Here is a 56,866-nt window from a genome sequence, read left to right as displayed (position 1 = left end):
TTCATCCTGAAGTGGATCGAGCGCGAGCGGACAGCCTCGGGCACATTCGAGTGCAGCCCAGCGAGCGCCATGGGTGCATAGGCGTCGAGTTCGACAACCTGGATGTCTGCACCCTGACCCACACAGCGTGGAACCCTCGCACCGTTCTTGTAGCCGGCATTGACTACCGCTGTGATGTCCTCGCTGCCATTGCCACTGCCCTTGTTGTAGAGAGTGTCGATCTCGTCCATCAGGATGGTTCGGCCACCCTGATCAATGGTCCGGATCAGTGCGGCCGGCGACGCCGAGAAGGCCATGAGCGGGTTGCATGCCGTCTCGTCGAGCAGTTCGAGGGTGCGAGTCTTTCCGGATCCAGGAACGGCGGAATCGAGGAAGAGTCGCGGAGATGTGTCGAATGCTGTTGCGGCGTAAGTATGCGCAGCCCACAGGGGCATCACCGTGTGATGATGGTCGGTCGGGTAGATGGCGTATTTCCGGTAGAACGCCTCGCAGGATCGCAAGGCGTCTACTCCGGGCTGCGAGGTGCTCAAGTCGCAGCACCGCCCTTGACGGCAGATTTGGATGTCCGTCGCCATACCCGCGCTGGAGAATCCCAGTCGCCGGGGATCGCGCGCGGACCGTACGAGTGGAACTCGACGTAGCCCTTGCGGTTGAGCTCTCGAATCAGAGCGCCCAGACGAGCGGGTTTGTCGTCGGCATAGGGAGGAAGGCGTTCCGCGAACTGCGCCGCGGTGAACTCGGTCCCTGTCGGCATCCCGTCGAGCTGCTGCATGGCGAGTGGCCACAAGTCGGGGTGAGCCCCCAACAGTGCATCCACGGGTCCACCTCGCCGGGCAATCGAATCAGGTTGCATCACAGATCCTCTCGAATTTCAGCCGCTTCTCGAATGGCGCTTTCGTTCCGCCTCAAGTCCTCCTGGAGAAGGTGGACGGACTCTCCGAGTGCGTCGGACAGTGCCATTACTAGATCCGCGGCCTCATTGGTTGTCAGAGTGACGGAGATGCCCTTGCCGAAAAAGAGGTCGATGTGAATGCTCTTGTTCGACTTGCCAAACAGGCTCGCCGAGGCAGTGGGCTTTACCGAAAATTCCCGCATCGTCATGAACTGGCCCATGATCACTCCACTTCGCCGAGGTCGTCAGAAGTCCCGAGGGCGAGATCAATCAGAAGGAGGAGCGCCCGAGCGAGATTGCCGGCATCCTCGATCGTCAGGGAGTACTTGTTGAGCGGTGTGTCTTCGCCTATCGGGTCCCCCTTGGCGTTGAATCCGTGACTCTCGAAATTGATGTGGGGGTAGCGGTCGCCGACCTTCTGGCTGATGTTTGCGTAAATCGTTGCGGTGGTCCAGTTCCCGTCCACGTCGACGACGGCGTATTTGGTCGTGTGCGGCATGCACAAGGGAGCGGATCGCCACTCGGCATGATCGGGTTGGCAGACGTCGCTACCCGGTTCGTTGAGAACATCGTGATTCGGATTCGACCACCGCGGTGCGTCGTCTTTCAGCCACGGGTTGGGATCCTTGCCTGAGATCTCGATCTTGGGGAGCATCTCGGCGTTGAAGTCGCGACAGTTTTTGAACGGCGTCTGACGTAGGTCTTCCGCTTCGCCGGTGTTGTGCTTTACAGTAGGCATCAGAGAAACTCCTGCTTCGTGAGAGTGGTTGGGGTTCTGAACGGCATCGGCTACATACGGAACGCAACTCCCGTAGCCGGTGTCGTTTTTTCTGTTTGAGCGTGCGCGGCGCATTAGGCGGACTGGCTTTCCTGCTCGGCGAGCCAAGTCAGGACCACGCTCTTTCGGTACACGCGACGGCGCCCCAGCTTGAAGCTGGCCGGTCCTTCGTGAATGGATGCCCAGTAGCGCAGCGTCCCAGTTGGAATTGAAGTCAGCCCGCTCACCTGCTTGGCGTCGATGATGGGATCGATTTCGCCGTTGTTGTGATGGGCGGCCACCTCGACCGCCAGACCTCGAACACTCATTCGATGCTCCAATCGCATTTTTGTGTCGAATTGACAGTTTCAATGCTGACTGTGCTGAGGGCGCTTGTCAAGCTCAGCTGCGTTGGTTTTTGCAGTATTGTGTGATTTATGCACCAGGAGAACGAGGCCAGTGACTTCAGAAGCGGTCCGACATGGACGGAACGCGCGGGCGGCGACTCGCAGCAGGCCGGCCGCGACAGTGGTTGGAGGAACCAGGGTTTCGGCACCGCAATCCGCGTGGCACGTGAAGAGCTCGGCCTAAGCCAGAGGGGGTTGGCCGACAAATTGTCAGCAGCACCGTGGAACCTGAAGCTTGACCCTTCGGCAATTACTCGTCTGGAAAAGGGTCAACGCGAAGCGAAACTGGCTGAGGCTCAGGTCCTGGCGGTGGTTCTCGGGCTCTCGCTCGATGACATCAATGATTTTGAGAGTCATCATGATTCAACGCAATTCAGTCTCAATGAGATTCGTGTGCGAAATGCTATGCGTGACGCCCGCGGAGCAATTCTCCGGGCTTTGCGCGCGTCGCAGTCTGCTGTGAATGCAATTGAGGGTGACGAGAGTGATGATCTAGCTGTCCTTGCTGAACGCAATGTCTCCACGTTCTATGACTGGATCGATAACTTGGCTTCGGGGATGGAGCGATCCTTCCGGTTTACTGATCCGAAGTATGGCGACGGCGTGTGGGTCTACGACACAGAAGCATCTCTGCGATCGGGGCAGCGGATAGTGGAGGCTGTAGTCAAAGACATCTTCATTTCCGAGAAAGATTTTGCGGCAGTGGATGATTGGCATGATCAGGAAATTCGAGGCTTCTGGCTAGATCAGGCTCGAGTAGCCCTTGAGGAAGCCTACGGCGAGTCGGCGGCCCGGGAGCGATTCAGCGAATTGTTCGGCAATGACTCCACCGAGGCGTAACCGCCGTTCCGGCGTCGAGGATCGTTGGACTAAGACGATCAAAGTCGATGACCTGGAGCAGAAAGTCCCGTCTGCGAATGACGGCAAGGGGAAGCGTTGGCGTGCCCGGTATGTCGACGATCTCGGCACCGAGCATGCGAAGGGATTCGATCGGAAAGCTGACGCACAGAACTGGCTGAATGAGGCCACGACGGCGCTCGGCACAGGCACTCACGTTGCACCACGCGATGCGCAGATGACGGTGCAGGAGTGGTGCGATCAATGGATCCTCGGATACGCCGTTCATCGCGACTCGACCGTCAGGCAGGCGCGCACTCACATAGCGCAGATAACCACAGAGTTCGGGGAGGTCCGCCTTGCAGCTGTCCGACCATCGGCGGTCAAAACGTGGACGGCGAAACTGAAAGCGGACAAGTTCGCGGACTCGTACATTTATGCCTTGCATTCGCGTCTGGCGCAGATCATGGGTGACGCGGTTCATGACGGGTTGCTTGGGCGCAATCCGTGCTCGCGTCGGACGTCGCCACCGATGGGCCGCGCCAAGGTCTACGTGATCACGACTGAGCAGCTGTGGGCGCTGCATGACGCGATGCCGGCACATTTTCGTGTGGCGATTTTGCTCGGAGCCTTCGCCGGCCTCCGGATCGCGGAAGCGGCCGCGGTACTTGTCGATGATGTCGACTTCATCAGGGGTGTGGTTCACCCGAAACGGCAGTGGCCCGACAAGCCATTGAAGACGCAGGGGAGTGACGCGGCTATACCGGTGCCACAGTCTCTCGCGCTCATGTTGTCGGCGTCAGTGCAGCAGTGGCCCCATGCGCATATGGTCACGAACGGCGAGGGGAAGGCCTCGGGGCCATGGTTGATCGAACGCGCGCTGCGAGCGGTGAAGGACTCGGGGGACGTCGACCTTCCCGACGAGTTCACATTTCACGACCTGCGGCACTATCTCGCCTCGCTGCTCATCGCGTCGGGAGCCGATATCAAAACGGTCCAGGCTCGGCTGCGGCATGCGAGCGCGAAGACAACGCTCGACACCTACGGTCACCTGTGGCCGGACGCAGACGAGTCCACCCGCCTGGCGATCGATGCTGTGATCACGAAGCGGATGGACTCGTCTGAAACAACTGCGGACGCTCTGCGGACGGAAGGCTAGATTAGCCGGTTCCTGCCCAGTTCAGCGACCGATGCGGATCACACGTCGTAGTAGAGCTCGAACTCGTACGGGTGCGGACGCAGGTTGACCGGAGCGATTTCCTGCTCGCGCTTGAGCGAGATCCAGGTCTCGATCAGGTCGGTGGTGAAGACGCCACCCTCGGTCAGGTACTCGTGATCGGCTTCGAGGCGGTTGATGACCGTCTCGAGGCTGGTCGGAGCCTGCGGGATGTTGCGAGCCTCCTCCGGGGGAAGCTCGTAGAGGTCCTTGTCGACCGGAGCCATCGGCTCGATCTTGTTCTTGATGCCGTCCAGGCCGGCCATCATCTGTGCAGCGAAGTTGAGGTACGGGTTACCCGAGGAGTCGGGTGCGCGGAACTCGAGACGCTTTGCCTTCGGGTTGTTGCCCGTGATCGGGATACGGACAGCTGCCGAGCGGTTGCGCTGGCTGTACACGAGGTTGATGGGGGCTTCGTAGCCCGGCACCAGACGGTGGTACGAGTTGATCGTCGGGTTGGTGAAGGCCAACAGCGACGGAGCGTGGTGCAGGATGCCGCCGATGTAGTGGCGAGCCATGTCCGAGAGGCCTGCGTAGCCGGACTCGTCGTGGAAGAGGGGCTTGCCGTCCTTCCACAGGGACTGGTGGACGTGCATGCCCGAGCCGTTGTCACCGAAGAGCGGCTTCGGCATGAAGGTCGCGGACTTGCCGTGCTGCCAGCAGGTGTTCTTGACGATGTACTTGAACAGCTGCAGGTCGTCAGCAGCTGCGAGCAGCGTGTTGAACTTGTAGTTGATCTCCTGCTGTCCGCCGGTGCCGACCTCGTGGTGGCCGCGCTCGAGCTCGAAGCCCGCGTTGGTCAGGTTGGTGGAGATTTCGTCGCGCAGGTCCACGTAGTGGTCGTACGGAGCGACGGGGAAGTAGCCGCCCTTGGCGCGAACCTTGTAGCCGAGGTTCGGGGAGCCGTCGGCGTTGGTCTCTGCGCCGGTGTTCCAGGAACCGGAGATGGAATCCAGCTCGTAGAAAGCGGAGTTCATGCCGGAGTCGTAGCGAACCGAGTCGAAGATGTAGAACTCGGCCTCGGCGCCGAAGAATGCGGTGTCCGCGATGCCGGTGCTGACCAAGTACTCCTCGGCCTTGCGGGCAACGTTGCGCGGGTCGCGGCTGTAGGACTCACGGGTGAACGGGTCGTGCACGAAGAAGTTGATGTTGAGGGTCTTCGCCTTGCGGAAGGGGTCGATCTGCGCCGTGGTGACGTCGGGAAGCAACATCATGTCGGACTCGTGGATCGACTGGAATCCGCGGACCGAAGATCCGTCGAATGCGAGGCCGTCCTCGAACACGTCCTGGTTGAAAGCAGACGCCGGGATCGAGAAGTGCTGCTGGACGCCGGGCAGGTCGCTGAACCGAATGTCGACGTACTCGATGTTCTCGTCCGCGATGTACTTGATGACCTCTTCGGCCGTGGTGAACGCCACGCTTGTGCTCCTTAAGTCGCTTCAGCCAAGTGATGTCGGTTGAATCCGTCGAGGCAGACGGTAGGGAGCTGGTGTTGCCCGCTCGTCAACCCTTTGTTTCGGCAGTGTTACGCGTCGCAGCATCCTGGGGATTTCCGAAGTCCATGTGACCGGCCACACAGTTAAAACCCGGTAAATCTGGACTACGGTGCTGCGACGCCTATCCTGGACAGCATGGCACGTATCACCGGAACTTGGCTCTCTGGGCCGCAAGCAGCTTTGCCGAAGAGCACGGACGGCCGTGAGCAGTCGTACCGTGGCGAGTTCCTCGGTTTCCCTCAGGAGGGGCCAGGTTCGCTGGTCGGTTCGGGCCGTCGTATCGCCGCACTGTTGGTGGATTGGGTCATGGCCGTGGGAGTGGCCTCGCTCATCACCGGAGACTTCTTCGACGGTATGACCTCGACGGTCACACTGATGGTGTGGTTCGCCGTCGGTGTCGTCACCGTGGCGCTGTTCAACTTCACCCCGGGGCAGTTCGTCCTCGGACTTCAGGTTGCGCGAATCGAAGGCCCGATCCGAGTGGGCTTCGTGCGCGCGTTGGGGCGTCAGGCGCTGTTGGTGTTCGTCATTCCCGCGACCATCACCGACATCGACGGTCGCGGTATGCAGGACCGCGCGACCGGCACTTTGCTCGTGAAGTCGCGCTGACACAAACTTCTCGAACGAAGAAAGACCCGGGTCCGTATGGGCCCGGGTCTTTCGTTTTGCTGTGGGGGAGTGTCAGCGACGACGAATGGTTCGCTGCATTCCCTTCATCTTCGCGCCTCCGGGCATCGGGCCCTTGGGAAGCGCTGCTCCGCCGCCGCGTGCGCTGAGCGCAGCGAGGCGCCCTTCGATGTTGTCCATGCGCTTGGTGTCGATGTTGCGGGGCAACTTGTTCAAGTAGCGCTGGAGCTGCGAGAGCGGAACCTGGCCCTCGTCGTTGCCGATGATGATGTCGTAGATCGGGGTGTCGCCGATGAGGCGGGCAGTCTTCTTCTTCTCCTGCGCGAGGAGGCCCTTGACGCGTTGCGGCGAACCCTCGGCGACGAGGATGACACCCGGCCGTCCGACGACGCGGTGAACGGCGTCGAGCTGGGTGGTGCCGGCGACGGCATTCGTGACGCGCCACGCGCCCTGCATGTTGTCGAGTGCCCACGCAGCGGCACCGGCCTGGCCTTCAGCCTTCTTGTACACCGATTTCTGGACGCGGCGACCGAAGATGATGAAGGCGCCGAGGAGACCGAGAACGATGCCGATCGGCAGCAGGAACCACTGAAGGCCCCAGATGAGACCGACCAGGAAGAAGACCAGAGCAGCACCGACGAGGGTGCCGATCATCAGCGGAAGGAGGAGCTTGTCGTCCTTGCGCTGCATCTGGAATGCCTGCCAGAGCTGAGTTCTACGTTCCTTGGAAGCCTGCTTGCGGGCAGCCTTCGCTGCAGCCTTTGCCTCTTTGGTGGGTTTGCCCTTACCGGATTTGCTGCCGTTCGCCATGTACCCAGGATACGTCCATTGCTGTGCGCCTTTACTAACCGCCCGCGGTTAATAAAGGCGCACAGCAAAAAGTGGATCAGCGATTCAGGCGCGCCATGAGTGAGCTGGCTTCCTGGGAAGCGTCTCCGCCCTCGGTCAGATGACGCTGCGCCTCGGGAAGTTCACGGCCGTGATGTGCCATGGCCTGCGCATACAGGCGGCCGGCGCGGTACGACGAGCGAACCAACGGACCGGCCATGACGCCGGCGAAGCCCATCTCTTCTGCAGCCTTGGAGTGTGCGACGAACTCCTCGGGCTTGACCCACCGCTCGACGGGGTGGTGCCGGGGCGAGGGTCGCAGGTACTGGGTGATGGTGAGGATGTCGCAACCGGCGGCGTGGAGATCTGCCATCGCCTCGGTGACCTCTTCAGGGGTTTCGCCCATACCGAGGATCAGGTTGGACTTGGTGACCAGTCCGTAGTCGCGTGCTGCGGTGATGACGTCGAGGCTTCGCTGGTACCGGAATGCCGGACGGATCCGCTTGAAGATGCGGGGGACGGTCTCGAGGTTGTGTGCGAGTACCTCGGGGCGTGAGGCGAAGACCTCGTCGAGCAGTTCCGGCTTGCCGTTGAAGTCCGGAACCAGGTTCTCGACGCCGGTGCCCGGGTTGAGTTCGTGGATCTTGCGGACGGTCTCGGCGTAGAGCCAGGCGCCTCCGTCGGGGAGGTCGTCGCGGGCGACGCCGGTGATCGTGGAGTACCGAAGCCCCATGGCCTGAACGCTTTCCGCGACGCGACGGGGCTCGTCGCGGTCGAGGGCTTCGGGCTTGCCGGTGTCGATCTGGCAGAAGTCGCAGCGGCGTGTGCACTGCTCGCCGCCGATCAGGAACGTGGCTTCGCGGTCTTCCCAGCACTCGTAGATGTTGGGGCAGCCTGCTTCCTCGCAGACGGTGTGCAAACCTTCACGCTTGACCAGGCCCTTGAGCTCCGTGTACTCGGGGCCCATCTTTGCGCGGGTCTTGATCCAGTTGGGTTTGCGTTCGATGGGCGTCTCCGCGTTTCGGATCTCGAGGCGGAGCAGCTTACGTCCTTCTGGGGCGATAGTCACGGGGACGATCCTACGCCCGGTGATTACTGCAACGGGGTTCGGGCGAGCCCGTCATCTGTACTGAACGGTAGTAAAAGTCGGAGTAGGCGAGGCGCTTTCGAAGGTGACGCGCTCGACGTTCCGTTCGGTGACGGGCATGGTTCCGTCGAGAGCAGCGATCACTGCCTCGGTCACAGCGGGAGTGACTTCGTCCACGGTGACGTCGCGACCGAGTTCATGCGACAGCGTCGTCACCCCGGCGTCACGGATGCCGCAGGGAATGATGTTGTCGAATCCGGTCAGGACCGAATTGCAGTTCAGGGAGAAGCCGTGCAGTGCCACGCCCCGTTGGACGCGCACGCCGATGGCAGAAACCTTGCGCTCGGGCTTCCATTGCCCGTTTGCGAGTTCGGCGGGCAGCCAGACGCCGGAGCGGCCGTCGATGCGCCCGCAGTTCAGCCCGAGGTCCGTGCACACCGTGATCAGTGCTTCCTCGATGCGTCGGACATACCGCACCACGTCGATGGGCTCGGCCAGTTTCACGATCGGATATCCGACCAGCTGGCCGGGGCCGTGCCAGGTGATCTTCCCGCCGCGGTCGACGTCGATGACAGGTGTGCCGTCGACGGGACGGTCTTCGGGTTCCGTGCGTCGTCCTGCCGTGTACACCGGCGGGTGTTCGAGGAGCAGTAGCGTGTCCGGTCCGATGTCGTCTGCCCGCGCTGCCGCGAGCTCACGCTGGCGGTCCCACGCGGCGTTGTAGTCGATCAAACCGAGTTGCTCGACGGCGATCGGCAGTTTCGAGAACCGGGCGGAAACGTCAGCGCTGCTCATGGACGTAGAGATTACGCCCGACTTCGGAATCATCCGAGTGCGGCCGCCAGCGCTTCCCCGATCGTGTTGTGGCGGAAGGAGAATCCCGCCTTTTCCAAGGCCGCGGGAATGGCGCGCTGGCCACCGAGGATGCCACTCTTGGCGAATTCTCCGATCAACGCTTCAAGTGCGAACCCGGGAACGATCCAGGGAGCCGGTCGGTGGACCGCACGGGACATGGCGTCATTGAACTGGGCGTTGGTGACCGGTGCCGGACCGGTCAGGTTGACGGGACCGGAGATTTCGGAATTCGTGAGCGCGAACTTGATCGCGTCGCACTCGTCCTCGAGTGAGATCCACGGAAAGTACTGGCGACCGTTGCCCAGTCGCCCACCGAGACCGAACGAATAAAGGCGCCGAAGCCGACCGAGCATGCCGCCGTGGGGTGAAATCACGACGCCCGAGCGCAGATTGACTACGCGGGCTCCCGCCTTGCGTGCGGGCTCGGTGGCAATTTCCCAATCGCGACACGTCGTGGCGAGAAAGTCGGTGCCCGCCGGCGAATCCTCGTCGACGATCTTGTCGCCGGTGTCGCCGTAGTAGCCGACGGCGCTCGCGTTGGCGAGTACGGGAACCTTCTGACTTGCGACAGCTTCGGCCAGGACATCGGTCGCGACGATGCGGCTGTCACGGATCGCCTGCTTGTAGGAACCCGACCACCGTTTGTCGCCGATGCCGACGCCGCAGAGGTTCACGACGGCGTCAGCGCCTTGCAGGACGGAGAGGTCCAGGCGGTCCTGGTCCGGGTCCCAACGCGATTCGTCGGGTCCAGCGGTCGAGCGTCGCACGAGACGTACGACGTCGTGGTTGTCGGAGCGCAACGATGACACCAAGGCCGTTCCGATCAAACCGGACGAGCCGGCGATGACTACTCGCATTCGGAAAGCCTCCTTCGATTCAGCCTGCTTCGATATCCGACCGTGTATATCCGACCGTACTGAAAAAGCCGGGGCGCCACCTCCTGATGGAGATGACGCCCCGGCCGGCCGAGCAGTTGCTTACAGGCCCAGATCAGCTTCGAACGAGGCTTCTTCCAACCGCTGCTTCACAGTGGTGAGGAATCGGCCGGCGTCGGCGCCGTCGACCAGACGGTGATCGTAGGTCAGCGGCAAGTAGATCATCGAGCGAACGCCGATGGACTCGTTGCCGTTCTCGTCGGTGACCACCATCGGGCGCTTGACGATCGCGCCGGTTCCGAGCATGGCCGCCTGCGGCGGTACCAGGATCGGGGTGTCGAACAGCGCGCCCTGGCTGCCGATGTTGGTGATGGTGAAGGTTCCACCCGAGAGCTCGTCCGGCTTCAGGCCACCCGAGCGTGCACGCTTCGCGATGTCGGCGATGGCGCGAGCCAAACCGGCAAGGCCGAGATCGCCGGCGTTGTGGATGACGGGGGAGAGCAAGCCCTGATCGGTGTCCACTGCGATGCCGAGGTGCTCAGCGTCGTAGTAGGTGATCTGCTTGGCAGCCTCGTCGTAGCTGGCGTTGATGTTCGGGTGCGACTTCAGCGCCTCGACGACTGCCTTGGCGAAGAACGGAAGGAACGTCAGGTTGACGCCTTCGCGCTCGATGAAGCCGGCCTTGGCGCGGGCCCGCAGGGCGACGATCTTGGTGACATCCACCTCGAAGGTCTGCGTGAGCTGAGCGGTGTTCTGCAGCGACTCACGCGTCTTGGTGGCCGTGATCTGCCGAATACGGTTGGCCTTCTGCGTGGTTCCGCGCAGGTGTGCCAGTTCCGGTCGGACGCCTGCGGCTGCGGTGGCGGCCGGTGCGGCCGCGGGTGCTGCAGCAGGAGCAGCGGCGGCGGGAGCCTTCTTGGCCTCCGCAGCGGCGAGCACATCCTGCTTGCGGATGCGGCCGCCGACGCCGGTGCCGGTGACGGTCGCGAGGTCGACGCCGTTGTCCGTGGCGAGCTTGCGCACGAGCGGGGTGACGTACGGGCTGCTGTCGCCGGAAGCTGCGGGTGCGGCCGCCGGTGCGGGAGCTGCAGCAGGCTTCGGAGCGGGTGCGGCTGGTGCGGCAGCAGGCTTGGGTGCCTCGGCCTTGGGTGCTTCGGCCTTCGGTGCTTCAGCCTTGGGTGCTTCAGCCTTGGGTGCCGGCGGAGCGGCCGGTGCTGCGGGAGCGTCCTTGGGTGCCGGAGCCGCGGCGGGTGCGCCGGATCCGACGACGGCCAGCTGGCCACCGATCTCGACGGTGTCGTCTTCCTGCGCATTGATCTCGAGCAGGATTCCGGCGACGGGGGACGGGATTTCGGTGTCGACCTTGTCGGTCGAGACTTCGAGCAGCGCCTCGTCGACGGCAACCTCGTCGCCGACGGCCTTGAGCCAGCGGGTGACGGTGCCTTCGGTGACGGACTCGCCGAGGGCGGGCATCGTCACGGCGGTGCCTTCAGCGGAACCGCCGGAAGCAGCGGGTGCCTCGGCAGCGGGAGTTTCTTCGGCGGGTTCCTCGGCAGCCGGGGCTTCCTCGGCGGGAGCTTCCTCTGCGGCGGGGGCGGGTGCCTCTGCCGCAGGTGCTGCGGCTTCGCCGGCTTCACCGATCTGGGCGAGCTCGCCACCGATTTCCACGGTGTCGTCTTCCTGCGCGACGATCTTGGTCAGGACGCCGGCGACGGGAGACGGAATCTCGGTGTCGACCTTGTCCGTGGAGACTTCGAGCAAGGGTTCGTCGACTTCGACCGTGTCTCCTTCCTGCTTGAGCCACCGTGTGACAGTTCCCTCGGTGACGCTCTCACCTAGGGCTGGCATCTGGACGGAGAAGGCCATGTCTTTTGACTCCTCGACAGTTGTGTTCGGGTTGTTGAATTTTGTCGACTTGTGGTCGTAATGCATTGTGCTCGAGTGGCGCGCGACGTGCGGCTACTTGTAGCTATTTTGCCGATGTCGACGCGCGGGCGCGGCGTCACCGTCGTTCATCTTTCCATTGATACGCCGGGCGTGTCCGATGAGGGGGATGCCGTCCGTTTCGGGTGTGTCGGCTACTGGCGAGTAGGTATGCGTTGGGGGTCCGGCTGTAACGGCGTAAGCGGACCAAACGGTATGTCGTGCGCAGGCACAACGGACATCGCCTGGCAAACTTGACATATCGCCGGGGTGCATCCGCGGCGTCGGTACCGAGGAGGGTACGACCGTGGGACTGTTCGATCGTTTCAAGCGTCCGCCGAGTGCGGCTCAGGCCGCAGCGCAGAGTGATGCGGATCATCTGGCGAATTGGGCGCACTCGCACGAAGGCGTCGAGGCATATGTGGAACCGCAGACGACGGTGACCGAGGTGACCGTTGTCCTCGTCGCGAAGGACGGGGAGTGGACTCGTCGTCGTGTCGGCGGCGAACGTGGTGCCCGCAAATTGGGACTAGACCTGAAGATTCCCGTCTATGACGTCCGAAAAACGGGATATCCGCAGCGTATGCGCGATCACGACGAGCGTAAGCGAATCGAACGCAAGCGGGCCCGAGAGCAGGAATTGCGCGACGGCGCCTGAACTGCTGTGCGCCTTTATTAACCGCGGGGGGTTAATAAAGGCGCACAGCAAGTGGTCAGCCGTTGACCGCAATGTCCTCCAGGACCGAGATCATCGTGCGAACCGGAACGCCGGTGCCGCCCTTGCCGGTGTAACCCCACGGCCCTGACGTGTTGTACGCAGGACCTGCGACGTCGATGTGCGCCCACTGGACACCCTCGGGAACGAATTCCTTGAGGTAGTGAGCGGCGACCAGCATGCCGCCCCAGCGGTGCGGGGTGACATTGGCCATGTCGGCGACCTTGGAGTCGAGATCTCCGCGCAGTTCCTCGGGCAGCGGCATGGCCCAACCGTTCTCGCCGACGCTCTGCGAGATGGAGGCGACGCGGTCACGGAACTCGTCCGTGCCCATGACGCCGGGGGTGCGGTTGCCGAGCGCCACCATCTGCGCACCGGTGAGGGTTGCGGTGTCGATCATGTAGTCGGGGTTGTCCTCACCCGCGCGAACCATAGCGTCGGCCAGGATCAAACGGCCCTCGGCGTCGGTGTTGACGACCTCGATGGTGATTCCGCCGTACTGGGTCAGCACGTCGCCGGGACGTTGGGCGGTCGCGGACGGCATGTTCTCGGCCATCGGGACGTATGCGACGACGTTGACGGGCAGACCGAGCTTGGCGGCAAGCACGACGGTGGAGATGACGGCTGCGGCGCCGCCCATGTCCGAGGTCATGTTCTCCATTCCGGCGGCAGGCTTGATGGAGATTCCGCCGGTGTCGAAGGTGATGCCCTTGCCCACCAGTGCGACCTTGCGGGCTCCACGCTTCTTCGACGCGTATTCGAGGCGAACGAGACGCGGCTGGCGTGACGAGCCCTTGCCGACGCCGATGATTCCGCCGTAGCCACCCTTCTCGAGTGCCTTCTCGTCGAGCACCTGGACGGTGAGCCCGGCCTCGACGCCCAGTGCCTTGGCGCGCGCGGCGAACTCGGCGGGGTAGAGGTGGCTCGGGGGAGTGTTGACGAACTCGCGTGCGGTGGCGACGGCCTCGGCGATCGCTACCGACCGTGCCAGCGTTGCCTTGGTCTCCTTGGTGCGCGGCGATGGCACCAGAAGTTCGACGCGGGCCAGTGGCTGCGAATCAGGACCGGGAGCCGTCATGGACGACTTGAATTCGGTGAAGCTGTACGCGCCCAACGCAAATCCCTCGGCGGCTGCGCCGAGATCGAGGATCGAGAGCGTGGTTGCGACGGTGTCGATGCCGGACAGTGAGCGCGCTGCAGCGCCCGCGGACTTGCGGATCTGCTCACTGTCGAGCTTGTCGGCGGAGCCGAGTCCGACGGCGAGGACGCTGGTGACCGACAGCGCGTTCGGTGCCGGGACGCGGGTGAGCTGCTCGGGCTTGCCGGTGGCGCCGACGGCGATGAGGCTGTCGAGGATCTCGGCGAGCACGTCTTCGGCGACGATGCCTTCGCTGAGTGCGATCTCGGGGCCGTCCGGACCCGACGTCAGACCGACGACCAATATCTCTGCGCGCTTGGCGACTGTGCCGGCGAGAACGAGGTCGGGTCCCAACGATCGGGCTGTGCGAGTGCTCAAGGTGTCTCCTGTGAGGTGAGTGTGCGATGCGTCCGGTTCTGGCGGATGCCTGACTCGATGTTAGGCCCTTTGCCGTTTGCGGACGGGCGATCGTCACGGCCGGGTGAGCTCTCGCTGCGGACATGTTTCGATCGGCGAAGTCCGATAGGTTGTGGGCCATGACCGACGAACAACTGTTGCAGGGCCCGATCCACCCCGTCCACGTCGAACTCGGCGCGACGTTCGCGCCGTTCGGGGGATGGCAGATGCCGGTTTCGTACGCCGGCGTCGTGGCCGAACACACCTCTGTGCGTGAGAATGTCGGACTCTTCGACGTCAGTCACCTCGGCAAGGCCGTCGTGCGTGGCGCGGGCGCCGCAGAATTCGTGAACTCCGCACTGACCAACGATCTGAACAAGATCGGGCCGGGTAAGGCTCAGTACACGTTGTGCTGCAACGAGTCCGGTGGTGTCATCGACGACCTCATCGCGTACTACGTCAGCGACGACGAGATCTTCCTCGTCCCGAACGCGGCCAATACCGCGGACGTCGTTGCGGCTCTGGTCGCCCTCGCACCGGACGGAATCACCGTCGAGGATCAGCATCGTGCCTACGGTGTGCTGGCTGTGCAGGGTCCGAAATCGGTGGCGGTTCTGACGGCGCTGGGACTTCCCACCGAGATCGAGTACATGGCGTACGAAGATGCGGAATGGAACGGCGTGCCTGTTCGTGTGTGCCGCAGCGGTTACACCGGCGAGGTCGGCTACGAACTCCTGCCGCGGTGGGAGGACAGCGAGCCGTTGTTCCGTGCGCTTCTCGAGGCAGTGCGCGCCGAGGGTGGGCAGGCCGCCGGACTCGGTGCTCGTGACACTCTTCGTACCGAGATGGGTTATCCGCTGCACGGGCATGAGCTTTCGCTCGAGATTTCTCCGCTCGAAGCGCGCTGCGGATGGGCGATCGGTTGGAAGAAGCCGACATTCTGGGGCAAAGAGACCTTGACCGACGAGAAGGCTGCCGGCCCGGCTCGCAAACTCTGGGGGATCAAGGCTCTCGATCGCGGCGTGCTTCGTGCCGGCCTCGGTGTTCTGCGTGACGGCGAGGCAATCGGCGAGACCACCTCGGGGACGTTTTCGCCTTCGCTCAAAGTGGGAATTGCGTTGGCGCTCCTCGATTCCGGTGCCAATGTCTCGGCCGGCGACGAGATCGAAGTCGACGTCCGTGGTCGTGCTCTTCGGTGCGTCGTGGTGTCTCCTCCGTTCGTGGAGACCAACACCAAGTAGAGAGCTTTTTCACGTTCGATAGGATTGCGCCCATGACAGGTGCCGCCGATTTCGTTCGTGTTCAGAGCTCGTCCCCGAAGTCCGACGCCGAGCGCCGTGACATTTTGGCGGCGCCCGGCTTCGGGCGGCACTTCACCGACCACATGGTCTCGATCGACTACACCGCGGGCAAGGGCTGGCACGACGCCCAGGTGTTGCCGTACGGAAACATCGAGCTCGATCCGGCCGCAATGGTTTTGCATTACGGACAGGCCATCTTCGAGGGCCTCAAGGCATACCGTCAGCCGGGTGGCGAGATCAGCTCGTTCCGCGTCGAGGCCAACGCCGAGCGTTTCGCAGCATCTGCGCGCCGTCTGGCCATGCCGGAGCTCCCGTCGCAGATGTTCATCGATTCCATCACCGAACTGATCGACGTCGATCTCGACTGGGTTCCCGCAGCCGGTGGCGAGGACGCGCTCTACCTCCGTCCGTTCATGTTCTCCACCGAAGCCGGACTCGGTGTCCGTCCCGCCGACGAGTACCGCTACCTGCTGATCGCCTCACCCGCCGGTGCGTACTTCCCGCGCGGCGTCAAGCCGGTCAGTGTGTGGCTGTCCACCGAATACGTTCGCGCGGCCCCCGGCGGTACCGGCGCGGCCAAGTTCGCCGGCAACTACGCCGCTTCGCTCCTCGCCCAGGCGCAAGCCGCCGACGAGGGTTGCGACCAGGTGGTCTGGCTCGACGCCATCGAGCGCACGTACGTCGAGGAAATGGGTGGAATGAACCTGTTCTTCGTCTTCGGCTCCGGCCCCGACGCTCGCCTCGTGACGCCGTCGCTGTCCGGTTCGTTGCTGCCAGGCATCACGCGCAACTCGCTGCTCGCCCTTGCCGCCGATTCCGGTTTCGCCGTCGAGGAGCGCAAGATCAGCACCGACGAATGGCGCACCAAGTGCAAGAGCGGTGAAATCACCGAGGTCTTCGCTTGCGGCACAGCAGCAGTCATCACCCCCGTCGGACGTGTCAAGTCCGCCGAGGGCGAGTTCACCATCGCCGACGGCGAGCCGGGTGAAGTGACGATGGCACTGCGCGACACCCTCACGGGCATTCAGCGCGGCACCTTCGCCGACACCCACGGCTGGATGACCAAGCTTCACTGATCGCTGGTTCGTTCCGCGAGCAACCGCTCGCGGAAGAACTGCAGAATCTCGTCTCGAGCGACGGTGGTGGGCGATCCCGCCTCGTCGACGAGATGAGCCGTCACCACGCTGTGTGGATTGGCAATTACGTGTTCGAAGAACGGTGACGTTGTCGCGTTGGCCGCTTCGTCGGGCAGTACCTTCCCGACGAAGCGCTCGCCCAGGGCCTTCGAGTAGGCCGCGAATCGCTGTGCGCGGCAGAACGGGTCACCTTGAAAGCGGTATGCAAGCACCGTGAGGTCGTCGGCTTCGAGTCTCGAGCGCACGGCTTCGAGTTCTTCGGGCCCGCTGTCGGTTTCGTCCGGTCGATCGAGCGGTAACGACGGTTGGGCGAGAACCGGCGCGATGACCGAGGGTTCGAGCATCATCGACAACGCGAAGTTGCCGGTGAAGCACATCCCGATCACGCCAACGCCAGGACCGCCGCACTCCTCGTGCGCCGAAGCGGCGAGTGCACGCAGCCAACGGACCGCCGGACTCGGTTCGTCGACAGCGAGGGCGCGGAACTCCGCACTGACGCAGGCTCTCTTGAACACCGTCAGCCCCTCGTCCACTGTGGGGACCGCTCCGGCGCGCCCGAACAGAGACGGAACGAAGACAGTGAAACCGGCGTCGCGCACCCAGCGGGCAAATCGCGCTACATGCGGGCTGATGCCCGGCATCTCCGGCATGACGATAACTGCGGGACCGGCGCCGGCCACGTACACGGACTTCGCCACTGCGTCGATGGTGATCGTTCGACGGTCGAAGTCTTCGAGCGGATCGTCTTCGGTCATGCTCCGGTTCGGCACGGTGAGCCCTCTCAGTAGTCGAAACAATTCCTCTGCACAGTCTTTCGGCGGCGGGATCAACTACAGAAGAGGGCGGTTCGCCACGTTTTCGGGCTGGCTCGCCACACGCCTTATCCGGTGCCGCCGTTGCGGAATCGCTTTCGGTAGTCGGCCGGGCTGATGCCGACGCGGTCGGTGAACAGGCGACGGAAGGTTCCGGGATCCTGATAACCGATGTGCCCCAAGATCTTTCCGATAGACCAGTCGGTCGATTCCAACAACCGTTTCGCTTTTCGGATCCGTGCCCGCTGCAGGTAACTGCGCGGCGATTCCCCGGTCTCGTCCTTGAACTTCCGAAGCATGGTTCGGGTGCTGAGGTGAAAAGCATCGGACAGCAGATCCAAGTCGTAAGGCTCCGCCATCCGTTCGACCAGCCAACTTCCGACGTCGTCGGCGAACTGTGTGTGTTTGACGGGCAGCATCGAGTCGACGATGTACGGAGATTGACTGGTTCGGTTTTCGGGCGCCAGAGTAATTCTTGCAGTCGTTCGAGCAATCTTGTCGCCGAGATGCTCGCGCACGAGTGCTGTTGCGAGGTCGAGCGCGGCAGTGAACGCCGCAGTGGTGGTGACGCCGTCGTCCTGGACGATCAACGAGTCGGTTCGAACCGTCGCACCGGGGTAACGACTCGCGAGGTCCGCACCGTACAGCCACGACGTCGTACATCGGCGTCCGTCGAGCAGTCCCGCCTCGCCCAGCAGATACGCGCCGACGCAGACCGACGACACCCGAACGCCGCGAGCCTCGCACGCACGGATGAACTCGATTTCTCTGTCCCACAGCGACAAACGCGTCGTAGGGTCTTCGGACGGCACGAGGTCGAACCCCGGCACAACCAGGTGATCGATGTCGTGATGCCCCTCCTGCACCCCGAGCGAAAATCCACCTGCCGCAACTACGGGCGTGCCCGACGCTGCGATGACCGATACCTCGAAGGGGTCGGCGGATGCTCCATCAGCGACCCGATTCGCGATCAGGAGAAGGTCGGTGAAAACGAAGATCTCGGCCGCCAGGCAACCTTCGTACGCAAGGACACCTACTCGCACGACGTCGGATCACAGTCCGAGAGTGAGTCCGACGGCCGTCAGCGTCACAGTGAGTTCGAGTGCGAATCCGAGAACGTCTCCGTTGAGTCCGCCGAATCTACGGACGCAGTGACGCACGCACAGCACACTTGTCATCAGCGCCGACGCGGTCACGAGAGGGCCGAGCCACCACCGGTCGGTGGCAAAGCCGGAAGCGGCGATCAGCGGAACCGACCACACGATTGCGGCCCACAGCGGTTGTGAATCGGCGACGAGCGCACCGAATCCGCTCGGGCTCGACGCGAGAACACCTCGGCGGCAGGCAAAAACGACGGCCACACGACCCGCAGCGACAGATACGAGAACGGCGATCCACTGCGTGGGGGAGTCGGCAACAGCGAGGACGCCGAAGGAGACCGATTGCAGCCCAAGGAAGATGAACAGTGCCGCGACCCCGAACGGTCCGGCACCGCCGCTGTGCATGACCTCGCGGGCGCGCTCCGGTGGACCGTAACAACCCAGTCCGTCGACGGAGTCTGCCAGTCCGTCCACGTGCATCCCGCGTGTCCCGAGAGCGAGCGCACCGACCGTCAGCAAGCCTGCGAGATAGGGATTCAGGCCGATACTGGTTGTGCCCCAGAGCAGAAACGTCGCGGCAATGCCGAGAGCGATCCCGGTGAGCGGAGCTGCCGCGATGGCGCGACGACCGGCAGTTCGGTCGATGTCGGAGGGACCACGAACCGGAAGGACCGTCAGCCACGAAAAGGCCAGAGGCACTCCGGACAGCGGGCCCGCCATGCTCACTCCGCCGTATCGGTCTTGGTCAGGTCGATCGACTCGGGTTCGTCGGCAGGTGCGCTGCCCTGAGTGCTGACACCGGCTTCGGAGAATGTCGCCATCTTGCCCAGGATTGCCACTGCGCCCTGAAGAATCGGGAGCGCTGTGACTGCACCTGAACCTTCACCGAGACGCATGTCGAACTCGACGATCGGGTCGAGACCCATGCGGGTCAATGCGATGGTGTGGGCGGGTTCGGTGGAGCGGTGTCCGGCGACCCACCATTCACGTGCACCGAAAGCCAGTTCGTCGGCAACCATGGCGGCTGCGGTGACCACTACGCCGTCGAGGATCACCGGCGTACGACGCGAAGCTGCCTGGGCCAGAAAGCCGGCCATCGCGGCGAGGTCGGCACCCGAAGACGTGCGCAGCAGCGCGACTGTGTCGCGAACGTGCGGACGGGCGCGACGGAGAGCGTCGCGAATCGCTGCGGTCTTGCGGATCCACCCGGCGTCGTCGATACCGGTACCTCGACCCACGACCGCGACGGGTTCACTGTCCGTCAGGGCTGCGATGAGAACAGTTGCGGGCGTCGTGTTGCCGATGCCCATGTCACCGGCGATGAGAAGATCTGCGCCCCCGTCGATTTCCTCGTCCGCGATCGCTCGGCCGGCGGCGATGGCCTGAAGGGTTTCCTCGTTCGACATGGCGTCTTCGCGGTCGATGGACCCGGAAGACCTGCGCACCTTGTGGTTCGAGACGGACGGATCGGTATCGCCGTCCACTGCGATGTCGACGACGCGTACCGTGGCGCCGGCAACCTCGGCGAGGACGTTGACTGCCGCGCCGCCCCCGAGGAAGTTGGCGACCATCTGTGCGGTCACTTCCGGCGGATAGGCGGAGACGCCGTTGCGGGCGATTCCGTGATCACCCGCGAAGACGACGACGCGAGGCCGAGCGAAAGCGTGTGGGGGACAAACTCCTTGGCAGGCTGATGCCCAGCCGGCGAGAGCCTCCAGTCGGCCCAGCGAACCGGCCGGCTTGGTCAGATCACGCTGACGCGCGTCGGCCTGCGCTCGCACGACGAGGTCGGGCGGGGTGACGGGTTCGAAGTCGGCGCTACTGACTGGCGCGACGTCAGGGTTGGATTCTGGGTTGGCAACTGGATTCGCCCCTGGAGTGGCCCCTGAATTGGCGTCGGTACTCACATCGTGCCTTCCGGTTGTGCAGCAGTATCTTTCAAGATGAGCGGTAACCCTGCAACCACTAGTACGACACGATCGCACACCGCGGCGATACGAGCGTTGAGAGTGCCGATCTCGTCGCGGAACAATCGTCCCGACCGCGTCTCGGGGATGACGGCCAAACCCACTTCGGGGCTGACCAGCACCAGGTGTCCGCGATAGTTCTCGACACTGGCGACCAGGCTGTCCGCAGCGGGGGTGACGGTGCCGCGCGGAGCGTCCCAGGCGCCTTGCCGATCGAGTTCAGTGGTCAGCCACGTTCCCAGATCGTCGACCAACGTCGCTGTGTGTGAATCGCTTTCGAGCTGCGCCGCGAGGTCACCGGCAGCTGCGGTTTCGACAGTCGACCAATGAGAAGGCCGTCTGTTGCGGTGCTGGTCGATCCGGCTTTCCCAGTCTGCGTCGGTGACATCACGTCTGGCTGTCGCCAGGTACCGGATCGGTGCCGAACTTTCGGGTAAGTGGCCTGCACAAACCAAATCCTCGGCGTGCGCGGACTTACCAGACCGCGCGCCGCCGAGGACCAAAGTTCTATACGTGTTCGTCACGCTCAGATTGCGTCGCCCGGTCCCACACGAGGCTTCGGTGCGCGCAGCTTACGGATCTGCGACGCGCGAACGAACGCGTACCAGCCGAGCTTGAACCCGCCGTCGGTGCTGTCGGGGAAGCGCTCGGCGACGCGGTTGTTGATCATGCGACCGAGCCAGATGCCTTCACCGACCATGAAGAGCATCATCACGAGCATTGCCAGCGTGACGATCTGCTGGAGCGCGGGCGTGACGAACATCGTCATGATGAGGATCAATGCGAGCGGCATGAACAGCCCGACGAGGTTGCGGCGAGCGTCGATGAAATCACGGACGTAGGCGCGAACCGGTCCCTTGTCGCGGGGGAGCAGGTACTTGTCCTCGCCGGCGAGCATGCGGGCGCGGCGGTCTGCCGACGATGCGCGACGCTCGGCGGCTTCGGCCTTGCGGTCCTCCTTGGAGCCGCGGGTCGACTTACGGCGGGCGCGGGCTTCCTTCGCGGTCAGCGGGGCAGGGGCAACGGGGCCACGCCTCTTCGCCTCGGCGTCACGACGCTTGGGTGTGGGGCGGCCCTTGCCCACCTGCTCGATGGGCGCCTCTTCGGAGGCCGAGGATGCCTCAGTGCCCTCGACGTCACGTTTGTCGGAGTTGTCTGAGTCACCGCGGCGTAGCAATTTCACACCTCCAGGCTATTGGATAAGTGCACGGTCTGGGAAACCGACCTCGGTCTTTCTGAAAAACCCGATCGCCCGAGGCACTGAAACGCGCGAGATCGTGAAACATCGGGGTCATTCGGGACTCTTAGACTTCCGCTATGCGGGTAATAGTTGCTCCAGATTCGTTTGGTGAGACGTTGACGGCCGTCGAGGCGGCTGAGTCCATTTCTGCCGGTTGGCGACGTGGCCGACCCGAAGACGACGTCGTCACCGCGCCACAATCCGACGGTGGTCCGGGTTTCGTCGACGTCTTGGCCACGGCTGGGGGCGACATCCGGACCGCACGGGTGCCTGGGCCACTGACCGTGGGCGTCGACGCCGCGTGGCTGTTGGATTCGGACACGGCGTACATCGAGTCCGCCGAGGCTGTCGGGCTCGGTCTGCTCGGAGGTCCGCCGACACGGGACAGCGCACTCGCCGCGCACAGTCGCGGTGTCGGAGAACTGATCGCAGTCGCGCTCGAGGCAGGCGTGAAGACGATTGTCGTCGGACTCGGTGGGAGTTGCTGCACCGACGGGGGACGAGGGCTGGTGGAGGCGCTGGGCGGCTTGGAGGCTGCAAGGGCGGCTACGGCGGGCATTGCGTTGGTCGCGGCCACCGACGTCGAACACGTACTTCTCGGCGAGCACGGTGCGGCAGCGGTGTTCGGCCCGCAAAAGGGCGCCGACGCCGATGCCGTCTCTGTCCTCGAAGCGAGAAACGCGAGATGGGCCGAACAGTTGGAGTCCGCCACCGGAAAACGAGTGTCGGATTTTCCGGGTGCCGGCGCCGCAGGTGGTATCGGTGCTGCGCTGTTCGCCCTCGGTGCAGAGCGGCGATCGGGGGCCGACGTCGTTGCCGATCGCACCGGCCAGGCGGCGCTATTGGCTTCCGCTGACCTGGTGATCACGGGTGAAGGCAAGTTCGACCACCAATCTCTGCGCGGCAAACTCGTCACGACGCTTGCTTCGGCCGGGGCGGCACACGGAGTTCCGACGCTCGTCTTTGCCGGTCAGGTGACGCTCGACGCGGCGGACTATTCGTCAACCTCGATAGTCGCGACAAAATCGGTGACGGAGTTCGCCGGGTCGGTGGAACGTGCGATGGAGGAAGCGTCGGCGTGTCTCGAGGGACTCGCCGAACACACGGCACGGGAGTGGAAGATCTGGCGCGGCGCCCGGAGCTGAGGATCCACAAGCGTCGACGCGCCGTTGCCGTGTCGGGAAGACCGGATAGGATGAAGACGAATCGCACCCGGTAAGGACTGGCGGGAATAAGTCGGCAGCGGCGTACCGTTGAAGCGTTCACGGGTTGGTACGAACATTAGGGAGAGCCCATGACTGTGCAGAACGAGACCGCCACCCACGGCGTCAAGATGACCGAGGCCGCATCCGCCAAGGCGAAGGCACTCTTCGATCAGGAGGGTCGCGACGACCTCGCGCTGCGTATCGCAGTGCAGCCCGGCGGCTGTGCCGGACTGAAGTACCAGCTGTTCTTCGACGACCGCACGCTCGACGGTGACCTCACTGTCGACTTCAACGGCGTCAACCTGGTTGTCGACCGGATGAGCGCGCCGTACGTCGAAGGTGCGTCCATCGACTTCCTCGACACCATCGAGCAGCAGGGCTTCTCGATCGACAACCCCAATGCAACAGGCTCCTGCGCCTGCGGTGACTCGTTCAACTGAGTCTGTCGATCACAACTCAATTCACAAACACCTGACGCGGAACCGACATTCGGTTTCGCGTCAGTTGTTTGTGGTGACTCGCCTGCAGACCGTTCCGATCTGACGGCTCGGGCGCCGATGACGGCGCTACGGGCGGTAACGTGAACTTTTGCTCCTCTTTCATTCTTGTACTCACTTCGCTGAAAGGCCACGATCCGTGACTATTGCGGTAACCGGTTCCATCGCCACCGACCACTTGATGCGCTTCCCCGGCCGCTTCGCCGATCAGCTCCTCGCCGATCAGCTCGCCCACGTTTCGCTGAGTTTCCTGGTGGACGATCTCGTGATTCGCCGCGGTGGTGTCGGCGGCAACATCGCTTACGCCATGGGCGTGCTCGGTGGGTCCCCGCTACTCGTCGGCGCAGTCGGTGCCGACTTCGCCGAGTACCGCACGTGGCTCGAGGACAACGGCGTCGACTGCAGTGCGGTCCGTATCTCGGACAAGGCACATACGGCGCGTTTCGTGTGCACCACCGACGAGGACATGGCGCAGATCGCGTCGTTCTACCCCGGTGCGATGAGCGAGGCCCGCGAGATCGAACTCGCGGCAGTGGCCAAGACTGCGGGCGCAGTCGAGCTGGTGCTGATCGGCGCCAACGACCCCGAGGCCATGGTTCGCCATACCGACGAATGCCGTCTGCTCGGAATCCCGTTCGCAGCGGATCCGTCGCAGCAGCTTGCTCGCCTGTCCGGTGACGAGGCCAAGGCGCTCATCCACGGTGCGAAGTACTTGTTCACCAACGAGTACGAGTGGGGTCTGCTTCAGCAGAAGACTGGTCTGAGCGAGGAAGAGATCCGCGCGCAGGTCGGCATTCGTGTCACCACCCTCGGCTCCAAGGGTGTGGAAATTGTTGACGCCGAAGGTAATTGGGTGCGCGTCGACGTAGTGCCCGAGACCGGCAAGGTGGATCCGACGGGCGTTGGCGACGGTTTCCGCGCCGGGTTCCTGCTCGCACACGGCGCTGGCCTGAGCTTCGAGCGCGCCGCACAGCTGGGATCTTTGGTCGCTGTGCTGATCCTCGAGACCGTGGGAACGCAGGAGTGGGTGTTCAATCGCGACGAGGCTCTCAAGCGCCTTACCGACGCTTATGGAAGTGCGGCAGCGGACGAGATCGCGACGATCCTGCCGAAGTAGGACTCCGCCCCGTGAGTGGTTGAGGAGTCCGGAGACTCCCTGACCACTCACGGGGCCGAAGGCCTAGATGTTGACCGGGTACACCGGTTCCTGGATCTGCGGCACGATGCGCTTCTCCACGAAGATCCCGTGCCAGACCATGAACGTCAGCACGGTCCACAGGCGTCGGCTGTGGTCGGACACGCCCTCGCGGTGATCGTTGAGCATCTTCACGACGGCCTGCTTGTCGAAGATGTGGTCGGTACCCGACTCCTCGATCTGCAGATGTGCCCAGTCGAAGAGTTCGGTGCCGCGCAGCCAATGGCGCAGGGGAACCGGGAATCCGAGCTTCGCACGGTGCAGAACATGGTGCGGCACAATGCCTTCCAGGGCCTGACGCAGTGCGTACTTGGTTGTGTCCTTCGTAATCTTCTGATCGAGCGGCACGCGTGACGCTACGTCGAAGACCTCGGGATCGAGGAACGGCACACGCAGTTCCAGCGAGTTGGCCATCGTCATCTTGTCGGCCTTGACGAGGATGTCGCCGCGCAGCCAGGTGAACAGGTCGAGATGCTGCATCCGGGCAACCGGATCCCAGTCCCGTGACTGCGCGTAGATCGGCGCGGTGACGTCCTGGTGAGTCCACTCGGGGCGGAAATCGCGAAGGACGGCGCGGAGTTGAGCGTCGTTGAAGCTACGAGCATTGCCGTAGTAGCGCTCCTCGAGGGTCAACGAACCGCGATTGAGCAGACTCTTGCCGCGAGTACCGTCCGGGATGCGTTCGGACAACTTGCCCGCAGCCCGACGCAATCCCTTGGGGAGGTACTCGAAAGGCTTGAGCGACAACGGTTCACGGTAGATCGTGTAGCCGCCGAACAGCTCGTCGGCACCCTCGCCGGACAGCACCACCTTGACGTGCTTGCGGGCTTCCTTGGCGATGAACCACAGCGGAATCAATGCCGGATCGGCTACCGGGTCGTCGAGGTACCAGACGATCTCGGGAATGGCAGCGGCGAACTCGGCGGGGGAGACCACCTTGACAACGTGCTTCGCGCCGATCGCCGCGGCAGATTCTGCAGCGACGTCGACCTCGGAATAGCCCTCACGTTCGAAACCGGTCGTGAAGGTGATCAGGTTGGGGTTGTGGCGCATCGCCAGCGCCGCGATCGCCGTGGAGTCGATACCACCGGACAGGAACGAACCGACGGTGACGTCGGCGCGCATGTGCTTGGCGACCGAATCCTCGAGTGCCTCGGCGATTTCCTGGTAGCGCGCCTTCTCGGTGCCAGGTGCAAAAGGCTTGGCCGGGAACTTCGGCGTGAAGTACCGCGTGAACGTGGGTTCCTCGCCCGGACGCACCCGAGCGAAGCTGCCCGACTCCAGGCGTCGGATCTCCTTGTGCAGTGTTTCCGGCTCCGGTACGTACTGCAGAACGGTGTAGTGCTCGATGGCGCGCGGATCCAGCTCGGTACCGATGCCGATCAGATCGGTGAGTTCGAGCAGGCTCTTCTTCTCACTGCCGAACGCGGTGCCGCCGGCGCCGGTAGCAATGAACAGCGGCTTGATCCCGAACGGATCGCGCGCGATGAACAGCTCGCGTGTGTCGGTGTCCCAGATCGCGAACGCGAACATTCCGCGTAGGCGCCGGACCGCATCCTCACCCCAGTAGTGGAATGCAGCGACGATGGCCTCGGAGTCGCCCTCGGTGAAGAACTTGGCGTCGTGGTCCTTGACCAGTTCGGCGCGGATCTCCAGGTAGTTGTAGATCTCGCCGTTGAACGTGAGCGCATAACGCTCCGGGTTCTCCGGTGGGCCCCAACGCAGCGGCTGGTGGGAATGAGCGATGTCGATGATCGCCAGGCGGTTGAACCCGAAGACGAGGTGGTCGTCGTTCCACGTCCCGTGTTCGTCCGGCCCGCGGTGACGAAGGCAATGCATCGCCTGGTCGACCCGCGAGACGGCGTCCTCGCTGGTTCCGCCAGATGTCAGTAGCCCGAGCAGTCCACACACAGCGTCCGGTTCCTCGATTCAGAATTTTTGTAGAGAAGGCTCCCGGACACGAGTGTCGGGGAGAGGTCAACGAACTCTTGTCGAAAGTATGCCGCAGATCGACGTCCCTGCCGATCGCGGCGGAACGAATCGACGTGATGTGCGTCGCCGAAACGACCTGAGCCGTTCCTGAGCAGCACCTGAGAGAGCTGTGTGACGTCCGCCGCGACACGGGCGAGGACCCGAGGATGGATAGCGCCCGGCTTTGGTCTACGCTGCGTAGTAATTGGGCCTTCCCTCCGGGCATGCCCTAGTTGAATTTTGTGGCGATCAGGAAGGCGTGAACGTGGCGCAAGGTCGGATCCTTCGGCGAGCGGGGCTGGCAGTATCTCTGGGCATTGCTGCCTTGCTGCTGTCGGGTTGCTCCATCGACAACGAAGTGCTTCGTTTCGGGTGGCCTTCGGGCATCACCCCGGAGGCGACGCGCATGCGTGAGCTGTGGACGTGGTCGGTTGTAGCCGCCCTCGTCATGGGTGTGCTGGTGTGGGGGCTGGTCTTCTGGGCCGTCATCTTCCACCGCAAGAAGAAGGACTCGCCGGAATTCCCGCGTCAGACGGCATACAACGTGCCTCTCGAACTCGGTTACACGGCAGTTCCCTTCGTCATCATCGCGGTTCTCTTCTACTTCACCGTCATCGTCCAGAACCATGTTCTGGACAAGACGGACAACCCTGACGTCGTCGTAGACGTCACGGCATTCCAGTGGAACTGGAAGTTCGGCTACCGCTCCATCGAGTTCGGCGACGGCAGTGCCAAGTACAACGGCATCGACGTCGAAGCCGAAGAGGCTGCCAAGGCCGAGGGCTCCACTGTCAACGATCACGGCGAAGAAGTTCCCGGCCCGATCCACGGCAACAGCACCGAGGACCTGAGCTACCTGCACTACGACAAGATCGAGACTGTCGGCTCCAGCCAGGAGATCCCGATCCTCGTTCTGCCCACCGGCAAGCGGATCCAGTTCGAACTCGCTTCCTCGGACGTCATCCACGCTTTCTGGGTGCCTGAGTTCCTGTTCAAGCGCGACGTTCTCCCGAACCCCAAGGAGAACCACTCGGACAACATCTTCCAGATCAGTGAGATCGAGAAGGAAGGCGCGTTCGTCGGGCGTTGTGCAGAAATGTGTGGCACGTTCCACGCGATGATGAACTTCGAGGTTCGTGCGGTTTCGCCCGAGGACTTCGCCAAGTACATCGAACTGCGCAAGGGTGACGCGGAGGGCAAGGGTGGTCTGACGACCGCCGAGGCCCTGCAGGCAATCGGTCAGTCGCCGGTGGCTACGTCGACCACGCCGTTCAACACCGACCGCGAGTACCGTCAGGCAACCGTCGCCACTGCAGGCAACTGAGCCGGCCAGCCTCTTCACTGAACAAGGACAAGTGCTGATATGAAGATCGAAGCCAAGCTCTTCGAGATCCTGACGATGTTCTTCATTCTCGTCGCGATCATCTACGGAGTGTTCACCGCTCTGTCACGCACAGGTATCGAGTGGGCCGGACTGACGGCCATCGTCCTGTCTGCAGGTCTGACGCTCATCGTGGGTACCTACTTCCGCTTCGTTGCCCGTCGTCTGGACACCCGTCCCGAGGACTACGACGACGCAGAAATCTCGGATGGTGCAGGAGAACTGGGCTTCTTCAGCCCGGGTAGCTTCTGGCCGATCCTGCTTGCCGCCGCAGCTGCACTCGCGGCAGTGTCGCTGGCGTACTTCCAGCCGTGGCTCATCGCAGTCGCAGTTGTCTGTGTGCTCGCCGCAGCTGCAGGCCTGGTGTTCGAGTACTACACCGGACCCGAGAAGCACTAGTTTCACCCGCACTCCAACAGAGGCGCCGCACCCACCCGGGTACGGCGCCTCTGTTGTCGTATCTACGAGTTGCGGTACGAGGGTGCCGATTACCCAACCGCTCTTTGTCAATCGTGGAGCGAGTATTCGAGGTCGTAGCGGTGCAGACCGTCGACGATCTCTAGCTCGAGAGTGCCTGAGATGCCCTTCAGCTCGCCGGTTCCGGACCCCGGCACGATCTCGTACAGAAGCTTCTGCGTTCCGTTGATCATCTGACCGAACTGCTGCAGTGCGAACGATCCCACAGCTTCGTCGACCTGCCCGGTGACAAACTCCAAAGCGACGTAGCCCGCTTCACCGGTTGTCGGATCGCCGGCAGACAGCATGAGTCCGGTCGATGTGCCCTCGACGCCGCCGATGAACGTCTTGTCGAACTCGAAGCGCCCGACGCGTCCGGAGAGCTCAGGATCGGCGGGGCGGAGATCGATCTCGAAGGTGCCGCGTGCATGGGATGTCATGGTCCGAGTATCTCACCAGGCGGCAACGCCTCGAGGGGACTACCGAGAACGTGCAACACTCCGTAGATGATCCTCGAACATGCCGTCCTGCAGGTCGATCCGTCGCAGTCAGCGCGATTCGAGGCCGCGTTCGATGTGGCCCGAACCGTCATCTCCGAGGTCCCCGGATTCATCAGGCTGCGACTCTCGCACTGCCTGGAATCGCCGGAGCGGTATCTCTTGCTCGTCGAGTGGGAAGACGTGGAGTCACACACCATCGGGTTCCGTCAGTCCACGGGATACGAGAAGTGGCGAGAACTTCTCCACCACTTCTACGAGCCGTTCCCGACGGTGGAGCACTATTCAACTGTGCTCGAGGTCTAGCAAGGCGTCGTGCTCGCTGTTGTCGGCGCTCAGACGTCGAACCGGGGGAGTGGTGACCCACTGGAGGTTGTCATGCTGAATTGCTCAGAGAACGAGTGAGGCCCCGAACCGGAATCCGGTTCGGGGCCTCACTCGTCAACTGTCGTTCTTAGTGGAGTTCTCCACTGGAACCATCGGACTTGCCGTTGGTTCGGTTCTGGTAGTCCAGAAGGATCTGAAGCTGCTCGTGCTCAGCTTCGTGATGAGCGGCTTCGAGAGCCTCGCTCTCCTCGACTGGGTCAGCGGTGATGAGGCTACCGCTACCGGGCTTGCCGGCGAGGCCGAGCTTGTTCATCTTCTTCGGGACAGCGGCACCCTGGTACTCGAGCGGGATCGGGTGTCCGTGCTCGTCGACGGGGCCGAGCGGCTGGTGGATCTCGATGTACTGACCGTTCGGCATCCGCTTGATGATGCCGGTCTCGATGCCGTGTTCGAGGACTGCACGGTCACTGCGCTGCAGGCCGATGCAGAACCGGTACGTCACGAAGTACGCGATGGGCGGAAGGATGACCATGCCGATACGGCCGATCCACGTCATTGCGTTCAGCGAGATGTGCAGGTGGTACGCGATGATGTCGTTGATGCAGGAGATCGTGAGCACCAGGTAGAACGCGATGGACATCGCACCGATAGCGGTACGGACCGGCACGTCGCGCGGGCGCTGCAGGATGTTGTGGTGAGCGTCGTCTCCGGTGAGACGCTTCTCGATCCACGGGTACGCGATCAACAGTGCGAAGACGAGGCCCATGATCAGGGCGACGGCGAACACAGCGGGGATCGTGTAGCGGCCGAACAGGTAGATCTCCCACGCCGGCCACAGTCGAGCAAGGCCGTCCGTCCACATCATGTAGATATCGGGCTGGGAACCTGCCGAGACCTGTGACGGGTTGTACGGACCGATGTTCCACACGGGGTTGATCTGGAACAGACCACCGAGCAGTGCGAGCACGCCGAAGGTCATGGCGAAGAACGCGCCACCCTTCATTGCGAAGACCGGGAGGATGCGGACGCCGACTACGTTCTGTTCCGTACGGCCGGGGCCGGGGAACTGCGTGTGCTTCTGGTACCAGACCAACGCGAGGTGGCCGGCGATCAGAGCCAGGATGATGCCCGGGAACAGCAGCACGTGAGCGACGTAGAGACGCGGGATGATGAGGTCGCCGGGGAAGTCGCCGTCGAAGATCAGCCAGTGCATCCAGGTACCGACGATCGGGATACTCATCGTGATACCACCGAAGGCGGCGCGGAGGCCGGTGCCCGAGAGCAAGTCGTCGGGGATGGTGTAACCGAAGAAGCCTTCGAACATCGCCAGGATGAGCAGCAGGCAGCCGATGACCCAGTTCGCTTCACGCGGACGACGGAATGCGCCGGTGAAGAAGATGCGAGCGAGGTGAACGATGATCGACGCCGCGAACATCAGTGCAGCCCAGTGGTGAATCTGGCGAACGAAGAGACCGCCGCGCACCTCGAAGGAGATGTTCAGGGTCGTCTCGTAGGCGCGAGACATCGTGACACCGCGCAGCGGCTGGTATGCGCCCTGGTAGACGACGTGTGCCATCGACGGATCGAAGAACAGTGTCAGGAACACACCGGAGATCAGCAGGATCACGAAGCTGTAGAGCGCGATCTCGCCGAGCATGAAGGACCAGTGCGTCGGGAAGACCTTGTTGATCTGCCGGCGCATGCCTGCGGCGAGGTGGTAGCGGGAGTCCATAGCCTCCGCTTGTCCAGCCGCTGCCGCGCTGATCTTGGACGGTTTGGTTGTTGTTGTGGTCACGGTCGACGCTCCCAAAATGCCGGGCCGAGTGCTTCGATGAAGTCACCGTCGGCGACCAGGAAGCCCTCTTCGTTCACTGTAATAGGCAACTGCGGAAGTGCGCGAGCAGCGGGACCGAAGATCGGCTTGCCGTAGGTCAGTGCGTCGAACTGCGACTGGTGGCAGGGGCACAGAATACGGTTGCTCTGCTGTTCGTAGAGCGAGGTGGGGCAACCCAGGTGGGTGCAGATCTTCGAGTACGCGAAGTAATCGCCGTAGTTGAAGCTCTCCTGGCCCTTGCGCTTGGTGACACGCGCGGTGTCTTCCGTGCGGAGGCGGATGAGCATCACCGAGTTACGAATGCCGCGCAGTGCTGCGAGCAGAGCGTGCTCGTCGCCACGGTCGGACTCGCGGAACGGGAAGACCGTTTCCATCGAACCGGCATCGAGATCTTCCGGGCGAACGAGGACGATGTCCTCGGGACGGCCGGTGTCACGACGCAGGTAGATGGTCTCGCCCGGGTAGTTCGGGGTCCAGCCGGACACCCACAGGGGTGAGTCGTCGCCCTTGGCCCACGGGTTCTTGATGAGTCCACCGAGAGGCATGACCATCATGACGCCGAGAGCGCCACCGCCGAACATCAAGCTGCGCTTGATGGCCTTGCGGCGGGGGAGGGTGGACGTATCGAGGGTGTCGCCGAGCTCGGCGACGATCGTGCGACGATCGACCTCGGTGGATCCACCGTCGTGGCGGTCCTGGATCGAGACCTCTTCGGGGATGAACTTCTTGGTGAACTGAACGGCACCGATGCCGACGCCGAGGATCGCCAGACCCATGGTCAAGCCGATCAGCGGGGTGTACAGGCTGTACTTGCCGTAGTTCTCGTCACCGGCACCTGCATACTCCCAGGGCCAGAACAGGTAGATCGCGATGAATGCGATCGCCGAAACGCCGGCGAGGCCGAACCAGAAGGCGACGTTGCGCTCGGCGCGCTTTTCCGCCCTGGTGCCCTTTACCGACCAACGATCACGGCGGTAGACGACATCGACGCCATCGAGATTGGTACCCAGCTTGACCAGGTCGTCGCGTGACATCGCGTCGAGCTCTTCATCTGTGTACTTCTTAGGCGTATCGCCGCCATGCTGGCCAGCGTCGCTCATGACCTTGCTCCGATCCACAATGCTGCACCGACGACAGCGATGATTCCGACGGCCCACATGGCGAGACCCTCAGAGGCCGGACCGAGGCCACCGAGCCCGTACCCACCGGGGTCCTTCGACTCGCCCGACGACTTGACGTAGGCGATGATGTCCTTCTTCTCCTCGATCGTCAGCTGACGATCCGAGAACTTCGGCATGTTCTGGGGGCCGGTAACCATGGCAGCGTAGATCTGCTGCTCGCTGGCCGGATCCAGGACCGGGGCGTACTTGCCCGAGGACAGTGCGCCACCGCGGCCGGTGAAGTTGTGGCACGACGCGCAGTTGAGCCGGAAGAGCTCACTGCCGCGTCCGATGTCGCCACCGCGCAGCGAGGACTGGGCGATTTCGCCGTTCTCGTCGCGGATGAGCGTCGGGCCGCCGCCGTTGGCCTGGATGAAAGCGCCGAGGGCGTCGGTCTGCGCAGCATCGAACTTGGGGTCCTTGCGTGCAGCCTGGGCCTCGTTGCGAGCTGCGGGCATACGACCAGAGGAGACCTGGAAGTACACGGCTGCTTCGCCGACGCCGATGAGGCTGGGACCGCGGTCCTGCACGCCCTGCAAGTTCGCGCCGTGGCACGTGATGCATGACGTGTCGTAGAGCTGCTTGCCTTCACGAATCAGGGCTGCTGAATCGTCGCTGGCGGTCGCAACCTGCGGAGCTGGTGTCAACGCCGAAGCGAGGAAACCTGCGCTGATCAATCCCATCATCAATACGAGCGCGCCGGTAACGCGCCGGCGGATTTTCCGCTGGCGACGCGACTTCGCGGCATTCGCTGAGTTATCGGATGCGGGAGGGGGGGATGAACTCATCTGTATCCCTTTGGTATGTCGGGACGGAACTGGACGTCAGGGGCTGCCTGGGGCGTACAGCTGATTAACGGATGAAATAAATCGTGGCAAACAGCGCGATCCACACGATGTCGACAAAGTGCCAGTAGTACGAAACAACGATCGCGGCGGTGGCCTGGGCGGGCGTGAACTTGCTGACCCGGGTACGTGCGATCAAGAAGACGAAGGCGATGAGACCGCCGATGACGTGCAGACCGTGGAAGCCGGTGGTCATGTAGAACACCGAGCCGTACACGCTGCTCGAAATCGTGGTGCCCTCGTGCACAAGGTGGTAGTACTCGTAACCCTGGCCGGAGACGAAGAACGCCCCCATGATCAAGGTGATGGTGTACCAGCGACGAAGTCCGAAGACGTCGCCACGCTCAGCCGCGAAGACACCCATCTGGCAGGTGAACGAAGATGCGATAAGCACCAAGGTCACCGGCACGGCCAGATACAGGTTCAATTCGGTTGGCTCCGGCGGCCAATTTCCGTTCGCCTGAGCTCGTGCCACGAAGTACATGGCAAAGAGCCCTGCGAAGAACATGAGCTCACTTGACAACCACACGATGGTGCCAACGCTGACCATATTCGGCCGGTTCAGCGAGTGCACGCGTTGGGTGATTGCCGATCCTGAAGTCCCTACTGCGCTCGTCACAGACAGAAGTATGACGCTTCGTCGTAAGAGACGACCACTCGGGTCCACCATCGGCGCGTCGCTCGGCTCGAGTTCGCGGGATCCGGCGGCGAACGCGCTGGTGGCGTGGTCGGAATATGCTGGCGCGATGGCAGCTACACACAAGAGTAGACCGTGGTTCCTGAGAATTTTCGGCACGAAGATTCCGACGCCGCTCGACGCGGCGCGGTCGGATCTGGTCGTCGTTGCCGAGGGCTTCGACGACGCCGAGGCGAGTTCGACCGCTCTCGAACGTGCCGGCTCCACCGAGCCGGAGTTTCGGGCGGAGTCCGAAGTGGTTCTGCGGCACCATCTCGACCTGCCGGAGGACTCGGTTGCCGATGCCGAGAACATCGTCGCTCAGGACGGATATGTGCGAGGCGCGAGTCGGCCCGAGGACGTGACTCAGGCGGTCGAGAATTCGGTTCGCGTCATCTTCGAGCGTGTCCAAATCCTTGACGCCCTGCATTGCTCCCAGGAGCGATCACGAATGGCCGGTCTGGCGCAGCGACTCGGTGGTTCCGTCGCCGGGTGGGACGCGCTCCAGCCCCCGATTCTTGCGGAGGCGACGCCCAAACGCGGTCGCCGAAAGACCTGAGCGGCCCTATTCGGTTTCCTTGCTACCTCACTGACTAGGCTGCGAGGGTCATCGGCAGCACAAAATGGCAGCACGAAACGACAGCTCGAAACGACAGCTCGAAACGACAGCTCGAAATCCAGCCCACATGAACGACAAGGGGACCAAGGCACTATGGCCGGCACCGACGCATCCAACGCCGTGAACGTCGATTCGAGTGCAGTGGTGCGGTCGTGGCCGATGATTCTCGGTCTGCTCACGGACGGCAGTGACCTGTCGGAAGCCGACAGTCGGTGGGCGATGGGCGAGATCATGTCGGACAATGCCACTTCCGCTCAGATCGCCGCTTTCGGCGTCGGGCTGAAGATGAAGGGCGAAACCCCCGCGGAGTTGGAAGGGCTCGCCGGCGCGATGCTCGAACACTCCCGGCGCGTGCCGGTCGATTCCGACGTGGTCGACATCGTCGGCACGGGTGGCGACCGCTCCAACACGGTCAACATCTCGACGATGGCCTCGATCGTGGTTGCCGCGTCCGGTGTGCGAGTTGTCAAGCACGGCAACCGCGCTGCTTCGTCCAAGAGCGGTGGCGCAGACGTGCTCGAGGCGCTCGGCGTTCGCATCAACCTCGGCCCGGAGCAGGTTGCGAGGTGCGTCGAAGAGGTCGGCATCGGCTTTTGTTTCGCGCCGGTCTTCCATCCCGCACTGCGCTTTGCGGCGGTGCCTCGCAAGGAAATCGGCATCCCGACGGCATTCAACGTGCTCGGTCCACTGACCAATCCGGCTCGTCCGCGTGCCGGGCTGATCGGGTGCGCATTTCCGAAGCTGATCTCGGTCGTCGCGGGAGTCCTTGCGCAGCGCGGTAATTCGGCGTTGGTGGTGCGTGGAGACGACGGACTCGACGAACTGACCACATCGACGACTTCGACGGTTCACATCGTCGGCGGTGGAAGTGTGCGAACTGTCACGCTGGATCCGCGCGACCTCGGAATCGACCGCGTTCCTCTCGAAGAGTTGCGCGGAGGAGACGCCGAATTCAACGCCACCGTCGCCCGAACGCTGCTTTCCGGACAGAAGGGGCCGGTCCGGGACGCGGTCTTGCTGAACGCGGGAGCGGCCATCGCGGCGTTCAACGGTGTCGGTGACGATCTCGAGGGTGCGATCTCCGCCGGGATGACTGCAGCCGCTGCCGCGATCGACAGCGGCGCCGGCGCTGAACTGCTTCACAAGTGGGCGGCACTCACCGCCGAACTGGCCGACCAAGCCTGATCGACGAGCTACTCGCCCAGCGAGAAACCGGCCTCGACGTCTGCGCTGGAGAATGACTGGAAGGCGATGTGTGTGGCGGTTCGGAGAACGCCGGGCACCTTGTTGATTCCTCCGGTGACCACGTCGGCGATCTGGGCGTGGTCACGTACCTTCACGATGGCGATCAAGTCGACGTCACCTGCGCACGAGTAGACCTCCGTCACTCCGGACAGGTCGGCGACGGCCTGCGCGGTTTCCGGGATCCGAGCGGACTCGGCGTGAATCATGACGATGGCGTTGATCATTTCTCTCCTCGATTTCCCGGTGGGTTGTGATGACCCGGTGGTTTCGATCGAGCTTAGGGGTGCCGCTCCGTCGTTACGTCATCGATGTTCGGATTCGGTACCGGCCCGCGCGAGTCGGCACCAGGCTTCCCACTTGCCGGCGCCGCCCGCAGGTTCGACGTAGCCGGATGTCGCCGACACGATTCGGACACCGTCCGATGCGAGCCACCGTGCGATCAGGCCCAGTTCTTCGGGTGACGCGCCGCGGAACGGTGCGTCGTCCGGTAGGACGGTTTCGGCGGCCGCGGTGATGGCGTCGACGACGGGCATCGGGTGAGTTCCACGTCTGGCGAGCCCGGCGGACGCGAGACGTCCGGAACGGATCACCGACAGCTCCCAGCCGCCGTCCCCGGTGGGACGGGCGAGAATCAGTTGTTCGATCGCCGCGACTGCTGCAAGTCGCTGAGTGCGCCGCACTGCGGTAGAGACTGCGACCGTTCGGTCACGCAGACGAGCAGCATTCTCGAACAACGCGTGTTCGGACAGCTCGTCTATTCGCGCCTGCATTTGTTGGAGGGGAGCGTCGTTGGTTCCCCGGAAGAATCCACGCACAGTCTCAGGGGCGGCCGCGTAGTCCTGCGCAGTGAGTTCCGGTGCCCAGGAGGCGGGACACGCCCCCAGTTCGCGAGCGGGGCAGTCAGGGCCGTGAACGGCGCCGCGCCCGAGACGTTTGGTGCACGTGCGTAGGCGGCTGAACTCTGCGACGGTGTCGGCGACTTCTACTGCGTCGCCGCGAGAGGTGAACGGGCCGATCGAATCGGCCGTAGGCGTGCGAACCACGGACAGTCTGGGAAACGCCTCGTCGGTGAGAGTGATCCACCATCCTCTTTTGGGGAATTTGGAGCGACGGTTGTACGGGGGTGCATGCGCGCTCAGTAGTCGTAGTTCACGCACCCCTGCCTCGAGCGCATGGGCGCACTCGACATGGTCGACGCGGGTGGCGAGCGCGACCATTTCCTTCATCCGGCCGCGGGTCTCCGAACCGGTGAAGTAGTTGCGGACGCGGCGTCGAAGGTCGGTAGCAGTTCCTATATAGAGGGCTTCGTCCGAAGGGCCTCGGAAAAGGTAGACACCCGGGCTTCGCGGCAGGTTTGCGGCGAAGGACCGTTTGGCCCGCTGATGTGAGGAAATGTTGGGCAGGTAGTCGACGAGTTCGCTGTAACTGTGGACGCCTTGGTTCCCGACTCTGTCGATCAACCCGTGTAGGACGTCGACGGTCGCACGCGCGTCGTCGAGCGCGCGGTGCGTCGGTTGGGTGGTCACCTGGAAGAGATGGGCGAGTGCGGAGAGTTTGACCGAAGGCGCCTCGTCGCGGGTGAGCACGCGCCTGGCGAGCTTCACAGTGCACAGCACACGGAACGCCGGCCACGGGCGTGCGCTGCGTGACGCCGCTGCTTTGAGGAAGCCGATGTCGAAGGGCGCGTTGTGTGCCACCAGCACCGCACCCTCGGCGAATTCGAGAAAAGCGGGTAGGACACGTTCGATCGGAGGTGCGCCGATCAGCATGGCGGTGGTGATTCCGGTCAGTTCGACGATGTACGGCGGAATCGATCGGCCGGGGTCGACGAGTGTTGCCATTTCACCGAGCACTTCGCCACCGCGGATCTTGACGGCGCCGATCTCGGTGATGGAGTCCTGGTCGGCGCTTCCACCTGTGGTCTCGAGGTCGACGACGACAAACGTCGTTTCGCTCAGCGGTGTGTCCAGCTCGTCGAAGCTCAGTTGCCGCCCGACGTCGAACTTCTCCCCGTCGGAGAACGGGGACGGAGACGGAAATTCTCGGGCCGAGGCGGGACTCACACCGCAGACAGTAGAAGGACCCCCCGACACGAATTCGAGAGTGCATACGCGGAATCCGGCTCACTCCGACTTCCATTGGGAAAGCAACGGATTGACCCCCGACAAAAGTATGAGAGACGAGGATCACACTTGCGGTGGGAACTCGCGAATGCGGTCTCCTACCTACTTATCGGTAGGGCGATTCGTGAGGGTGTTGCTACGGCGATCAGTCGCCGAAACCGCCTGATTGATCGAAACGGGTTCTAGTTTCAAGTAATCGGCGTTGAACTGCATGGAAGATCGGATTGTCGGGTTTGGTGACCCTTGCCAGTGGGTAGCAAGCGCAGGTTTGCGGGCCAGGTGAGCCTCGCCGAACAGACCTGTTGTTATCTCTTCGTGACCCGTCCGGCGTATCGCGGGCGCGGCAGCATGATTTCCGGCGAATCGGGCGCGATTGTCACGAAGCGGTCGACATCGTCGCGATCATTTCGTAACCTTCCTGAGACCTAACGAAGTCTTGCCGGACCAAACAGGACCGGCATCGTCAGGAACCGCCTAATCGGGATCTCCGCGAGGAACCCGAACCGGGAACCCAAGTTTCCACTGGGGTGAATCCCGCCTGGGGTGCAGCACGCATGATCGCTGCGGACCACGCGGGTAGGGCTGATCTTCCCAGCCCGAACCCGTCAGCTAACTCGGTCGGCGGATGAATGGAAGAAATGGAGCACCCCTTAAGTGGCGTCACAGAGTTTCAAGCGTTCAGCGCAGTTGGCAGTAGCCGGCGCGCTCGCAGTCGGAGCATTCGCTGCAACCGCTGCACCTGCCTCGGCAGACCCCATCACCATCCCCGGCGTCGGCACCTTCGAGGTTCCGGGCGTTTCTATTCCTCAGTTGCCGGTCATCCCGGGCATCACCGACATCGCACCGGCCGCTCCGGCCGCTCCCATCTCCAGTGTTGGTGAGCAGGCAGTTCGCGCCGCAGAGAGCAAGCTGGGCTCCCCGTACGTGTACGGCGCATCGGGCCCGGACGCATTCGACTGCTCCGGTCTGGTCCAGTGGGCATACAAGCAGGCTGGTCTGAACCTGCCTCGCACGAGCTACGACCAGGCCGCAGCCGGCGTTGCCGTTTCACAGTCCGATCTTCAGGTCGGCGACGTGATCTCCTTCTACGGCGGATCGCACTCGGGCATCTACGCCGGCAACGGCAATGTCATCCACGCGTCGACCGCTGGTCAGCCCGTGAAGCTCGCACCGGTGTCCTCGATGCCGTACGACGGTGCTCGCCGTTACTGATTTCTGAACACGCTCGACGGCTGTCTCCGGTAGACAGTCGGAACGATCCGCCGCTGCAAGGCGGCGGAGCTCGGGGGAGCTCCGGATCTTCGAATGTGGGCCTCGAATCTTTGATTCGAGGCCCACATTTTCGTTTCGCGACAATTCGCCCGGTACTTCACCCCGACACGCCTACCGGCGAGTAGACACCAACGTATGCCGTTCCGTAACCTTATCGAGACATTGCGCGGCCGAGACAGGTACTGTGGATAGTTGACAGCCAGCTAACAGATCGTCGACCGGTCCCGGTCGACGTCGCTTCACCGAGACGGAGAGTTGCATTCCGTGGTTTCATCGAAAAACAACAGTCGAGTACGCGCCGCATTGACAGTGGGAGTGCTGGCGTTCGGACTCGTCGCAGGGCCTTCGATGCAGGCCGGTGCCGACCCCGTCATCACCAACCCCACCGAGGCGCTCGACAAGCTCGGTGAACTCTCCCGGGTATCCGAGCAGACCAACGAAGCGCTGCACAACGCACAGATCGACCTCGACGCGAAGCTGGCGGTCGCGAATGATGCGGACGCGCGTTCGGCAGCCGATCAGGGTCTTCTCGACGCGGCTTCGGCACGTGTCGCCGAGTTCGCTCCGGCGGTAAACCGTATTGCCACAGCGAATTACCAGGGTGCGCGAACCAATCGCCTCTTTGCGTTGATGGTGAGCGACTCGCCGCAGCAGTTGCTCGATCAGATGTCTGCGCTCGACGTGATTTCCAACGACGCGGCGGTACAGGTCTCACAGTTCAACCAAGCCACTGCCGAAGCGCGTGCCGCCTCGGAAGCATCGAAGCGTTCGGCCGAAGAAGCGCGGACCGCCGCCGATCAAGCCCGCGCACTCAGTGACGATTTGCAGCGCAAGCAGAGTGAACTGCAGACGCAGATCGCCGACGTGACCAAAGCTTTCCAGAGCCTCACCGACGACGAGCGTAACCAACTTAGCGGTACGCCATTCCCGCCGGACGTCGATCTCAGCAAAATTCTAGCTAACTTGACGCCTGGTTCGGGTGCTGCTGCTCTGCAGGCAGGCCTCACGCGGATCGGTGACCCGTATGTCTGGGGCGCGACCGGCCCGAACGAGTTCGACTGCTCAGGTCTGGTCGTATGGGCCTACAAGCAAATCGGGAAGACTCTGCCGCGTTCGAGCCAAGCGCAGGCGCAGGGCGGTGTACCGGTGTCGAGGGACCAACTACAGCCCGGTGACGTCGTGACTTTCTACAGCGACAACTCGCATGTCGGCATCTACGCCGGCGACGGAAACATTCTGCATGCGTCGACGTTCGGCGTACCGGTGAAGGTTCAGTCGATGGCAGGCATGGAGTTCTCCACTGCGCGTCGTTACTGACGGCTTGCTGCGCCCGAGCGGCGTGTGGCCAGCCGCCGTGAAGCGTCGAGTCGAGTTCTCCTACACTCGGCACCGTGCCGACTGAACCGATGACGACGCCCGACGTCGGCGCAGATCGACCACGCCGTTGGGAGTATCCAGCCCTCGTGGCGCTCGGCGTTGCCGTGGTGCTCGTTCTAGGGTTGACGATCTTCCTGACGAACAGGTCCGATTCCGACGAAAATGCGGCCAGTGAGCAGGACGCCGAACGCACCGCGCAGGTACAAGCATTTCTCGATGCATGGGCTGCGGCGCAGATGTCCGACGATCCGTCGGGGCTGGCGAAGTTCGTCGACAGTGCTGCGGCACCCGGTGTGCTCGAAGCGGAAGTTCGGCGAGCCACCGCTGCGGGAGCGCTCGATTTCTCCGACTGGGGATACGAGATTCCCAGCGGCGGCCTGACACCGGCGCCGCGAACCGGTGCACCGGACGGAGACGTCGAGGTCTGGAATGCACAGGTTCTGTTGCGCTACGCCCTCGACGGCGTTGACGCATTGCCCACTCGCAAGGCAGTGTCCATGACGCTCGCGAAACGCGGAGATCAGTGGTCGGTTCTTGCGGACGGGTCGATCGTCGGACTGGACGGAGCCCGAACGGCGGGCGAATCCTGGAACGGCCCTTGGGACTTCGGGCCGCTGGCCGTCGCCGAAAATGCCGCGGGCAATGCACTCGTGATCGGTCACCCGGGTCAGCAGGCGTTCGTCGACGCTTTGGCGGCCGATGTGGACTCAGCCATCGAGAACACGACGCAGTTGTGGGGGCCGTGGTGGTCCGAGCGCGCGGTGCTCATGGTGGCGGGGTCCGCGGAGGAGTTCACCGCACTGGTCGGCTCCCATCACGACGGCGCTTCGATTGCCGCAGTGTCGGTCGCGGATGCAACGGCGGACGGGTCTTCCGACGTGAGCGGCCAGCGGGTGGTCTTCTCGCCTGCCGCGGCTTCGAGGCTGACCGACATCACCAGGCGAACGGTGTTGCGCCACGAGCTCATGCACATAGCCGCCCGATCGAAAACCCGTGACGGGTCGCCGATGTGGGTGTTGGAAGGGTTCGCCGAATACGCGGGAAATCGTGGATCCTCGCGGGCCTGGGGTGAGATCGCGCCGACTCTGGCAGCAGCGGTCCGCTCCGGCGATACTCCGACAGAGTTTCCGGACGACACACAGTTCGGCGGTGTCCCGGTCGTGAGTTCACTGGCGTACGAATCGGCGTGGTCTATCAACGCGTATATCGCTGATCGATTCGGCGAGGCGAAGCTGACCGACCTCTTTCGCGCCCTCGCCTCCGGAAAGATGACGGCCGAAGACCTCGACTCGCGGATCCGAGCGGTCCTCGGCGTCGGAACCGAGGAACTGCGAGTCGGCTGGGTCGACTGGACCAACAGCCATCTGGGCTGAGCGGTTTGCGGCTGGACGTTCGACTCGGCGAGGTGAGCTTCGCAAGTCTCGAAGCACTGCGTGCCCTTGTCACGACTCGAAGCACAGCGTGCCCTACGGTGGACGGATGCGCCGGACCCTCTTGGTGACCAACGATTTTCCTCCTCGCCCCGGAGGTATCCAGTCTTATCTCCACACGTTTGCCGGGCACCTGCCGGCGGACAAGTTGGTGGTGTACGCACCGCGGTGGCGGGGCGACTCGCACAAGAAGTTCGATGCGGCACAGCCTTTCGAGGTCGTTCGGCACCCGACGACACTGATGCTGCCGTCGCCCTTTGTCGCTCGTCGGGCCGCGAAGCTGGTCAAGAAGCACGACTGTGAGTCGGTGTGGTTCGGTGCGGCAGCGCCCTTGGCGCTGTTGGCGCCGGTTGTTCGACGCGCCGGAGCGAGCCGAGTGATCGCGAGTACTCACGGCCACGAGGTCGGGTGGTCGATGATTCCCGGTGCGCGGCAGTCGTTGCGTGTGATCGGCGATCACACGGATGCGGTGACGTTTGTCAGCAAATACACCCGTGGACGGTTCTCGGCGGCTTTCGGCCCGCAAGCGGCGCTCGAGCACCTTCCGTCCGGAGTGGACACGTCGGTGTTCCACCCGGACTCGGTCGCCCGCGCAGAACTGCGCAAGCGATACGGGCTGGGGGAGCGGCCCACGATCCTGTGCCTGTCGCGGCTCGTGCCACGCAAGGGGCAGGACATGCTCATCAAGGCGCTGCCGACCATTCGCAAGAGCGTCGACGGGGCGGTACTGGTGATAGTCGGCGGTGGACCGTACGAGGACCACCTCCGTCAATTGACACGTAAGACCGGGATGGACGATCACGTCGTCTTCACCGGCACAGTGCCCGCCGCAGAGTTGGCGGCTCACCACACGATTGCCGACGTGTTTGCCATGCCGTGTCGCACGCGAGGCGCGGGATTGGATGTCGAAGGACTGGGAATCGTCTACCTCGAGGCCTCGGCGACCGGCGTTCCGGTCATCGCCGGCCGCAGTGGTGGCGCTCCGGAAACCGTGCAGCAGAACAAGACCGGGCTCGTAGTCGACGGCACCTCTGTTCGGGACGTCGCCGAATCCGTGATCGAGGTGCTGTCCGATCGTGATCGAGCGGCCGCGATGGGAGCAGCCGGCCGGGAGTGGGTTGCCGAAGACTGGAAGTGGGACACGCTCGCTTCGAAGCTGCGTAATCTGCTCGGCTGAGCCACCGGGACTCGAACGCAAACGGCCCGCACCGAATTCGGTGCGGGCCGTTCGTTGCTGCGAGAAGCTGCTTGCCGAAAACCTACTTGGCGTAGATCTTTTCGATGTCGGCGGCAAAGCTCTCGTGCACGACGTTGCGCTTGAGCTTCATCGTGGGCGTGAGTTCGCCTGTGTCCTCGGAGAAGTCGACCGGAAGAATGCGGAACTTCTTGATCGCCTCGGCGTGTGAGACGAGCTTGTTGGCCTCGTCGATGGCGTCCTGGATTTCACCGACCAGCTCGCCGTCCGAAACCAGGTCGGCAGCTGTGGTTCCCGCGGCCTTGTTGTTGCGCTCGTTCCAGGCGGGAAGTGCCTCGGCGTCGATGGTGATGAGAGCGCCGATGAAAGGCTTCTGGTCGCCGACCACGATGGCCTGGCTGATCAGGGGGTGTGCGCGAAGGGAATCTTCGAGCTGAGCGGGGGAGACGTTCTTGCCGCCTGCCGTGACGATGATCTCCTTCTTGCGACCGGTGATCGTGATGTAGCCGTCCTTGTCGACGGTGCCCAGGTCTCCGGTGTGGAACCAGCCGTTCTCGATCGACTCGGCGGTCGCCTTCTCGTTGCGCCAGTAGCCGGTGAAGACCACCGGTCCCGAGAGGAGGATTTCGCCGTCTTCGGCAATGCGAACGGAGTTGCCGGCCAACGGCTTTCCGACAGAGCCGACCTTCTGTGCGCCGATGGTGTTGACGGCGAACGCTGCGGTGGTCTCGGTCAGTCCGTAGCCCTCGTAGATCGTGACGCCGATACCGCGGAAGAAGTGGCCGAGTCGAGCGCCCAGGGGTGCACCACCGGAAATGGCCAGCTGGCACTGTCCACCGAGTGCAGCGCGCAGCTTCGAGTACACGAGCTTGTCGAAGAGTGCGTGCTTGGCCTTGAGAACGATGCCCGCGCCGCCCTTGTCCTGAGCCTCGCTCCACGCGACCGCGGTGTCTGCGGCCGCGTCGAAGATCTTGCCCTTGCCATCACCGTGCGCCTTGGCGCGTGCGCTGTTGTAGACCTTCTCGAATACGCGCGGCACCGAGAGGATGAAGTCGGGCTTGAACTCGCCGAACGTCGGAACGAGGTTCGGGATGTCGCTCGTGTGTCCAAGCGCTGCACCGGCATCGAACGACGCGATGCTGACTGCGCGAGCGAGAACGTGCGCGAGCGGCAAGAACATCAGGGTGCGAACGCCGGGAGTCTTGAGCAGCGTCCCGAGGTTGGAGTCGAGGATGCCCTTCGATTCCGCAATGAGGTTGGAGTGCGTCAGCTGGCAGCCCTTGGGTCGGCCAGTGGTGCCCGAGGTGTAGATCAGGGTCGCGGGATCGGAGGCCTTCAGTGCAGCGACGCGGGCGTGGACGTCCTCGTCGGAGATGTCGGCGCCCAGTGCGGTCAATTCCTCGACGACACCCTTACCGCCCGCCGCGGCATCGATCTGGTAGACCGTGCGCAGCGCGGGTGCGGCTGCAGCGACGTCCTTCACGGTCGCGGCGTGAGTGTCGTTCTCGACGATGAGGTCGATTGCTTCGGAGTCCTCGAGAATCCAACGAACCTGCTCGGCTGCGGAGGTTTCGTAGATCGGAACCGTCACGCCACCGGCTGCCCAGATGGCGTAGTCGACGAGCGGCCATTCGAAACGCGTCGCCGACATGAGGCCGACGCGGTCGCCCTGCTTGACGCCGATCGCGATGAGGCCCTTGGCGACTGCAGTCACCTGGGCGGCGAAATCGCCTGCAGTGACATCGACCCATGCATTTCCGACTTTGCGCTTGTAGACAACCGCCGCCGGCTTCGTCTTCGCGAAGGCGAAGACCGAGTCGACCGCGGAGGCATCCTCGGGAATGGTGAACGTCTGGGGTGCGCTGAACTCAGGCACGAAATACCTCCGACACTGCGAAATACTGACGAGTAGGGTTTTCGTCTCCTACTGTAGTCGCATGTCCGACGCAGTTGTGGCCAGGCTTACAGTCTGTCCGGTATGTAGTGGTGCGACACCCCTCGACGCTTCGCCGACGCGATATGTGAAGCTACTTCGGTGAGCAGCATTCAGGTCGCAGACCAGACTTTCATCGCCGCCCCGCCCGAGCGGGTCGCCGAACTGTTGTCCTCGCGCGCGCGGTGGCGTCGCTGGTTCAGTGATCTTGCGCTCGAAGTCCGGGAAGATCGCGGTCCCGCAGGATTCCGTTGGGGAGTGTCCGGTCAGCTGGTCGGCACCATGGAGGTGTGGCTCGAACCGGTCATGGACGGGACGATCGCGCACTACTTCCTGCACTGTGAACCGGTCGGCGTATCACCGTCGGATCTGGCGAACCTCGACCTCGCCGGGATGAACCGAAAGCGTCGGGTCGACGGCAAGGTCATGTCCTTCCAGCTCAAGCGCGAACTCGAAGCAGGACGTGCCGCCGGGGTAGCACCGGACTGATAATCGAAGTAGTGCTCGTTGTGCAGGTTCTGGACTTTTGACGAAGGAAGGTAGCGCAGTCGTATGGCCGAGAAGACCAAGGGGTTGATCAGCATCGACGCCCCTGCCGACGCCGTGATGGACGTCATCGCCGATTTCGCGCAGTACCCCGAATGGGTGGCCGCGGCGAAGTCCGTCGAGGTGACGGCGCCGGGGCAGGGCGGCCGCGCGGACCGAGTGCGTTTTGTCCTCGACGCGGGGATGGTGAAGGACACCTACGAACTGCAGTATTCGTGGGCGCCTGACGGGATGGCAGTGAGCTGGGAGCTGATCTCGGGTGAGATCCAGAAGTCCCAATTCGGTTCGTACACACTCGAGCCCGGCCCGAACGGCACCACCTCTGTCACCTACGAGTTGACGGTCGACCTGACGATTCCGATGATCGGTCTCTTCAAGCGCAAGGCCGAGAAGATCATTACCGACACAGCTCTGAAAGAACTGAAGAAGCGAGTCGAGGGCTGAGTGCCGGAGCAACGATCTCGCGTCCAACTGTTCGTCGGTAAAGGCGGAGCAGGCACGACGACGCTTGCCTCGGCGACGGCTGTGTCGGCTGCGTCCGACGGGGCACGAGTGCTTTTGGTGTCGATCGATCAGGCAGGTTCTCTCGCGGATGTCGTGGGCGTGCCGGCGCTGCGAACGACTACACCTCTCGCCGAGCGCCTCGACGTCCGGCAACTCGACACTTCCGAGCTCCTCGAGGAAAAGTTCCGAGGACTGTCGGGATTGATCGATGCTGCAGGAAATTTCGGAGCGGGAGATCACGAACACGGTTCGTCGTTCGAGGGGTTGGAACCGGAAGAGTTGACGGGATCCCTGGGGATCCAAGACATACTCGGACTCTCCGAGATCGTCGATATCTCGAGCAGCGGTGACTACGACCTCGTGATCGTGGACTGTCCGGCCGCAGCCGAAGCACTGCGGATCCTCGGGTCGCCGTCGATGGTGTCGGAGTATCTCGAGCGATTGTGGCCGCGGCACAGGCGGATGGTCGCCGTGACGGGCTCGGACATGCGAGTGTTGCTACTCGTGTCCGTCATCGAACGCGTGCTCGCGTCGGTGGATCGAATCGCCGTTCACCTCTCGGATCGGGAGAACACCAGCGTGCGCGTTGTGACGTCGGCCGATGGCGTGTCGGCCGCGGCGACTCGCCGGACGTTGTCCGGTCTGGCTCTGGCCGGATTGCGAGTCGACGGGATTATGGTCAACAACCTTGTCCCGCAGTTCAACTCGTCGGCCGGGAAGGGTGTCGACGATTCGCCGGCGGCGCAGTGGCTTGCTTCGATCAGGGCGTCACAGGCACTCGTCGTCGACGATTTGCGTGGATCGACTGATGGAATGTCCGTCACAACGGTCGAGCGCGCCTGCGCCGAACCGGTAGGGTTGGCGGCTCTGGGCGAGATCGCGGCCACGTTCGAGGGTGGAACGGGCACGGATTCGGACACCGTCGACACAATCGACGCTGTCGACACCGCGGACAACATCGTGGTGTCGTTGGAGTCGGGGGCCGGAGTCGATTCGGTGTACGTGATGCGGATGTACCTTCCGCTCGTGGATCCGTCGTCGTTGTCGTTGGGCCGGGTGGAGGACGATGTGCTGGTGGGAGCAGACGGCGTACGACGCAGAGTTCGTTTGGCGTCGGTGCTGCGTCGTTGTGTCGTGAACGGGGCGGAGTTGGACGGCAGTTACCTGATCATCCGGTTCAGCCCGGATCCCGCGGTGTGGCCAGTATGAGCGAAGAGCACGAGCGCCTTGTCGCGGAATTTCGCGCGCTGGCGGATACCGTTCTGACGCGCCTGGAACCGGTCTTGCAAAAGGCTGCAGCAGCGACGGCCGACGTTGCGGGTGACTCGGCGTCAGCGGACACGCAGCCGGTGTTCACCGGCTGCAGTTGGTGCCCGGTGTGCGCTCTCGCTGCACTGGTTCGCGGTGAGCACCACGAACTACTGGCGTTTCTCGCGGGTCACGCAGCCGCGTTCCTCGCATTGCTTCGCGAGATTCTCGACGAGTTTCTCGGGGGGCCGTCCGGCCCGGATCGCGGACCGGACAGCGGAGCGACGACGCCAGGTGCCGAGCGAACTCGAACGGCGGCATTTGTCCCGATCAACGTGACGGTCAAGGACTGACTTAGTACCCCGGGTAGAGCTGACGGCCCGAGATGAGCACAATCGACACAATGGTCACCGACGCACGAGGCACCGATACAGGGTGCGCACTCCAGCGGGCGCCGCTCGCGCGGGAATTGGCGCGATGAGCGCGCGCCGCTTGAAAGCGGTCTCCGACTCCACCATGGACGACATCTTGACGGTCGGCATCGACGTCGGCGGAACGAGCATCAGGGCCTCCGTCGTGGACGTCGACGGACAAGTGCTCGAGATGATTCAAGCCCCGACCCCGCAGTCCGCACGCGCTCTCGAAGACGGCCTCGATCGCGTCGTACGCGAACTGGTCACCCGGCACGAGGTGTCTGCCGTGGGGTTGGCGGTCGCCGGCTTCATCACCTCCGATCGAAGCTCGGTTCGGTTCGCGCCGCACTTGCCCTGGGTGGACGCGCCGGTGGGCAGTGACTTGAGTAAGCGGCTCGGATTGCCGGTCGTTCTCGAGCACGACGCTAATGCAGCGGCGTTCGCGGAGCACCGATTCGGCGCGGCCGCAGGTGGCCGCAATGTCGTGATGGTGGCAATCGGGACCGGAATCGGCGGTGCGCTGCTGATCAACGGTGAGCTGTACCGGGGCAGTCACGGCGTCGCCCCCGAACTCGGCCACATCCAGGTCGTGCCAGGCGGGCGTCAGTGTGCGTGTGGCAAGCGTGGGTGTTGGGAGCGCTATTGCAGCGGAACGGCGCTCGTGGACACGGCAATCGAACTGCTGGCCGCCGACCCGGCTGCGTCGACGGTTCTGGCGCGCGAAGTAGCGGTGGATCCGGGTTCCCTCACCGGTCGCCGGATCGCCAACGCCGCGCAGGACGGTGACCCACTCGCTCTGGCAACCATTGCCGAGTTCACACGTTGGCTGGCCGTCGGATTGGCGATGGTCGGGGACGTCTACGATCCCGATCTGGTCGTGATCGCAGGCGGCGTCGCGAGTTCTGCCCCACTGTTTCTCGACGACGCCCGTGAGCAGTACGCGACATTGTTGACCGGCGCGAAGCACCGCCCACTGGCACGAATCCGTTCGGCTCAACTCGGCGAAGCTGCGGGCATGGTGGGCGCCGCCGCATTGGCGCGTTCGGTAGTGCCTCAGGATCTCGGTGGGGTCGACGGCGCTGGAACCACGTCTGCCGGACTGTGATCGGGTCGATCCTCCAGGGGCGTGTGTAGCGGGGGTTACCGGTCGGCAGTAAGGTCGTACTCAGCGAAATTCAGCTGTGAATGGGAGGGACGCCGTGTGGTATTGGCTCTTCAAGTATGTGTTGCTGGGGCCGATTCTCTGGCTGCTCGGGCGTCCGACGGTCAAAGGTCACGAGAACATTCCGACTGACGGCGCGGCCATTCTGGCCAGCAATCACCAGGCGGTTCTGGACTCGTTCTACCTTCCGCTTCGCGTCAACCGCCGTATCACCTTCCTTGCCAAGAGCGAGTACTTCACCGGTTCCGGCCTGAAGGGCGCTTTCCAGAAGTGGTTCTTCACCGCGGTCGGACAGGTCCCCATCGACCGAACCGGCGCGGATGCGGCGCAGGATGCGCTCAACGCCGGTCTCAAGGTTCTCGGTTCGGGCAGTCTGCTGGGTATCTACCCCGAAGGAACGCGTTCGCCTGACGGTCGTCTCTACAAGGGCAAGACCGGAATGGCGCGCCTCGCGCTCGAATCGGGCGTCAAGGTGATCCCGGTTGCGATGGTCGGTACCGACAAGATGAATCCGATCGGCTCACGGATGTGGCGCCCCGCGAAGGTCACCGTGATCGTCGGTGAACCCATCGATTTCTCCCGCTTCGAAGGCATGGGCGGAAACCGCTTCGTCGAGCGGGCTGTGACCGACGAAGTGATGTACAAGCTGATGAAACTCTCCGGTCAGGAGTACGTGGACATCTACGCGGCGAGCCTCAAGAACCAGGCGCCCACGAAACCCGAAGCTGCCGTCGATGTTCCGGCGGAAGGCGGCGAGTCGGTTGTCGATCTCGTGGTCTCGGCCGAGTCGAAGGAGTCCGCGAAGACCGACAAGGATTCGCTCCCGGACGCACAGGCCAGCTAGAGATTTCCCACACCTGCCGCACGCGCATTGGCTCCAGAGGCCGCGCGTGCGGCATAGTTTTCGGACGTGCGCTACTTCTACGACTGTGAATTCATCGAAGACGGTCGAACCATCGATCTCGTGTCCATCGGCGTTGTCTGCGAGGACGGCCGAGAGTATTACGCGGTCTCGACGGAGTTCGATCCCGCCCGTGCCGGTAGTTGGGTGCGCAAGAACGTGCTGCCGAAGTTGCCGCAGCCTTCGTCGCCGCTGTGGAAATCACGCGAGAAGATCCGCGACGATCTTCTGAAATTCTTCGTTCCGCGGCCGATGGTCGTTCCGGAGCTCTGGGCGTGGGTAGCCGCATACGATCACGTCGCGCTGTGCCAGTTGTGGGGCGATATGACCGAACTACCGCAGTCGATGCCGCGGTACACCCGCGAACTCCGACAGTTCTGGGAAGACAACGGCAGTCCTGCCCTCCCGTCAGCGCCCGCCGACGCACACGACGCACTTGCCGACGCCAGGCACAACCTCGTGAAGTTCGACGCGATTTCGGCAGCACGTTCACTTCGCTGACTCAGGTTTCGGTGCGCGAGAAGTGTCCCGATTGGGCTGCGATCGAGAGCCTGTGTGACGCGCCGACGGGCGAGCGAATATCCTGTAGAGGTGAACTGGACTGTCGACGTGCCGATCGACCGCTTGCCCGAACTCCCGCCGCTGCCTGCCGGACTGCGTAAGCAGCTCGACGAGGCACTCGCGAAGCCCGCTGCTCAGCAGCCCTCGTGGCCCGCTGACCAGGCGGCCGCCATGCGGACTGTGCTCGAGAGCGTGCCTCCCATCACGGTGGCCAGCGAGGTCGAGGCGCTGCAAGAGCGTCTCGCGCAGGTCGCGCGTGGTGAAGCATTCCTGCTCCAGGGCGGTGACTGCGCCGAGACATTTGCGGACAACACCGAGCCGCACATCAAGGGAAACATCCGCACGTTGCTGCAGATGGCCGTCGTGCTCACGTACGGTTCCTCGATGCCTGTCGTCAAGGTTGCTCGCATCGCCGGCCAGTACGCCAAGCCGCGTTCTGCCGACATCGACTCGCTGGGGCTCAAGTCGTACCGCGGCGACATGATCAATTCGCTCGTCGCCGACGAGGCAGTCCGTGCGCACGATCCTTCGCGTCTGGTGCGCGCATACGCCAACGCCAGCGCCGCGATGAACCTGGTTCGCGCGCTCACCGGCGCCGGTATGGCCGATTTGCACAAGGTGCACGACTGGAACCGCGAGTTCGTCGCAGCTTCGCCCGCGGGCGCACGCTACGAGCAACTGGCAGCCGAGATCGACCGCGGCCTGCAGTTCATGAACGCGTGTGGCGTCACCGATCCGAGCCTGCACCAGGCACAGATCTTTGCCAGCCACGAGGCCCTGGTTCTGGACTACGAGCGCGCGATGCTGCGTCTCGACAACGACAGCGACCACCCCAAGCTCTACGACCTGTCGGCCCACTTCCTCTGGATCGGTGACCGCACCCGTCAGCTCGACGGCGCGCACATCGCCTTCGCCGAGTTGGTCTCCAACCCGATCGGCCTCAAGATCGGTCCGAGCACCACGCCGGAAATGGCGGTGGAATATGTCGAGCGTCTCGACCCCACCAACAAGCCGGGTCGACTGACTCTGATCTCGCGCATGGGCAACGGCAAGGTCCGCGACCTGCTGCCGGCGATCATCGAGAAGGTCCAGGCCACCGGCCACCAGGTCATCTGGCAGTGCGATCCGATGCACGGCAACACCCACGAAGCCTCCACCGGGTACAAGACGCGCCACTTCGATCGCATCGTCGACGAGGTTCAGGGCTTCTTCGAGGTCCATAACGGCCTCGGCACGCATCCGGGTGGTATCCACGTCGAGCTGACCGGTGAGAACGTCACCGAGTGCCTCGGCGGCGCACAGGACATCTCCGACCTCGATCTCGGTGGTCGCTACGAGACGGCGTGCGACCCCCGATTGAACACCCAACAGTCGTTGGAGCTCGCGTTCCTCGTGGCCGAGATGCTGCGAGGCTGAAACCCTGCTTCGCCGAAGCTGATTCGCACCGGCACTGATTTTCGGCAAACGCCCTCACCCGCTCGCGCAGGTGGGGGCGTTCGCTATGTCGTGAATCGTGTGACGAATCGGCGCTGCCAGGGCATTTCGACGGCGCGAGGTGAGTAGCGTGCGCGAACGTACGCGGTGGCTTCCTTACTCGGCACTCCGTCCATAATGGCAAGAGCAGCCAAAGCTGTTCCGGTGCGGCCGAATCCGCCACCGCACGCGATCTCGACTCTTTCGGTTTCCGAACGCACCCACACTTCGTGCAAGGCGCTGCGCAGCGCGTCGGGATCGCTCGGCAACCAGAAATCTCGCCAGCGGACCCACACCGAATCCCACTCGGTGGCGGGAGGTTCTTTACCGGTCAGGTAGACACCGAAGGTGGGGAGAGGCCCGGAAGGAAGTGGATTGCGGAGTCCTCGACCCCGAATCGATCTCCCCGACGGCAAGTCGAGTATCCCTATGCTCTCGGGTTCCCACGTGGCCATGAATTCAGACTAGGCCGAAGCGGACTGTCAGGGAATTGCGACGACGCTGATGTCGGTGCCCTTGGCAACGAGGTCGTTCTTGACGCTCTGGCTGATGATGACCGAGCTGTCGTTCTGGGTGAGCTGACGCACGGTGATCTCGAGGCCGAGGCGGCCGAGTTCTTCGCGTGCTGAGGAGACGGAGCGGCCGATCAGCGAGGGAACCTTGACGGAGTCGGAGATGAGGAGAACAACGGAGGTGCCGGCGTTGACGGAGGACCCGACTGCGGGATCTGTGCCGATCACGCTACCGCCCTCGACGGCGTCGTCGAACGTTGTTCTGGTGGTGCTGACGGAGATACCTACCTTGTCGAGGGCGGCGCGCGCAGCGTTCTCGGACATGCCCTTCACATCGGGAATGTCAACGGGCGGTGACCCTTTGGACGTGATGACCTTGACCGAGGAGCCCACGGCAACCTCGGTTCCCGGCGCCGGGTCGAGCGCCGCCACGCCGCCGATCGGGATCTTGGAGCTGAATGTGTCCCCGCCGTCGACCGCGACGAGAGTACGGTCGGCGAGTTGTGCGCCCAGGGCCGAGACGTCGCCGCCGGCCGGAATGGGCGGAACAGTCGGACGCCCGAGCGAAGTCAGCAGCGCGACGGTCGAGCCTTTGGTAACCCTGGAGCCGGAGGCCGGGTCTGTCCCGATCACCGTGTCGATGGGTTGGGCGTCGGAGTACTGACCCTGGACGTCGGGGGAGAGCCCGGCGTCCTGCAGGGCGGTGACCGCAGTGTCCTTGGTCAGCCCGTCGATCGAGGGAACAGCTGTATAGCGGCCCGAGCCCATCCACCATCCGCCGAAGCCCAACGCAAGCGCGAGGACCGCGATGACGAGCAGCCAGATCAGGGTGGCTCGTCGAGACTTGCGTCGTGCTTCGACAAAATGAGCGTGCGGATCGTCAGGTCCCAGTTGGTCGTCGCCGAAATCGGAACCGTCGTCGAAATCCGAGTCGCCGTCGACCGTCGCCGGACGAGCAGTTTGTGCGGTGACCGCGCGAGTGTGCTGAATGCCACCGGGGGGAGGAGAGCCCGTGCCGAGCGCCGTGGTGGCTGCCGCAGCCGGGGCCACGCCGGACGCCAATACCGTCGTGGCGCCAGGGTTCGGGCGCGCAGCAGAGTTCGGGTGTACATCCGTCGGGGGCGCAGGCGCCGGTTGTGGCCGAGCCGGGGCAACCTGCGCGCTCTGGTGCTGGGCGCTTCGACGCGGAGCCGGAACGCGGTATGACGGAAGTTCCAGTTGTTCGCTCACACTGCGAAGTGCAGCTGCCATCTCACCAGCGTCGGCGAAACGATGTGCCGGCTCGCGGTGAGTGGCTTCGGCAACCAGGCGATCGAACTGCGCCGGTACACCGGGGATGCGTGAACCGGGGCGCGGGACATCGTCGTGGATGCGTTGGTAGGCGATGGAGAGTGACGTATCACCGGTGAACGGTGTTGTACCGGTGAGAAGTTCGAACATCAACACGCCGGTCGAGTAGACGTCGCTTCGAGTGTCGGCAATTCCTGACGTCACCTGTTCCGGCGACAGATAGGCTGCGGTGCCGAGGATCACGCTGTTGGAGGTGGTGGTTGCTGCCGCGGCTGCACGCACCAATCCGAAGTCGGCGATCTTCACTTCGCCGGTGTCCGAGATCAAGATGTTCTCGGGTTTGACGTCACGGTGAACCAGTCCCGCTCGATGCGCCACCGCCAACGCGTCCAGGACAGGTGCCACGACTGCAGCGACGGCGTGAGGCGGCATCGGTCCGCGCTCACGAAGGAGTTCGCGCAAAGTTCCACCGTCGACGAGTTCCATCACGAGGAACACGTGATTGCGATCGCTGCCCTGGTCGTAGACGGCCACAAGGGACGGATGCTTGAGTCTGGCCACGGCCCGGGCCTCGAACTCGAAACGAGTCAGGAACGCTGGATCGCCGGCAAATTGCGGGTCCATCACCTTGATGGCGACAGGCCGATCCAACCGTGTATCGAGGCCTCGATACACGGTCGACATACCGCCGCGCGCGATCGGTGCGTCCACTCGATAGCGGCGCTCGAGCATTTCGCCGATCAACCCTCGACCTCCGTAATGACTATTCCTCCGTGCTTGCGATCTGTGTGGTTGTGCTCTGTGTGGTTGTGCTCTGGGCGGTAGCTGTCAGCATGTAAGTAGTGGCCCCCGCCGGACGGGCGCCGATTCGCGGTCACCACGAAATCCCGGTTCACGAAATCCCGGTTCACGAAATCCCGGTTCACGAAATCCCGGTTACTGATACGCCGCATCCCGTCCATCGTAGCCAGCGATACCGACGCGGAAGTCTCGAGAACGTCACAGAGCGCTGTGACCCAAGCGGAGCGGCGGTTTCGAGCACTGCACCGGGCGGTACACAGCGGGCTCGCCGGACCGGATAAACTTCTCGCGGTGAGCGCGATTCCTTATTGTGATGATGTCCTGGATTCTTCGGTTTCCCTGTTCCAGCTGGTGGATGTGGCGAAGAACGTCGGGTTGCCGGTGAGCAAGGTTCACCAGTTGCTTCGCGATCACAAGATCATCGCAGTCAAGCGGCATGGCGTTCTCGGTGTCCCCGAAGTGTTCTTCGGCGAGGACGGCCAGATCGTCAAGTGGCTGCCCGGTCTGCTGGCGGTGCTGCACGACGGCGGCTACACCGATATCGAAATCCTCCGCTGGTTGTTCCTGGCCGACGATTCCCTGCCGGGGCGCCCGGTGGACGCACTGCATGGTGATCTCGCGCGTGAGGTCATCCGCCGCGCACAGGCCATGGCTTTCTGAGATGCCGGCCTTCTGACAACTCACCTCATGCGGTTTTTCGCCGCGTAGGTTGCCGACCGGACCAGACCCGGCGCAGCGACTCGAAGTCGCGTGCGTCCGGGAACGGACACACGTCGATGCAGTATCCGGAAGTCGGCGCGCTCGACCTGGTCGAGAATTGCTCCGTACAACACGAAAGCCGTGCGGATCGACGGCTGGACCCGCCGATCGAGCATCGGGATGCCGGATTCAGCAGACCGATACCGCCCCCGCGTCACGGCAATGAAGTGTGCCAGCGCGCGCTTGACCCGAACGTCCACCGTTCCGGTTCTGCGCCCGTGCTCGAGCATCTCGATGTCGACCCCGAATGCGGCGAACTCGCCCGCCGGGAGATACAGACGTCCCCGGTCGAGGTCTTCACCGACGTCGCGGATGAAGTTGGTGAGCTGAAACGCCTCACCGAGATTCGACGCGGGCACTACAGCTTCCTGCTGCGGAACGCTCACTCCGAGAATCGGGAGCATCTGCAAGCCGATGACGACGGCGGAGCCGTACATGTACTCGCTGAGTTCGTCCATCGTGTTGTAGACGGGTCGAAACTTCGCCGTGTCGGGGGCGTCCATCCGCATGGACTCGAAGAAGGCGTCGAAGTATGCACGCGGAATGTCGAACGTCTTCACAGCATCGGCGAAGGCAGGGAGTACGCGTGTCAGGTCGAGGGGAATCGTCGACGGGAAGCCACCTGTCGCAGTGGGGTTGTCGAGTGCGGTGACGGCTGCACGTTCGACGTCGGCGAGCACCGTGCCTCGTTCATGTGGACCCGAGGGTTCGTCCACGACGTCGTCGACGACGCGAGCAAATGCGTAGAGAGCGTGAACTGCGCGGCGTCGAGGCTCGGGCAGCAACCGAGTGGCCAGAAAGTACGTTCGGCCGTGTTCCCTCGTCACGTCCTCGCAGAATTCATAGGACGCAGACAATGCGTTCATGACACGCGGATCACGCAGATTCTGACGTCGAGGGCGCCGAGGCGGCTGACGTCATGTCGATCGGTTTCTCGTGTTTGCGTCCACGAAGTCTGAGTGGGTCTTCCGTCTGCAAGGACATCGCCGCGACGACGGCGACGAAGACGGCCAGAGCCACATGCGGGAAGGTGTAGAGGCCGAGCGATCCGTCCGGCTGGAACACCAGCATCAGCCAGGTGGACAGCCCGGTCAGTACGGCGAGAGTCGTCGGCGACATTGCGAAACCGGCCGCCACTGCCAGCGGCCAGGAGTAGTACCAGGGGAGTGCTGCGGGGGACAGAACGACGATGGCGACCATCACGATCACGATGCCCATGACGGCGTCGCGCTCGGTCTTGCGGTAGCGCCACCACACGACGGCGATGATCGCGATCAACACAACTGCCGAAATGGTCCGGGAGACTTCGAGGATTTCGTTGAAATGGTTACCGGCGAACCACGAGGTAGCCAAGGTACTGATTTCCGCTACGAGCGTGGGCAGCGAGAGCCAGTTGATGATCTTTGCCGAACCCGAGAGTGCCGTCGTCCAGCCGAGGCCGACTCCGGCGATCAGTGAGGTGGATCCGAGTACCGCCACGAACACCGCGAAACCCGCACCGGCCGTTTTGACGAACGATCGGATCGGTGACGCCGGTTCTCGCCCGGCCGCCGCCGCGTCCTCCCGCTCGTGGATCATCCAGATCCAGACTATGAAGGGAAGTGCGACGCCCGCGGTTGCCTTGATCGCAACGGCGAACGCGATCAGCCCGATTCCGAACAGGTGCTTGCGTTCGAGAGCGAGCGCAATACCCGCGGCCATGAGGCCGACCATGAGCATCTCGTTGTGAACGCCGCCGATCAGGTGGATCAGGACGAGGGGATTGAGTACTGCGAGCCACAGGGCGATCGAGGTATTTCCGCCGAGCTTCGTCGCGAGATGGGGAACGGCCCACATCATCAGGGCGAGTCCGG

The 56,866-nt window shown here is 63.4% G+C and carries 58 protein-coding genes and 1 riboswitch (2 of these 59 only partly in view); of the genes, 27 read left to right on the top strand and 31 right to left on the bottom strand.

Translation table 11 applies throughout. The annotated features are described in order from the left end of the window. The 5 genes from H7C86_RS09480 to H7C86_RS09460 all read right to left on the bottom strand — a co-directional run. Window positions 1–530, bottom strand: the 5' end (the start) of a protein-coding gene (locus H7C86_RS09480) for a DUF3631 domain-containing protein (RefSeq protein ID WP_182261454.1). 820 nt of this gene lie to the left of the window's left edge; the window shows 530 of its 1,350 coding nt (coding positions 1–530); the start codon lies at window positions 528–530; its stop codon lies off the left edge, out of view. Beyond that, window positions 527–817 carry a hypothetical protein gene (locus tag H7C86_RS09475; RefSeq protein ID WP_065352598.1) on the bottom strand — a complete coding sequence of 97 codons (291 nt, stop codon included), beginning with the start codon at window positions 815–817 and terminating at the stop codon, window positions 527–529. The genes H7C86_RS09480 and H7C86_RS09475 overlap by 4 nt, the downstream gene beginning before the upstream one ends. Before the next feature lie 35 nt (window positions 818–852). After that, window positions 853–1,113, bottom strand: coding sequence for a hypothetical protein (locus tag H7C86_RS09470; protein WP_182261453.1), 261 nt, complete (start codon window positions 1,111–1,113; stop codon window positions 853–855). Between the two features lie 2 nt (window positions 1,114–1,115). After that, a complete protein-coding gene (locus H7C86_RS09465) occupies window positions 1,116–1,631 on the bottom strand; it encodes a hypothetical protein (protein WP_182261452.1) in 516 nt (171 codons plus the stop codon). A gap of 113 nt (window positions 1,632–1,744) precedes the next feature. Then, window positions 1,745–1,978 carry an AlpA family transcriptional regulator gene (locus H7C86_RS09460; protein WP_037119569.1) on the bottom strand — a complete coding sequence of 78 codons (234 nt, stop codon included), beginning with the start codon at window positions 1,976–1,978 and terminating at the stop codon, window positions 1,745–1,747. A gap of 108 nt (window positions 1,979–2,086) precedes the next feature. Between H7C86_RS09460 and H7C86_RS09455 the strand changes: the two genes are divergently transcribed. Beyond that, window positions 2,087–2,896, top strand: a complete 810-nt coding sequence (locus tag H7C86_RS09455) for a helix-turn-helix transcriptional regulator (protein WP_182261451.1) — start codon at window positions 2,087–2,089, stop codon at window positions 2,894–2,896. Continuing rightward, window positions 2,877–4,052, top strand: a complete 1,176-nt coding sequence (locus H7C86_RS09450) for a site-specific integrase (RefSeq protein ID WP_182261450.1) — start codon at window positions 2,877–2,879, stop codon at window positions 4,050–4,052. Before H7C86_RS09455 ends, H7C86_RS09450 begins: the two co-directional genes overlap by 20 nt. A gap of 38 nt (window positions 4,053–4,090) precedes the next feature. Here H7C86_RS09450 and glnA read toward each other — a convergent pair whose 3' ends face one another. Then, on the bottom strand, window positions 4,091–5,527 hold the full coding sequence (glnA, locus tag H7C86_RS09445) for a type I glutamate--ammonia ligase (protein WP_003941609.1): 1,437 nt from the start codon (window positions 5,525–5,527) through the stop codon (window positions 4,091–4,093). A 213-nt stretch (window positions 5,528–5,740) separates the two neighbouring features. Between glnA and H7C86_RS09440 the strand changes: the two genes are divergently transcribed. Next, window positions 5,741–6,214, top strand: a complete 474-nt coding sequence (locus H7C86_RS09440; protein WP_019748923.1) for an RDD family protein — start codon at window positions 5,741–5,743, stop codon at window positions 6,212–6,214. Between the two features lie 72 nt (window positions 6,215–6,286). On the opposite strand, the gene H7C86_RS09435 is transcribed toward H7C86_RS09440, so the two are convergent. The 5 genes from H7C86_RS09435 to sucB all read right to left on the bottom strand — a co-directional run bounded on the left by H7C86_RS09435 (window position 6,287) and on the right by sucB (window position 11,743). Beyond that, on the bottom strand, window positions 6,287–7,042 hold the full coding sequence (locus H7C86_RS09435) for a DUF4191 domain-containing protein (RefSeq protein WP_003941625.1): 756 nt from the start codon (window positions 7,040–7,042) through the stop codon (window positions 6,287–6,289). A 76-nt stretch (window positions 7,043–7,118) separates the two neighbouring features. Beyond that, window positions 7,119–8,129 (bottom strand): lipoyl synthase, encoded by a 1,011-nt coding sequence (lipA, locus tag H7C86_RS09430; RefSeq protein WP_003941610.1) that lies wholly within the window; start codon window positions 8,127–8,129, stop codon window positions 7,119–7,121. A gap of 51 nt (window positions 8,130–8,180) precedes the next feature. Further along, window positions 8,181–8,942, bottom strand: a complete 762-nt coding sequence (lipB, locus tag H7C86_RS09425) for a lipoyl(octanoyl) transferase LipB (protein WP_182261449.1) — start codon at window positions 8,940–8,942, stop codon at window positions 8,181–8,183. A gap of 29 nt (window positions 8,943–8,971) precedes the next feature. After that, window positions 8,972–9,859 carry a TIGR01777 family oxidoreductase gene (locus H7C86_RS09420; RefSeq protein WP_019748921.1) on the bottom strand — a complete coding sequence of 296 codons (888 nt, stop codon included), beginning with the start codon at window positions 9,857–9,859 and terminating at the stop codon, window positions 8,972–8,974. 120 nt (window positions 9,860–9,979) lie between these two features. Further along, window positions 9,980–11,743: a 2-oxoglutarate dehydrogenase, E2 component, dihydrolipoamide succinyltransferase gene (gene sucB, locus H7C86_RS09415; protein WP_182261448.1), complete on the bottom strand. Its 1,764-nt coding sequence runs from the start codon at window positions 11,741–11,743 to the stop codon at window positions 9,980–9,982. 364 nt (window positions 11,744–12,107) lie between these two features. Here sucB and H7C86_RS09410 point away from each other — a divergent pair, with 364 nt between their 5' ends. After that, window positions 12,108–12,458 carry an oxidoreductase gene (locus H7C86_RS09410; RefSeq protein ID WP_182261447.1) on the top strand — a complete coding sequence of 117 codons (351 nt, stop codon included), beginning with the start codon at window positions 12,108–12,110 and terminating at the stop codon, window positions 12,456–12,458. A 55-nt stretch (window positions 12,459–12,513) separates the two neighbouring features. Here H7C86_RS09410 and H7C86_RS09405 read toward each other — a convergent pair whose 3' ends face one another. Further along, window positions 12,514–14,031 carry a leucyl aminopeptidase gene (locus H7C86_RS09405; protein WP_060938895.1) on the bottom strand — a complete coding sequence of 506 codons (1,518 nt, stop codon included), beginning with the start codon at window positions 14,029–14,031 and terminating at the stop codon, window positions 12,514–12,516. A 158-nt stretch (window positions 14,032–14,189) separates the two neighbouring features. On the opposite strand from H7C86_RS09405, the gene gcvT reads away from it, so the two are divergent. Both gcvT and H7C86_RS09395 read left to right on the top strand, forming a co-directional pair. Beyond that, window positions 14,190–15,290 (top strand): glycine cleavage system aminomethyltransferase GcvT, encoded by a 1,101-nt coding sequence (gene gcvT / locus H7C86_RS09400; protein ID WP_003941726.1) that lies wholly within the window; start codon window positions 14,190–14,192, stop codon window positions 15,288–15,290. Window positions 15,291–15,322: 32 nt separating this feature from the next. Beyond that, window positions 15,323–16,426: a branched-chain amino acid aminotransferase gene (locus H7C86_RS09395; protein WP_003941766.1), complete on the top strand. Its 1,104-nt coding sequence runs from the start codon at window positions 15,323–15,325 to the stop codon at window positions 16,424–16,426. Here the strand turns inward: H7C86_RS09395 and H7C86_RS09390 are convergent. From H7C86_RS09390 to H7C86_RS09365, 6 genes are all read right to left on the bottom strand, one after another. Further along, on the bottom strand, window positions 16,420–17,241 hold the full coding sequence (locus H7C86_RS09390; protein ID WP_081098373.1) for a dienelactone hydrolase family protein: 822 nt from the start codon (window positions 17,239–17,241) through the stop codon (window positions 16,420–16,422). The two genes, H7C86_RS09395 and H7C86_RS09390, sit on opposite strands and share 7 nt — an antisense overlap. Window positions 17,242–17,366: 125 nt before the next feature. Beyond that, window positions 17,367–18,341, bottom strand: coding sequence for a GlxA family transcriptional regulator (locus tag H7C86_RS09385; RefSeq protein ID WP_060938897.1), 975 nt, complete (start codon window positions 18,339–18,341; stop codon window positions 17,367–17,369). Window positions 18,342–18,350: 9 nt separating this feature from the next. Next, complete coding sequence (locus tag H7C86_RS09380; protein WP_081098374.1) at window positions 18,351–19,118, bottom strand: adenosylcobinamide-GDP ribazoletransferase; 768 nt, start codon at window positions 19,116–19,118, stop codon at window positions 18,351–18,353. Between the two features lie 2 nt (window positions 19,119–19,120). Next, a complete protein-coding gene (cobT, locus tag H7C86_RS09375) occupies window positions 19,121–20,179 on the bottom strand; it encodes a nicotinate-nucleotide--dimethylbenzimidazole phosphoribosyltransferase (protein ID WP_232816931.1) in 1,059 nt (352 codons plus the stop codon). A 122-nt stretch (window positions 20,180–20,301) separates the two neighbouring features. Then, window positions 20,302–20,889 carry a bifunctional adenosylcobinamide kinase/adenosylcobinamide-phosphate guanylyltransferase gene (gene cobU / locus H7C86_RS09370; protein WP_060938899.1) on the bottom strand — a complete coding sequence of 196 codons (588 nt, stop codon included), beginning with the start codon at window positions 20,887–20,889 and terminating at the stop codon, window positions 20,302–20,304. 2 nt (window positions 20,890–20,891) lie between these two features. Next, window positions 20,892–21,548 (bottom strand): DUF3043 domain-containing protein, encoded by a 657-nt coding sequence (locus H7C86_RS09365; protein ID WP_182261445.1) that lies wholly within the window; start codon window positions 21,546–21,548, stop codon window positions 20,892–20,894. 134 nt (window positions 21,549–21,682) lie between these two features. Here H7C86_RS09365 and H7C86_RS09360 point away from each other — a divergent pair, with 134 nt between their 5' ends. The 3 genes from H7C86_RS09360 to H7C86_RS09350 all read left to right on the top strand — a co-directional run bounded on the left by H7C86_RS09360 (window position 21,683) and on the right by H7C86_RS09350 (window position 24,424). Next, window positions 21,683–22,750 (top strand): glycerate kinase, encoded by a 1,068-nt coding sequence (locus H7C86_RS09360; RefSeq protein WP_182261444.1) that lies wholly within the window; start codon window positions 21,683–21,685, stop codon window positions 22,748–22,750. A gap of 149 nt (window positions 22,751–22,899) precedes the next feature. Beyond that, complete coding sequence (locus H7C86_RS09355) at window positions 22,900–23,250, top strand: iron-sulfur cluster assembly accessory protein (RefSeq protein ID WP_007730053.1); 351 nt, start codon at window positions 22,900–22,902, stop codon at window positions 23,248–23,250. Between the two features lie 196 nt (window positions 23,251–23,446). Next, window positions 23,447–24,424, top strand: a complete 978-nt coding sequence (locus tag H7C86_RS09350; protein WP_003941700.1) for a carbohydrate kinase family protein — start codon at window positions 23,447–23,449, stop codon at window positions 24,422–24,424. Between the two features lie 63 nt (window positions 24,425–24,487). Here H7C86_RS09350 and asnB read toward each other — a convergent pair whose 3' ends face one another. After that, a complete protein-coding gene (gene asnB, locus H7C86_RS09345) occupies window positions 24,488–26,413 on the bottom strand; it encodes an asparagine synthase (glutamine-hydrolyzing) (RefSeq protein ID WP_019748911.1) in 1,926 nt (641 codons plus the stop codon). A 319-nt stretch (window positions 26,414–26,732) separates the two neighbouring features. Between asnB and H7C86_RS09340 the strand changes: the two genes are divergently transcribed. Further along, window positions 26,733–27,797, top strand: coding sequence for a cytochrome c oxidase subunit II (locus H7C86_RS09340; protein ID WP_019748910.1), 1,065 nt, complete (start codon window positions 26,733–26,735; stop codon window positions 27,795–27,797). 39 nt (window positions 27,798–27,836) lie between these two features. Then, a complete protein-coding gene (locus tag H7C86_RS09335) occupies window positions 27,837–28,253 on the top strand; it encodes a cytochrome c oxidase subunit 4 (RefSeq protein WP_003941723.1) in 417 nt (138 codons plus the stop codon). A 107-nt stretch (window positions 28,254–28,360) separates the two neighbouring features. Here H7C86_RS09335 and H7C86_RS09330 read toward each other — a convergent pair whose 3' ends face one another. Then, the gene (locus H7C86_RS09330) at window positions 28,361–28,750 is read right to left on the bottom strand and encodes a DUF3224 domain-containing protein (RefSeq protein WP_020908106.1); all 390 of its coding nucleotides are present in this window, start codon (window positions 28,748–28,750) and stop codon (window positions 28,361–28,363) included. A gap of 66 nt (window positions 28,751–28,816) precedes the next feature. Here H7C86_RS09330 and H7C86_RS09325 point away from each other — a divergent pair, with 66 nt between their 5' ends. Beyond that, window positions 28,817–29,113, top strand: a complete 297-nt coding sequence (locus tag H7C86_RS09325) for an antibiotic biosynthesis monooxygenase (protein ID WP_182261443.1) — start codon at window positions 28,817–28,819, stop codon at window positions 29,111–29,113. Between the two features lie 148 nt (window positions 29,114–29,261). Here H7C86_RS09325 and H7C86_RS09320 read toward each other — a convergent pair whose 3' ends face one another. The 4 genes from H7C86_RS09320 to H7C86_RS09305 form a co-directional block, all read right to left on the bottom strand. Further along, entirely contained in the window at window positions 29,262–30,866 is a 1,605-nt protein-coding gene (locus H7C86_RS09320; protein ID WP_044480654.1) for a cytochrome bc complex cytochrome b subunit, read from the bottom strand. A 59-nt stretch (window positions 30,867–30,925) separates the two neighbouring features. Beyond that, window positions 30,926–32,068 carry a ubiquinol-cytochrome c reductase iron-sulfur subunit gene (locus H7C86_RS09315; RefSeq protein ID WP_020908103.1) on the bottom strand — a complete coding sequence of 381 codons (1,143 nt, stop codon included), beginning with the start codon at window positions 32,066–32,068 and terminating at the stop codon, window positions 30,926–30,928. Next, on the bottom strand, window positions 32,065–32,916 hold the full coding sequence (locus H7C86_RS09310) for a cytochrome c (RefSeq protein WP_020908102.1): 852 nt from the start codon (window positions 32,914–32,916) through the stop codon (window positions 32,065–32,067). Before H7C86_RS09310 ends, H7C86_RS09315 begins: the two co-directional genes overlap by 4 nt. A 64-nt stretch (window positions 32,917–32,980) precedes the next feature. Beyond that, window positions 32,981–33,592, bottom strand: a complete 612-nt coding sequence (locus tag H7C86_RS09305; RefSeq protein WP_020908101.1) for a heme-copper oxidase subunit III — start codon at window positions 33,590–33,592, stop codon at window positions 32,981–32,983. 127 nt (window positions 33,593–33,719) lie between these two features. Here H7C86_RS09305 and H7C86_RS09300 point away from each other — a divergent pair, with 127 nt between their 5' ends. Both H7C86_RS09300 and trpD read left to right on the top strand, forming a co-directional pair. Beyond that, a complete protein-coding gene (locus H7C86_RS09300) occupies window positions 33,720–34,208 on the top strand; it encodes a hypothetical protein (protein WP_037120408.1) in 489 nt (162 codons plus the stop codon). 153 nt (window positions 34,209–34,361) lie between these two features. Continuing rightward, window positions 34,362–35,453, top strand: a complete 1,092-nt coding sequence (gene trpD / locus H7C86_RS09295; RefSeq protein WP_020908099.1) for an anthranilate phosphoribosyltransferase — start codon at window positions 34,362–34,364, stop codon at window positions 35,451–35,453. 8 nt (window positions 35,454–35,461) lie between these two features. On the opposite strand, the gene H7C86_RS09290 is transcribed toward trpD, so the two are convergent. Beyond that, on the bottom strand, window positions 35,462–35,737 hold the full coding sequence (locus H7C86_RS09290; protein WP_003941677.1) for an Lrp/AsnC family transcriptional regulator: 276 nt from the start codon (window positions 35,735–35,737) through the stop codon (window positions 35,462–35,464). A 78-nt stretch (window positions 35,738–35,815) separates the two neighbouring features. Next, the gene (locus H7C86_RS09285) at window positions 35,816–37,576 is read right to left on the bottom strand and encodes a DEDD exonuclease domain-containing protein (protein ID WP_182261442.1); all 1,761 of its coding nucleotides are present in this window, start codon (window positions 37,574–37,576) and stop codon (window positions 35,816–35,818) included. Window positions 37,577–38,097: 521 nt separating this feature from the next. Further along, a riboswitch (cyclic di-AMP (ydaO/yuaA leader) is annotated at window positions 38,098–38,276 on the top strand. Window positions 38,277–38,290: 14 nt separating this feature from the next. On the opposite strand from H7C86_RS09285, the gene H7C86_RS09280 reads away from it, so the two are divergent. The 4 genes from H7C86_RS09280 to H7C86_RS09265 all read left to right on the top strand — a co-directional run bounded on the left by H7C86_RS09280 (window position 38,291) and on the right by H7C86_RS09265 (window position 42,892). Further along, complete coding sequence (locus H7C86_RS09280; protein WP_019748904.1) at window positions 38,291–38,848, top strand: C40 family peptidase; 558 nt, start codon at window positions 38,291–38,293, stop codon at window positions 38,846–38,848. 324 nt (window positions 38,849–39,172) lie between these two features. Then, complete coding sequence (locus tag H7C86_RS09275) at window positions 39,173–40,225, top strand: C40 family peptidase (protein ID WP_020969878.1); 1,053 nt, start codon at window positions 39,173–39,175, stop codon at window positions 40,223–40,225. Between the two features lie 74 nt (window positions 40,226–40,299). Further along, window positions 40,300–41,658 carry a hypothetical protein gene (locus H7C86_RS09270; protein ID WP_020908096.1) on the top strand — a complete coding sequence of 453 codons (1,359 nt, stop codon included), beginning with the start codon at window positions 40,300–40,302 and terminating at the stop codon, window positions 41,656–41,658. 106 nt (window positions 41,659–41,764) lie between these two features. Beyond that, complete coding sequence (locus H7C86_RS09265; RefSeq protein ID WP_020908095.1) at window positions 41,765–42,892, top strand: glycosyltransferase family 4 protein; 1,128 nt, start codon at window positions 41,765–41,767, stop codon at window positions 42,890–42,892. A gap of 82 nt (window positions 42,893–42,974) precedes the next feature. On the opposite strand, the gene H7C86_RS09260 is transcribed toward H7C86_RS09265, so the two are convergent. Beyond that, on the bottom strand, window positions 42,975–44,786 hold the full coding sequence (locus H7C86_RS09260) for a long-chain fatty acid--CoA ligase (RefSeq protein ID WP_047887999.1): 1,812 nt from the start codon (window positions 44,784–44,786) through the stop codon (window positions 42,975–42,977). A gap of 159 nt (window positions 44,787–44,945) precedes the next feature. Between H7C86_RS09260 and H7C86_RS09255 the strand changes: the two genes are divergently transcribed. The 8 genes from H7C86_RS09255 (at window position 44,946) to H7C86_RS09220 (ending at window position 51,594) form a co-directional block, all read left to right on the top strand. Continuing rightward, complete coding sequence (locus H7C86_RS09255) at window positions 44,946–45,332, top strand: hypothetical protein (RefSeq protein WP_019748899.1); 387 nt, start codon at window positions 44,946–44,948, stop codon at window positions 45,330–45,332. 63 nt (window positions 45,333–45,395) lie between these two features. Next, window positions 45,396–45,833, top strand: coding sequence for an SRPBCC family protein (locus H7C86_RS09250; protein ID WP_019748898.1), 438 nt, complete (start codon window positions 45,396–45,398; stop codon window positions 45,831–45,833). Further along, the gene (locus tag H7C86_RS09245; protein ID WP_070386502.1) at window positions 45,834–47,102 is read left to right on the top strand and encodes an ArsA family ATPase; all 1,269 of its coding nucleotides are present in this window, start codon (window positions 45,834–45,836) and stop codon (window positions 47,100–47,102) included. Next, the gene (locus H7C86_RS09240) at window positions 47,099–47,494 is read left to right on the top strand and encodes a hypothetical protein (protein ID WP_019748896.1); all 396 of its coding nucleotides are present in this window, start codon (window positions 47,099–47,101) and stop codon (window positions 47,492–47,494) included. Before H7C86_RS09245 ends, H7C86_RS09240 begins: the two co-directional genes overlap by 4 nt. Before the next feature lie 124 nt (window positions 47,495–47,618). Further along, window positions 47,619–48,659, top strand: coding sequence for an ROK family protein (locus H7C86_RS09235; RefSeq protein ID WP_020969875.1), 1,041 nt, complete (start codon window positions 47,619–47,621; stop codon window positions 48,657–48,659). A gap of 94 nt (window positions 48,660–48,753) precedes the next feature. Continuing rightward, the gene (locus H7C86_RS09230; protein WP_020969874.1) at window positions 48,754–49,560 is read left to right on the top strand and encodes a 1-acyl-sn-glycerol-3-phosphate acyltransferase; all 807 of its coding nucleotides are present in this window, start codon (window positions 48,754–48,756) and stop codon (window positions 49,558–49,560) included. Window positions 49,561–49,626: 66 nt separating this feature from the next. Further along, entirely contained in the window at window positions 49,627–50,118 is a 492-nt protein-coding gene (locus H7C86_RS09225) for a polyadenylate-specific 3'-exoribonuclease AS (RefSeq protein WP_003941683.1), read from the top strand. A 90-nt stretch (window positions 50,119–50,208) separates the two neighbouring features. Continuing rightward, entirely contained in the window at window positions 50,209–51,594 is a 1,386-nt protein-coding gene (locus H7C86_RS09220; RefSeq protein ID WP_007730070.1) for a class II 3-deoxy-7-phosphoheptulonate synthase, read from the top strand. Between the two features lie 83 nt (window positions 51,595–51,677). On the opposite strand, the gene H7C86_RS09215 is transcribed toward H7C86_RS09220, so the two are convergent. Both H7C86_RS09215 and pknB read right to left on the bottom strand, forming a co-directional pair. After that, a complete protein-coding gene (locus H7C86_RS09215) occupies window positions 51,678–52,106 on the bottom strand; it encodes a protein-tyrosine phosphatase family protein (protein ID WP_182261441.1) in 429 nt (142 codons plus the stop codon). Between the two features lie 27 nt (window positions 52,107–52,133). After that, on the bottom strand, window positions 52,134–54,197 hold the full coding sequence (gene pknB / locus H7C86_RS09210; RefSeq protein WP_019748891.1) for a Stk1 family PASTA domain-containing Ser/Thr kinase: 2,064 nt from the start codon (window positions 54,195–54,197) through the stop codon (window positions 52,134–52,136). 348 nt (window positions 54,198–54,545) lie between these two features. On the opposite strand from pknB, the gene H7C86_RS09205 reads away from it, so the two are divergent. Continuing rightward, window positions 54,546–54,914: an Rv2175c family DNA-binding protein gene (locus H7C86_RS09205; protein ID WP_020969869.1), complete on the top strand. Its 369-nt coding sequence runs from the start codon at window positions 54,546–54,548 to the stop codon at window positions 54,912–54,914. A 20-nt stretch (window positions 54,915–54,934) separates the two neighbouring features. On the opposite strand, the gene H7C86_RS09200 is transcribed toward H7C86_RS09205, so the two are convergent. Together H7C86_RS09200 and H7C86_RS09195 are read right to left on the bottom strand one after the other, a co-directional pair. Beyond that, complete coding sequence (locus H7C86_RS09200) at window positions 54,935–55,879, bottom strand: phytoene/squalene synthase family protein (RefSeq protein ID WP_182261440.1); 945 nt, start codon at window positions 55,877–55,879, stop codon at window positions 54,935–54,937. A gap of 10 nt (window positions 55,880–55,889) precedes the next feature. Then, window positions 55,890–56,866: the 3' portion of an alpha-(1->6)-mannopyranosyltransferase A gene (locus H7C86_RS09195; protein WP_139120594.1), read on the bottom strand. 601 nt of this gene lie beyond the right edge of the window; the window shows 977 of its 1,578 coding nt (coding positions 602–1,578); its start codon lies beyond the right edge, outside the window — the gene reads right to left on this strand; the stop codon is at window positions 55,890–55,892.

The organism is Rhodococcus sp. UFZ-B548 (assembly GCF_903819475.1).
GTDB classification, from domain to species: Bacteria; Actinomycetota; Actinomycetes; order Mycobacteriales; family Mycobacteriaceae; genus Rhodococcus_F; species Rhodococcus_F erythropolis.
Note: the sequence above shows the minus strand (reverse complement) of the source record. Positions and strands in the feature narration are given on the sequence as shown.

Coding starts and splice junctions, on each gene's coding strand:
- H7C86_RS09235 (WP_020969875.1), top strand. CDS start 47,619: ATGAGCGCGCGCCGCTTGAAAGCGGTCTCCGACTCCACCATGGACGAC.
- H7C86_RS09440 (WP_019748923.1), top strand. CDS start 5,741: ATGGCACGTATCACCGGAACTTGGCTCTCTGGGCCGCAAGCAGCTTTG.
- H7C86_RS09315 (WP_020908103.1), bottom strand. CDS start 32,068: ATGAGCGACGCTGGCCAGCATGGCGGCGATACGCCTAAGAAGTACACA.
- H7C86_RS09200 (WP_182261440.1), bottom strand. CDS start 55,879: ATGAACGCATTGTCTGCGTCCTATGAATTCTGCGAGGACGTGACGAGG.
- H7C86_RS09460 (WP_037119569.1), bottom strand. CDS start 1,978: ATGAGTGTTCGAGGTCTGGCGGTCGAGGTGGCCGCCCATCACAACAAC.
- H7C86_RS09325 (WP_182261443.1), top strand. CDS start 28,817: ATGATCCTCGAACATGCCGTCCTGCAGGTCGATCCGTCGCAGTCAGCG.
- H7C86_RS09335 (WP_003941723.1), top strand. CDS start 27,837: ATGAAGATCGAAGCCAAGCTCTTCGAGATCCTGACGATGTTCTTCATT.
- H7C86_RS09435 (WP_003941625.1), bottom strand. CDS start 7,042: ATGGCGAACGGCAGCAAATCCGGTAAGGGCAAACCCACCAAAGAGGCA.
- H7C86_RS09310 (WP_020908102.1), bottom strand. CDS start 32,916: ATGAGTTCATCCCCCCCTCCCGCATCCGATAACTCAGCGAATGCCGCG.
- H7C86_RS09450 (WP_182261450.1), top strand. CDS start 2,877: ATGACTCCACCGAGGCGTAACCGCCGTTCCGGCGTCGAGGATCGTTGG.
- H7C86_RS09300 (WP_037120408.1), top strand. CDS start 33,720: ATGGCAGCTACACACAAGAGTAGACCGTGGTTCCTGAGAATTTTCGGC.
- H7C86_RS09320 (WP_044480654.1), bottom strand. CDS start 30,866: ATGGACTCCCGCTACCACCTCGCCGCAGGCATGCGCCGGCAGATCAAC.
- H7C86_RS09390 (WP_081098373.1), bottom strand. CDS start 17,241: ATGACCGAAGACGATCCGCTCGAAGACTTCGACCGTCGAACGATCACC.
- H7C86_RS09215 (WP_182261441.1), bottom strand. CDS start 52,106: ATGGCCACGTGGGAACCCGAGAGCATAGGGATACTCGACTTGCCGTCG.
- H7C86_RS09360 (WP_182261444.1), top strand. CDS start 21,683: ATGCGGGTAATAGTTGCTCCAGATTCGTTTGGTGAGACGTTGACGGCC.
- H7C86_RS09455 (WP_182261451.1), top strand. CDS start 2,087: ATGCACCAGGAGAACGAGGCCAGTGACTTCAGAAGCGGTCCGACATGG.
- H7C86_RS09355 (WP_007730053.1), top strand. CDS start 22,900: ATGACTGTGCAGAACGAGACCGCCACCCACGGCGTCAAGATGACCGAG.
- H7C86_RS09240 (WP_019748896.1), top strand. CDS start 47,099: ATGAGCGAAGAGCACGAGCGCCTTGTCGCGGAATTTCGCGCGCTGGCG.
- H7C86_RS09420 (WP_019748921.1), bottom strand. CDS start 9,859: ATGCGAGTAGTCATCGCCGGCTCGTCCGGTTTGATCGGAACGGCCTTG.
- lipB (WP_182261449.1), bottom strand. CDS start 8,942: ATGAGCAGCGCTGACGTTTCCGCCCGGTTCTCGAAACTGCCGATCGCC.
- H7C86_RS09395 (WP_003941766.1), top strand. CDS start 15,323: ATGACAGGTGCCGCCGATTTCGTTCGTGTTCAGAGCTCGTCCCCGAAG.
- H7C86_RS09250 (WP_019748898.1), top strand. CDS start 45,396: ATGGCCGAGAAGACCAAGGGGTTGATCAGCATCGACGCCCCTGCCGAC.
- sucB (WP_182261448.1), bottom strand. CDS start 11,743: ATGGCCTTCTCCGTCCAGATGCCAGCCCTAGGTGAGAGCGTCACCGAG.
- gcvT (WP_003941726.1), top strand. CDS start 14,190: ATGACCGACGAACAACTGTTGCAGGGCCCGATCCACCCCGTCCACGTC.
- H7C86_RS09290 (WP_003941677.1), bottom strand. CDS start 35,737: ATGATCAACGCCATCGTCATGATTCACGCCGAGTCCGCTCGGATCCCG.
- H7C86_RS09330 (WP_020908106.1), bottom strand. CDS start 28,750: ATGACATCCCATGCACGCGGCACCTTCGAGATCGATCTCCGCCCCGCC.
- H7C86_RS09380 (WP_081098374.1), bottom strand. CDS start 19,118: ATGGCGGGCCCGCTGTCCGGAGTGCCTCTGGCCTTTTCGTGGCTGACG.
- H7C86_RS09465 (WP_182261452.1), bottom strand. CDS start 1,631: ATGCCTACTGTAAAGCACAACACCGGCGAAGCGGAAGACCTACGTCAG.
- trpD (WP_020908099.1), top strand. CDS start 34,362: ATGGCCGGCACCGACGCATCCAACGCCGTGAACGTCGATTCGAGTGCA.
- H7C86_RS09470 (WP_182261453.1), bottom strand. CDS start 1,113: ATGGGCCAGTTCATGACGATGCGGGAATTTTCGGTAAAGCCCACTGCC.
- H7C86_RS09265 (WP_020908095.1), top strand. CDS start 41,765: ATGCGCCGGACCCTCTTGGTGACCAACGATTTTCCTCCTCGCCCCGGA.